This window comes from Ruegeria sp. YS9, from assembly GCF_024628725.1.
GTDB lineage: Bacteria > Pseudomonadota > Alphaproteobacteria > Rhodobacterales > Rhodobacteraceae > Ruegeria > Ruegeria atlantica_C.
Genome location: NZ_CP102409.1, coordinates 1,134,504 through 1,190,571 on the forward strand (window position 1 = coordinate 1,134,504; position 56,068 = coordinate 1,190,571).

The 56,068-nt window shown below is 58.9% G+C and carries 55 protein-coding genes and 1 pseudogene (1 of these 56 running past the window's edge); 24 read left to right on the plus strand and 32 right to left on the minus strand.

Features of this window, described 5'->3' with window-relative positions; genetic code table 11:
* The first annotated feature begins 108 nt into the window (after positions 1 to 108).
* Together NOR97_RS05820 and NOR97_RS05825 are read left to right on the plus strand one after the other, a co-directional pair.
* A complete protein-coding gene (locus NOR97_RS05820) occupies positions 109 to 936 on the plus strand; it encodes a sterol desaturase family protein (RefSeq protein ID WP_170346644.1) in 828 nt (275 codons plus the stop codon).
* A gap of 24 nt (positions 937 to 960) precedes the next feature.
* On the plus strand, positions 961 to 1,587 hold the full coding sequence (locus NOR97_RS05825) for a class I SAM-dependent methyltransferase (protein WP_257600512.1): 627 nt from the start codon (positions 961 to 963) through the stop codon (positions 1,585 to 1,587).
* A 189-nt stretch (positions 1,588 to 1,776) separates the two neighbouring features.
* Here the strand turns inward: NOR97_RS05825 and NOR97_RS05830 are convergent, their stop codons facing one another.
* The 14 genes and pseudogenes from NOR97_RS05830 to NOR97_RS05890 all read right to left on the minus strand — a co-directional run bounded on the left by NOR97_RS05830 (position 1,777) and on the right by NOR97_RS05890 (position 16,049).
* Positions 1,777 to 2,688 (minus strand): homocysteine S-methyltransferase family protein, encoded by a 912-nt coding sequence (locus NOR97_RS05830; protein WP_174818473.1) that lies wholly within the window; start codon positions 2,686 to 2,688, stop codon positions 1,777 to 1,779.
* Between the two features lie 382 nt (positions 2,689 to 3,070).
* Positions 3,071 to 3,205, minus strand: a complete 135-nt coding sequence (locus NOR97_RS21200) for an SDR family oxidoreductase (protein ID WP_374041607.1) — start codon at positions 3,203 to 3,205, stop codon at positions 3,071 to 3,073.
* A 91-nt stretch (positions 3,206 to 3,296) separates the two neighbouring features.
* Positions 3,297 to 3,710, minus strand: a pseudogene (locus tag NOR97_RS21205) (SDR family NAD(P)-dependent oxidoreductase); the annotation flags it as partial.
* 65 nt (positions 3,711 to 3,775) lie between these two features.
* Entirely contained in the window at positions 3,776 to 4,615 is an 840-nt protein-coding gene (locus tag NOR97_RS05840; protein WP_257600513.1) for an NAD(P)-dependent oxidoreductase, read from the minus strand.
* Positions 4,612 to 5,826, minus strand: coding sequence for a pyridoxal phosphate-dependent aminotransferase (locus NOR97_RS05845; protein WP_257600514.1), 1,215 nt, complete (start codon positions 5,824 to 5,826; stop codon positions 4,612 to 4,614). Before NOR97_RS05845 ends, NOR97_RS05840 begins: the two co-directional genes overlap by 4 nt.
* The gene (locus tag NOR97_RS05850) at positions 5,823 to 6,596 is read right to left on the minus strand and encodes an HpcH/HpaI aldolase/citrate lyase family protein (protein WP_257600515.1); all 774 of its coding nucleotides are present in this window, start codon (positions 6,594 to 6,596) and stop codon (positions 5,823 to 5,825) included. The genes NOR97_RS05845 and NOR97_RS05850 overlap by 4 nt, the downstream gene beginning before the upstream one ends.
* Entirely contained in the window at positions 6,596 to 7,807 is a 1,212-nt protein-coding gene (locus tag NOR97_RS05855) for an FAD-binding oxidoreductase (RefSeq protein WP_257600516.1), read from the minus strand. Before NOR97_RS05855 ends, NOR97_RS05850 begins: the two co-directional genes overlap by 1 nt.
* Entirely contained in the window at positions 7,804 to 9,513 is a 1,710-nt protein-coding gene (locus NOR97_RS05860) for a hydantoinase B/oxoprolinase family protein (protein WP_257600517.1), read from the minus strand. Before NOR97_RS05860 ends, NOR97_RS05855 begins: the two co-directional genes overlap by 4 nt.
* Positions 9,510 to 11,624, minus strand: a complete 2,115-nt coding sequence (locus tag NOR97_RS05865) for a hydantoinase/oxoprolinase family protein (protein WP_257600519.1) — start codon at positions 11,622 to 11,624, stop codon at positions 9,510 to 9,512. Before NOR97_RS05865 ends, NOR97_RS05860 begins: the two co-directional genes overlap by 4 nt.
* Before the next feature lie 96 nt (positions 11,625 to 11,720).
* Positions 11,721 to 12,629, minus strand: a complete 909-nt coding sequence (locus NOR97_RS05870) for a LysR family transcriptional regulator (protein ID WP_257600520.1) — start codon at positions 12,627 to 12,629, stop codon at positions 11,721 to 11,723.
* Complete coding sequence (locus NOR97_RS05875; RefSeq protein ID WP_257600521.1) at positions 12,604 to 12,795, minus strand: hypothetical protein; 192 nt, start codon at positions 12,793 to 12,795, stop codon at positions 12,604 to 12,606. The genes NOR97_RS05870 and NOR97_RS05875 overlap by 26 nt, the downstream gene beginning before the upstream one ends.
* Positions 12,796 to 12,878: 83 nt before the next feature.
* The gene (locus NOR97_RS05880) at positions 12,879 to 14,699 is read right to left on the minus strand and encodes a M3 family oligoendopeptidase (protein ID WP_257600522.1); all 1,821 of its coding nucleotides are present in this window, start codon (positions 14,697 to 14,699) and stop codon (positions 12,879 to 12,881) included.
* 85 nt (positions 14,700 to 14,784) lie between these two features.
* Positions 14,785 to 15,759, minus strand: a complete 975-nt coding sequence (locus tag NOR97_RS05885) for an alpha/beta fold hydrolase (RefSeq protein ID WP_257600523.1) — start codon at positions 15,757 to 15,759, stop codon at positions 14,785 to 14,787.
* A complete protein-coding gene (locus NOR97_RS05890; RefSeq protein WP_170344693.1) occupies positions 15,759 to 16,049 on the minus strand; it encodes an SCP2 sterol-binding domain-containing protein in 291 nt (96 codons plus the stop codon). Before NOR97_RS05890 ends, NOR97_RS05885 begins: the two co-directional genes overlap by 1 nt.
* Before the next feature lie 30 nt (positions 16,050 to 16,079).
* Here NOR97_RS05890 and NOR97_RS05895 point away from each other — a divergent pair, with 30 nt between their 5' ends.
* From NOR97_RS05895 to NOR97_RS05920, 6 genes are all read left to right on the plus strand, one after another.
* Entirely contained in the window at positions 16,080 to 16,688 is a 609-nt protein-coding gene (locus NOR97_RS05895; protein WP_257600524.1) for a tetratricopeptide repeat protein, read from the plus strand.
* A gap of 21 nt (positions 16,689 to 16,709) precedes the next feature.
* Entirely contained in the window at positions 16,710 to 19,535 is a 2,826-nt protein-coding gene (locus tag NOR97_RS05900) for a helicase-related protein (RefSeq protein WP_257600525.1), read from the plus strand.
* Between the two features lie 6 nt (positions 19,536 to 19,541).
* Positions 19,542 to 19,907, plus strand: a complete 366-nt coding sequence (locus NOR97_RS05905) for an RNA-binding S4 domain-containing protein (RefSeq protein WP_257600526.1) — start codon at positions 19,542 to 19,544, stop codon at positions 19,905 to 19,907.
* A 66-nt stretch (positions 19,908 to 19,973) separates the two neighbouring features.
* Complete coding sequence (gene fdxA, locus NOR97_RS05910; protein WP_152457680.1) at positions 19,974 to 20,312, plus strand: ferredoxin FdxA; 339 nt, start codon at positions 19,974 to 19,976, stop codon at positions 20,310 to 20,312.
* A gap of 282 nt (positions 20,313 to 20,594) precedes the next feature.
* On the plus strand, positions 20,595 to 21,104 hold the full coding sequence (locus NOR97_RS05915; protein ID WP_152457681.1) for a CarD family transcriptional regulator: 510 nt from the start codon (positions 20,595 to 20,597) through the stop codon (positions 21,102 to 21,104).
* Between the two features lie 117 nt (positions 21,105 to 21,221).
* The gene (locus tag NOR97_RS05920; RefSeq protein WP_152457682.1) at positions 21,222 to 21,983 is read left to right on the plus strand and encodes an ion channel; all 762 of its coding nucleotides are present in this window, start codon (positions 21,222 to 21,224) and stop codon (positions 21,981 to 21,983) included.
* Here the strand turns inward: NOR97_RS05920 and cobS are convergent.
* Complete coding sequence (gene cobS / locus NOR97_RS05925; protein ID WP_257600528.1) at positions 21,980 to 22,744, minus strand: adenosylcobinamide-GDP ribazoletransferase; 765 nt, start codon at positions 22,742 to 22,744, stop codon at positions 21,980 to 21,982. The genes NOR97_RS05920 and cobS overlap by 4 nt on opposite strands.
* Positions 22,745 to 22,822: 78 nt before the next feature.
* On the opposite strand from cobS, the gene cobT reads away from it, so the two are divergent.
* Positions 22,823 to 23,833, plus strand: coding sequence for a nicotinate-nucleotide--dimethylbenzimidazole phosphoribosyltransferase (cobT, locus tag NOR97_RS05930; RefSeq protein ID WP_257600529.1), 1,011 nt, complete (start codon positions 22,823 to 22,825; stop codon positions 23,831 to 23,833).
* A 30-nt stretch (positions 23,834 to 23,863) separates the two neighbouring features.
* Here the strand turns inward: cobT and NOR97_RS05935 are convergent, their stop codons facing one another.
* Both NOR97_RS05935 and NOR97_RS05940 read right to left on the minus strand, forming a co-directional pair.
* The gene (locus tag NOR97_RS05935; protein ID WP_170344686.1) at positions 23,864 to 25,744 is read right to left on the minus strand and encodes a monovalent cation:proton antiporter-2 (CPA2) family protein; all 1,881 of its coding nucleotides are present in this window, start codon (positions 25,742 to 25,744) and stop codon (positions 23,864 to 23,866) included.
* Between the two features lie 20 nt (positions 25,745 to 25,764).
* On the minus strand, positions 25,765 to 26,220 hold the full coding sequence (locus NOR97_RS05940) for an Lrp/AsnC family transcriptional regulator (protein WP_170344685.1): 456 nt from the start codon (positions 26,218 to 26,220) through the stop codon (positions 25,765 to 25,767).
* A gap of 147 nt (positions 26,221 to 26,367) precedes the next feature.
* Between NOR97_RS05940 and hppD the strand changes: the two genes are divergently transcribed.
* Positions 26,368 to 27,465 (plus strand): 4-hydroxyphenylpyruvate dioxygenase, encoded by a 1,098-nt coding sequence (gene hppD / locus NOR97_RS05945; RefSeq protein ID WP_170344684.1) that lies wholly within the window; start codon positions 26,368 to 26,370, stop codon positions 27,463 to 27,465.
* 88 nt (positions 27,466 to 27,553) lie between these two features.
* Here hppD and NOR97_RS05950 read toward each other — a convergent pair whose 3' ends face one another.
* Positions 27,554 to 29,503: a hypothetical protein gene (locus NOR97_RS05950; protein WP_257600530.1), complete on the minus strand. Its 1,950-nt coding sequence runs from the start codon at positions 29,501 to 29,503 to the stop codon at positions 27,554 to 27,556.
* A gap of 155 nt (positions 29,504 to 29,658) precedes the next feature.
* Here NOR97_RS05950 and NOR97_RS05955 point away from each other — a divergent pair, with 155 nt between their 5' ends.
* A complete protein-coding gene (locus NOR97_RS05955; protein ID WP_257600531.1) occupies positions 29,659 to 30,363 on the plus strand; it encodes an SIMPL domain-containing protein in 705 nt (234 codons plus the stop codon).
* Positions 30,364 to 30,365: 2 nt separating this feature from the next.
* Here NOR97_RS05955 and NOR97_RS05960 read toward each other — a convergent pair whose 3' ends face one another.
* The 3 genes from NOR97_RS05960 to NOR97_RS05970 form a co-directional block, all read right to left on the minus strand.
* Positions 30,366 to 31,076, minus strand: a complete 711-nt coding sequence (locus NOR97_RS05960; RefSeq protein WP_257600532.1) for a GNAT family N-acetyltransferase — start codon at positions 31,074 to 31,076, stop codon at positions 30,366 to 30,368.
* A gap of 2 nt (positions 31,077 to 31,078) precedes the next feature.
* Entirely contained in the window at positions 31,079 to 32,371 is a 1,293-nt protein-coding gene (locus NOR97_RS05965; RefSeq protein ID WP_152457691.1) for an O-acetylhomoserine aminocarboxypropyltransferase/cysteine synthase family protein, read from the minus strand.
* A gap of 72 nt (positions 32,372 to 32,443) precedes the next feature.
* Positions 32,444 to 33,439, minus strand: coding sequence for a hypothetical protein (locus NOR97_RS05970; RefSeq protein ID WP_257600533.1), 996 nt, complete (start codon positions 33,437 to 33,439; stop codon positions 32,444 to 32,446).
* Between the two features lie 442 nt (positions 33,440 to 33,881).
* Between NOR97_RS05970 and NOR97_RS05975 the strand changes: the two genes are divergently transcribed.
* From NOR97_RS05975 to preA, 3 genes are read left to right on the plus strand one after another with little or no spacing between them, the layout of a single operon-like run.
* Positions 33,882 to 35,216, plus strand: coding sequence for an NAD(P)-dependent oxidoreductase (locus tag NOR97_RS05975; RefSeq protein ID WP_257600534.1), 1,335 nt, complete (start codon positions 33,882 to 33,884; stop codon positions 35,214 to 35,216).
* Positions 35,217 to 35,262: 46 nt separating this feature from the next.
* Positions 35,263 to 36,099, plus strand: a complete 837-nt coding sequence (locus NOR97_RS05980; RefSeq protein WP_257600535.1) for a methyltransferase domain-containing protein — start codon at positions 35,263 to 35,265, stop codon at positions 36,097 to 36,099.
* Positions 36,100 to 36,117: 18 nt separating this feature from the next.
* Complete coding sequence (gene preA / locus NOR97_RS05985; RefSeq protein ID WP_171633091.1) at positions 36,118 to 37,422, plus strand: NAD-dependent dihydropyrimidine dehydrogenase subunit PreA; 1,305 nt, start codon at positions 36,118 to 36,120, stop codon at positions 37,420 to 37,422.
* A gap of 47 nt (positions 37,423 to 37,469) precedes the next feature.
* On the opposite strand, the gene NOR97_RS05990 is transcribed toward preA, so the two are convergent.
* Positions 37,470 to 38,078, minus strand: a complete 609-nt coding sequence (locus NOR97_RS05990) for a TetR family transcriptional regulator C-terminal domain-containing protein (protein WP_257600536.1) — start codon at positions 38,076 to 38,078, stop codon at positions 37,470 to 37,472.
* A gap of 172 nt (positions 38,079 to 38,250) precedes the next feature.
* Here NOR97_RS05990 and NOR97_RS05995 point away from each other — a divergent pair, with 172 nt between their 5' ends.
* The 10 genes from NOR97_RS05995 (at position 38,251) to NOR97_RS06040 (ending at position 47,576) form a co-directional block, all read left to right on the plus strand.
* Positions 38,251 to 39,501 (plus strand): Zn-dependent hydrolase, encoded by a 1,251-nt coding sequence (locus NOR97_RS05995; RefSeq protein ID WP_257600537.1) that lies wholly within the window; start codon positions 38,251 to 38,253, stop codon positions 39,499 to 39,501.
* 92 nt (positions 39,502 to 39,593) lie between these two features.
* Positions 39,594 to 41,048: a dihydropyrimidinase gene (gene hydA, locus NOR97_RS06000; protein WP_257600538.1), complete on the plus strand. Its 1,455-nt coding sequence runs from the start codon at positions 39,594 to 39,596 to the stop codon at positions 41,046 to 41,048.
* 55 nt (positions 41,049 to 41,103) lie between these two features.
* Positions 41,104 to 41,901, plus strand: a complete 798-nt coding sequence (locus NOR97_RS06005; protein WP_257600539.1) for an ABC transporter ATP-binding protein — start codon at positions 41,104 to 41,106, stop codon at positions 41,899 to 41,901.
* On the plus strand, positions 41,891 to 42,334 hold the full coding sequence (locus tag NOR97_RS06010; RefSeq protein ID WP_257600540.1) for a GNAT family N-acetyltransferase: 444 nt from the start codon (positions 41,891 to 41,893) through the stop codon (positions 42,332 to 42,334). Before NOR97_RS06005 ends, NOR97_RS06010 begins: the two co-directional genes overlap by 11 nt.
* Positions 42,331 to 43,248 carry an ABC transporter permease gene (locus NOR97_RS06015; RefSeq protein ID WP_257600541.1) on the plus strand — a complete coding sequence of 306 codons (918 nt, stop codon included), beginning with the start codon at positions 42,331 to 42,333 and terminating at the stop codon, positions 43,246 to 43,248. The genes NOR97_RS06010 and NOR97_RS06015 overlap by 4 nt, the downstream gene beginning before the upstream one ends.
* The gene (locus NOR97_RS06020) at positions 43,245 to 44,090 is read left to right on the plus strand and encodes an ABC transporter permease (RefSeq protein WP_171168553.1); all 846 of its coding nucleotides are present in this window, start codon (positions 43,245 to 43,247) and stop codon (positions 44,088 to 44,090) included. Before NOR97_RS06015 ends, NOR97_RS06020 begins: the two co-directional genes overlap by 4 nt.
* Before the next feature lie 59 nt (positions 44,091 to 44,149).
* Positions 44,150 to 45,139, plus strand: coding sequence for an ABC transporter substrate-binding protein (locus tag NOR97_RS06025; protein ID WP_257600542.1), 990 nt, complete (start codon positions 44,150 to 44,152; stop codon positions 45,137 to 45,139).
* A 158-nt stretch (positions 45,140 to 45,297) separates the two neighbouring features.
* Positions 45,298 to 46,011, plus strand: a complete 714-nt coding sequence (locus NOR97_RS06030) for an ABC transporter permease (RefSeq protein WP_257600543.1) — start codon at positions 45,298 to 45,300, stop codon at positions 46,009 to 46,011.
* Positions 46,004 to 46,738, plus strand: a complete 735-nt coding sequence (locus tag NOR97_RS06035) for an ATP-binding cassette domain-containing protein (protein ID WP_170344667.1) — start codon at positions 46,004 to 46,006, stop codon at positions 46,736 to 46,738. Before NOR97_RS06030 ends, NOR97_RS06035 begins: the two co-directional genes overlap by 8 nt.
* 22 nt (positions 46,739 to 46,760) lie before the next feature.
* Entirely contained in the window at positions 46,761 to 47,576 is an 816-nt protein-coding gene (locus NOR97_RS06040; protein ID WP_257600544.1) for a substrate-binding domain-containing protein, read from the plus strand.
* Positions 47,577 to 47,625: 49 nt separating this feature from the next.
* Here NOR97_RS06040 and NOR97_RS06045 read toward each other — a convergent pair whose 3' ends face one another.
* From NOR97_RS06045 to NOR97_RS06090, 10 genes are all read right to left on the minus strand, one after another.
* Entirely contained in the window at positions 47,626 to 48,498 is an 873-nt protein-coding gene (locus NOR97_RS06045) for a helix-turn-helix transcriptional regulator (RefSeq protein WP_171725235.1), read from the minus strand.
* On the minus strand, positions 48,499 to 48,624 hold the full coding sequence (locus NOR97_RS06050; protein ID WP_256367494.1) for a hypothetical protein: 126 nt from the start codon (positions 48,622 to 48,624) through the stop codon (positions 48,499 to 48,501). It lies immediately after the preceding gene.
* Positions 48,625 to 48,637: 13 nt separating this feature from the next.
* Positions 48,638 to 49,900 carry a c-type cytochrome gene (locus NOR97_RS06055; protein ID WP_257600545.1) on the minus strand — a complete coding sequence of 421 codons (1,263 nt, stop codon included), beginning with the start codon at positions 49,898 to 49,900 and terminating at the stop codon, positions 48,638 to 48,640.
* On the minus strand, positions 49,901 to 51,097 hold the full coding sequence (locus tag NOR97_RS06060) for a formate dehydrogenase subunit gamma (RefSeq protein ID WP_257600546.1): 1,197 nt from the start codon (positions 51,095 to 51,097) through the stop codon (positions 49,901 to 49,903).
* Between the two features lie 27 nt (positions 51,098 to 51,124).
* Positions 51,125 to 51,475, minus strand: a complete 351-nt coding sequence (locus NOR97_RS06065) for a putative quinol monooxygenase (protein ID WP_257600547.1) — start codon at positions 51,473 to 51,475, stop codon at positions 51,125 to 51,127.
* Between the two features lie 110 nt (positions 51,476 to 51,585).
* Positions 51,586 to 52,179 carry a formate dehydrogenase FDH3 subunit beta gene (gene fdh3B / locus NOR97_RS06070; RefSeq protein WP_010439472.1) on the minus strand — a complete coding sequence of 198 codons (594 nt, stop codon included), beginning with the start codon at positions 52,177 to 52,179 and terminating at the stop codon, positions 51,586 to 51,588.
* Positions 52,180 to 52,191: 12 nt separating this feature from the next.
* Positions 52,192 to 55,086 (minus strand): formate dehydrogenase subunit alpha, encoded by a 2,895-nt coding sequence (locus NOR97_RS06075; protein WP_257600548.1) that lies wholly within the window; start codon positions 55,084 to 55,086, stop codon positions 52,192 to 52,194.
* 105 nt (positions 55,087 to 55,191) lie between these two features.
* Positions 55,192 to 55,380, minus strand: a complete 189-nt coding sequence (locus NOR97_RS06080) for a twin-arginine translocation signal domain-containing protein (RefSeq protein ID WP_257600549.1) — start codon at positions 55,378 to 55,380, stop codon at positions 55,192 to 55,194.
* Between the two features lie 57 nt (positions 55,381 to 55,437).
* Positions 55,438 to 56,049 (minus strand): molecular chaperone, encoded by a 612-nt coding sequence (locus tag NOR97_RS06085; RefSeq protein ID WP_257600550.1) that lies wholly within the window; start codon positions 56,047 to 56,049, stop codon positions 55,438 to 55,440.
* 4 nt (positions 56,050 to 56,053) lie between these two features.
* Positions 56,054 to 56,068, minus strand: partial view of a DUF3306 domain-containing protein gene (locus NOR97_RS06090; protein ID WP_257600551.1) — the end only. 567 nt of this gene lie beyond the right edge of the window; only the last 15 of its 582 coding nucleotides appear in the window; its start codon lies beyond the right edge, outside the window; the stop codon is at positions 56,054 to 56,056.

The following is a 56,068-nucleotide window of genomic DNA, read 5'->3' on the forward strand; positions in this document are numbered from 1 at the left end:
GAAAAGCCACGTCGATTCCTGAAATCATTGAACGATTTTCAAAGACAGCGAGAGCGGTAAACCGATGCGCTCCAATGTATCGGTCGGCATTTCAGACCGGAGACCATCATGGAAGATCAATGCATCATCAGCCATCTCGCCGGGATTTTCTCCGGCGTTCTTGCCACGGACCTTCTGCGCTACGCCGTCGGTGCAGGTGGCGTTTATCTGACAGTGAACCTGGCGCTGGCGGCCCGGCTCCGGGCGCGGAAGATCCGGGCCGATGAACCGCCGCAAGGCCAGATCGGCCGCGAAATCCTCGCAAGCCTGCGTACGGTTCTGATCTTTGCGCTGAACGGGACGTTGATCGTTGTCGGAGCGGAGGCGGGACTCGTCCCGATCTATACCGAAATCGCCACCTACGGCTTGACCTATCTCATTTTCAGCACAGTGGTTCTGATCGTCGCCCATGATACGTGGTTCTATTGGTCGCACAGGCTGCTGCACTACCCGCCGCTCTTCCGGCGCTTTCACAGGTTGCATCACAAGTCGCACAACCCGACGCCCTTTACCTCCTACAGCTTCGATCTGGGCGAGGCGGTGGTGAATGCGGTCTACCTGCCACTGATCTTGCTTGTCCTGCCCGCGCATCCGGCGGCGATCCTGGTATTCGCGACGCACATGATGCTGCGGAATGCGATCGGGCATTCGGGCTACGAACTTTTCCCGGCCAACCGGTCCGGCAGGCCGCTGTTCGACTGGATGACGACCGTCACTCATCATGACCTGCACCACGCCCATGCCGGCTATAACCTCGGCCTCTACTTCACATGGTGGGACCGGCTGATGGGGACGGAGCACCCCGGCTATCGCGAAGCTTTCCGCCGGGCGGCCAAACCGGTTCCGGCACAGGGCGTCCGTAGGGCACTCCGGCGTGCCCTGGACAACGCCGAATGAAATCCCCCTGCTGGAGCAACAGAGATGAGGAAACCGGAATTCATCGCCCGTCAGAGCCGCCGACCTACAGGTCTGCTTGGTGCAATTGTCGCCCGGGTCATGGCGCGCGAGACTCGTCCCGAGAACGAACGCGCGCTGCACCTCCTCGATCTGGCAGATGGCGACAGCCTCATCGACATCGGCTGCGGCCACGGCGAAACGCTTTTCGAGGCAGACGCGATGGTACGTCTTTCGGACAGCGCCGGCGTGGATTTCTCCGAGGTTATGCTGGAGCGTGCTCTCGCGAGGAACCGTGATGCGGTCTGGGACACGCGCCTGACGTTTCATTCTGCCGACACTGCTGCGTTGCCCTTTCCGGACAAGCGGTTTGGCAAGGCGCTTTCGGTGCATACGGTCTATTTTTGGCCGGACCCGGCGACCCACCTTGCCGAGGCGTTTCGCGTTCTTCGCCATGGTGGGCGATTCGTGTTCTGTTTCCGATCGACCGCCGACAGACGGGCTGTGCATGGGTTCCCCGACACTGTCTATCGTTTCCCGAGCGTTCAGGAAGTGGAGGAGACGTTGAAGCTGGTCGGGTTCCTGGACCCAGAGACCACAACTGAGGAGATCACAGGACATTTGACGCATTGGAGTATCGCGGAGAAGCCGTGAAGCGAAGGATCGCAAAGGCGGGCTGAGCCGTCGCTTCGGCTCGTGCTGCGAATTGGCGCGATGTCCGCGATCTGTGAGTTCGAGCAGTGCCAAATTTTGCACATGCGGCGAATGACCGGAATGCGGGCTGCGACCGCAGAATGCCAGCTGGGTGCCGAATGTCTCTTATCGGCCGTAGAAGTAGGTTAGCTACGCAAGCTCGCTGGCCATCAATTTCAGATGGCGCATGTCTGTTCCGCAGCACCCTCCGAATACTTGAACCGAAGGATTGCTCCGAGCAATCTTGGCAATCTGCTTACCAAGTTCAACGGGATCGCCTTCGTCCAGTTCATCTGCTTCGTCAAGTTCCGCATGAGAGCAAGTTGAAGCGTTCGCCACAATACCTCTCAGCCTCGGGTGGTTGCCAAGCGCTCCGGCGAAATGGGTCGGATGAGCGCAATTGACCATAAAAAACATTGCCGCCGTGTCCGATTCCCCATCGATCTGGTCAATTGCATCCACAAGTTTGGTTCCGTCCGCCAAGCACCCATCTGTCTCAACAACCAGAGACATGATGATCGGCAGACCAGCATCTCGGGCGGCGAGGATGCATCCTGTTGCCTCACTTGGACGGTTGAATGTATAAGCGGTAACCAGGTCGACAGTTGTGCCTTTCAGGCTGTGCATTTGAGCGGCATGGTATTGCCGTGCATCTTCGACGGATATCGGCGGGATGTCGGCGTAAGGATCAAAGCGTGGGCCTATACAGGCCGACAACAATACATCTTCGCGAGCGGCGGCCCGGCGCACGTCTTCCACTAGACTGACCGCATCTTTGTTCACCTCTACAAGCCGTTCTGCATCGTACCCCAAAGGTGCCGCCCGGTCGGCATTCGCCATCCATGTGGGCGCATCAAGAATACATCCGACATTCATTTCGCTGGCGAGATCGACAAGAGCCTGCATCTGACCGGCAAGTATCGCTCTAGTGTCAGGCTGTTCGAGCAAAGGAAACGAGGCAAATCCGGGTAGCTCAAGTCCATGATTGAATACCAGGTCGGTGCCAGTACCGGCATAAACCAGAAAGGTCTTGTCACCTTCGTTTAGGAGCTGTCGTGCCATTCTAATCTACGCCCTTTTCCCTTTCTATTCACAAGAAACCTACATTTTCTCGGGTCTCCTGTGAACCTTTGGGCAGTGGAGTATTTTCTGTACGCATGCCCTAATCTGTCCGAGCAGCTCGCAAACATAGCGAATGTCTGGAAAGCGGGCTGCAGTTGCTGCAATCTAGGGGCATGTCGAGTGGCCGGTATGGGCCGCTTGTCGCCAACTGACGCCAAGATTGAGCAAATGCCGCGCCGCATCAGAGGTCCACAAAGAGCCCGAAACCACCGATGCAGCAAGATGCATAACTGGCAACCAAGCACGGAAAGCCGACATCGTCGATGACAAGCTCAAATCGCGCCGGCGACCAGCGGTGCTCTCAGCTTCACTATCATTGGACCTAAACCGACCGAGTAATTCCCCCATCAATCCGGGTATTCTGACCGGAAATGTAGGCTCCGCCATCCGAAGCCAGAAAGGCCACGACACTTGCGATTTCGGCAAGCGAGTTGCCGTAGCGGCCCATCGGGATCATTTAGCGGAATTCTTCCTTTTTCTGGCAGCCAGTCTAAGAATCCTGGCAGCACGTTGTTCATGCGGATGTTTTCGGCTGCGTATTTGTCGACAATGAGTTTTGTGAAGGCAGCAAGCCCGGCGCGCATCACGCCTGAGGTTGGAAACACCGGGTTCGGCTCAAACGCGGCAAAGGTCGAAATATTGATGATCGCCCCGCCACCTTGTTTTTTTAATGATCAAAATGACGAGACGCGAGGGGCGCACGGCGTTCAGGAAGTAGACCTCCATGCCCTCGTGCCAGTCCTCATCGTGAGCTCGAGGACCGGTGCGCGCGGTCCGTGACCGGCGGAGATTATCAAAACATCAATACGGCCCCAGTGGTACATGGCCGCATCGATTAGCTTTTGCAGGTCTGCTTCGGACTTGTTGGTGCCCGTGACGCCAGCACCGCCAAGTTCTTTGGCAAGCGCTTCGCCTTTGCCGGAAGCCAACAGAATTCCGACCTTAAAGCCATCTGCGGCCAAGGCCCGCGCTATCTGCGCCCATGCCGGATCCGCCCGCTGTGATCAATGCAACGGTATCTACGGCCCTAGTCCTTTCCGGTGTCGTTTTCGTCGAGGTTGAGATGCGCCATCCCGCTGTTGCCAAGCGGCACAGCCGCGAATGGGCCGCCATGGTGCGTGTTGGCGGGATCGTGCGGGTCGAGCGGGCCATCCGCGGCATAGATTTCCCTGGCGAATTGTTCGGCGTTGTCCTTGGGTCGGTAGCCCAAATGTTGCGCCTTGGAATTGTCGACCGGCGCGCGGTCGTTGTTTGACACGCCATAGACCACGCTAAAGCCGGTGATGGGCGTGGTGATCGCGCGTTCCACCAGATGGATCAGGTCGTCATAGCTGAGCCAGGTTCCCACAGCGCGCGAATTGGTCGGCTGCGCGCAAGACAGGATGCGCATGCAGACTGCTTCCAACCCGCGTTTGTCCCAGTAGAGCGAGGCGAGGTCTTCGGCAAAACACTTGGCAAGCCCGTAGAAGGTGTCGGGTTTGTGCGGGGCATCGATGCCGATGAAATCCGTCTTCTTGTGCATGCCAACCGCGTGGATGGACGAGGCATAGACAACCCGGCGCAGCTTGTTGCGATAGGCGGCCTCCCACACGGTATAGGCACCGTAGAAGTTCGGCGCCCAAAGCACCTCCATGGGTGCTTCGTCGCCAATTGCACCGAAATGCACCACCATGTCCGCCCCCTCCAGAAGGGCGACCATGGCATCGAGGTCGGTGATATCCGCCTTGATGTAGGTTTCATTGGACGCGAGGTTCGCCACACTGTCGGCAATGTCCGACGAGACGAATTCATCGCAAAGTTTGGACAGCGGCTCGCGCAGGTACGAGCCAAGGCGGCCAGCCGCGCCGGTGAGTACAATCTTTTTCATGGGTTAAGTCCTTTCAGGTCGCCAACAGCGCGGGCGATGCGATCCATCGCGGTGCTCAACACCTCTTCCGAGGCGGCTGTTGAAATGCGGAAAAACGGTGAAAGATCATAAGCGCTGCCCGGAACGGCGGCAACGCCAGCGGCCTTCAGTAGATAGGCTGTGACATCCGTATCGGTTGCGAGCGTCTCGCCCTGAGGGGTCTTTGCCCCGATCAGACCCGCGCAGCCGATCAGGCCGTAAAAAGCGCCGCCTGGCGCGTCGAGTGTCAGCCCCGGGATTTTTGCCACACGCGCGACCACAAGATCACGGCGTGCTTCGAAAGCCCGACAGAAATTGCGGACGTCATCTTGCGGCCCGTTCAAAGCCGCCGCCGCCGCCGCTTGGGCGATGGAACACGCGCCTGACGAGATCTGGCTTTGCACCTTGGTCATCGCCGCGATCAGATCCTTGTGCCCTGCGCCATAGCCAATGCGCCATCCAGTCATGGCATAGGCTTTGGACACGCCATTGACCGTCAAAGTGCGGTCTTTCACGCCCGGGCAAAGCGCCGCAAACGATCGGAACACGCGCCCGTCAAACAGAATATGTTCATATATCTCGTCCGACAGAACCAGCACGCGGTCATGATCGGCCAGCACGTCGCCAAGTGCCGCAATCTGGGTATCTGAATAGACCGCGCCAGACGGGTTCGACGGCTGGTTCAAGAGCAGCCACCGGGTCCTGGGCGTGATGGCGTCGCGCAATTGGTCGGGCGTCAGCAGAAAGCCAGCTTCAGCCGGGCATTCCAAAGGCACCGGCACACCGCCGAGGATGAGCACGATGTCCTTGTACTGACCGAAATAGGGAGCGCAGAGCAACACCTCGTCACCCGGCTCCAGCGTGGCCATGAAGGCGTTGAACAGTACCTGCTTGGCTCCGTTCGACACGATCACTTCGTCGAGCGCATAGTCCAGGTCGTTCTCGCGTTTGAACTTGTCCACGACGGCCCGCCGCATCGCAAGCGTGCCATTCGTGGGGGGATACTTCGTCTCGCCCCTGAGAGCGGCTTGATGTGCCGCCTCCTTGATATGGTCGGGCGTGTCGAAATCCGGCTCTCCAAGACCAAGATCAATGACATCTTCACCACGCGCCTTGGCCTCTTTCGCAGCCTGGCTGACCCAGGCCGAGGCGGACGGCTTGACCGGTTTTAGACGCGATGCCGCGAAACTCATTGCAACCCGCCTTTTGTTTGCGCCAGTGCCGCATCTGCGGCCCGCGCCAATAGCCCCGTGTCTGTCGCAATGGCGACAAAGGTGAAGCCTTCGTTCAAAAGGTCAGCCGCAAAAGCGGGGTCCGTGACCAAGGTGCCGACCGGCATGCCTTTGGCAATCAGTTTTTGTGCGACCGGCTTGATCAAGGCCCAAACATCAGGGTCCATCGGCTGGCCGAGTTTGCCAATGTCCGCGGCAATATCCGCAGGGCCAAAGAAGATGCCGCTGACCCCATCGACCGCGCCGATGGCTTCGGCCTGCTCGACGGCTGCGCGGGTTTCCAGTTGCAACAGAACAGCGGTTTCTTCCTCAACCCGCGCCACATAATCAGGGATGCGCCCAAAGGCTGTTGCCCGGGTTGCCCCTGAGACACCGCGAATGCCGCGAGGCGGGTAGCGTGTTGCGGCCACCGCTTGTTCGGCCTCTTCCACCGATTGGATCATCGGAAACAACAGGCCCGGCGCACCCAGATCCAACAGCCGCTTGACGGCAACCGCGTCGTTCCATTCCACCCGCACAAGGGCCGTGGTCGGGGACGCCGCAAAGGCCTGAAGCTGACCCAGTACGCTGAAATAGTCGTTGGCGCTGTGTTCCATGTCGATCAGCGCCCAGTCGTATCCGGCGGTCGAGACCACCTCTGCGGCGAAGTTGCTGCACAGGCTGATCCAAAGGCCAACCTGTTTCTCTCCGGCTGCAATGGCGCGGGTGAATGGATTGGCGGGAAGCTTCATCAGATAATGGCTTTCTCGATGATCGGCCTGTTTGCCGGGATCCGCTCGTAGTTGAACGGCGACAGATCAAGTGTGCGGTATTCGCCATAGGTCAGCCATTCGGCCGTCCCGCGTCCCATCGCGGGCGACTGCTGAAGCCCGTGGCCGGAGAAGCCATTGAGGAAGATGAAGTTCGAAAGCTCGGTGTGCGGCCCCATGATCGCGTTGTGATCAAAGGTGTTCATGGCATAGTGTCCGGCCCATTCGGCTTGCACTTTGATGGCTTCGAACTGGGGAATGCGGGTCGCGAGGATGGGCCAGACGTGGTTTTCCCAGAGGGAATGGTCCATCGCATAGTCGTCATAGTCTACAGCCGGGTCATGGTCGGAATGGCCGCCGCACTGATATGTTCCGCCGCCGTTTTCGCGCACATGCACGCCCGAGGGGTCGATGGTCAGCGGCAGGTCCCGATCCAGCGGCTGCTCGGCCTTGAATATCCAGGAATAGCGTTTGCGCGGCTCGACCGGCACGTCGATGCCCGCCATCCGGGCGGTGCGCGCAGCGCGGGGACCCGAGGCATTGACGACCTGACCGCAGGCGACCACCTCGCCCGAGGCAAGAGTGACGCTTTCGACCTGTGTTCCGGCGGCGTTGCGGGTGATCGCCACAACTTCGTTCTGGATCCATTCGACGCCACGCTCGCGGCTTTGGCGTCGCCACCAATCATTTACGGCGCCCCCGTCCCAATAGCCTTCGTCCACCAGGTTGATAGATCCCAGCACGATGTCATCGACATTGTAAAAGGGATAAGCGGCCTTGATCTCTTCGGGCGTCATAAGCTGGGTGGCAGCACCAGCAGCCAGCTGCACCTGCTGACTTTCACGCAGCACATCGGCAAAGCCGTCGTTGTCCGCAAAGTACATGTAACCGAAAGAGCGGATGCCAAGCTCCGGCACGCGTTCGTCGCCCCCCATGTAGCTGCGGATGTTCTTGACGAAGTCGGCGGCAAACTGGCTGATACGGACGTTCAACTCGGCTGAGAATTGTTGTCGCATGCAGGAGTTCGTGTGCGTGGTCGAGCAGTTCTCATAGGTCATGTCCCGTTCGACAACGAGGACCGAGCCATCGAAATCCTTGTTGTCCGACAGGAACCAGGCGGTCGAGGCCCCCATGATGGCGCCTCCGATGATGATCACGTCATAGCTTTGCTTTGATGGGCTTTGGTTGCTCATATCTGTTCCCCCCTGGCGACGGCAGATTGCACCGCCGCGATGTCCTCAGCGGACAAGCCATAGTCCGTCCGAGCCGTTTCTTCAGAAATATATCCCCGCGCCAGATCGCGTTTGACAAGCTCTTTCGGGCGTTCGGCCGGATCACCGTAGCCAGCGCCTCCCGGAAAGGCCATCACCACCTTACGCCCGTGTGGGACGAACTGCTTGCCCTTGACCCGCATGGCCGAGCCATCGTCCAGAGCGACGGTCGTGGGTGCGCCGTTCCGGCCGCCTCGGCGGCCCCGGGCGGGGTGCTGGCTGCGGTCGAACATGGCTTGGATGTCAAACTCGTGGCCTTCCTGCGCGCCGACTTCCATGTACTGCCCCAAACCGCCGCGCGTCTTGCCTGCGCCGCCGCTGTCGGGGCGCAATTCCTTGCGCCAGATGATGACGGGACCTGCGTGTTCCGTGGCCTCGATGGGCATCGTCATCACGCCCGATGGGAAGGCTGTCGCGTTCATGCCGTCGTGTTCGGGCCGTGCACCAGAGCCGCCCGAGTTGAAGGTCAGCACTTCAGACCGGCGCGCATCAGGCGGGGCAGGCGCGTCGGTGCGCGGGCGCAAGGAGACCTGGAAATTGCACAGGCATCCGGCGCCTTCGGCGGGCACCAGGCCCGGCACGATCTTGTCAAAGGCGTCATAGACCGCGTCTGGCACGAAATGCCCCACGATATGGCGCAGGGCGACTGGCGCGGGGTGCAGCGCGTTGACGATTGAGTTCTCCGGCGCCGTGACCTCGAACGGCGCAAGTGAGGCGGCGTTGTTGGGGATTTCCGGCGCAATCGCCACCTTCAGCGCATAGCAGGCATAGGCCTTGGTATAGACCAGCGGGCAGTTGATGCCCTTCTTGTCCAGGCCGGAGGTGCCGGTGAAGTCGGTCACGATCCGGTCGCCTTCGACGCTGACCTTGACCTTGAGTGTGATCGGCACGTCGAAGCCGTCCATCGTCATCTCGCCCGTTGCCGATGTCTGCGGCAGGGCGGCAATGGCTTCAATCGTGGCCCGGCGCGAGTTGTCGAGGATGAATTTGGCGATACCGTCCAGATGGTCGAGACCAAACTCCTCCATCATGTCGACCAGGCGGCGGTGGCCGATCTCGTTGCAAGTGGCGAGCGCGTAAATATCGCCGATCAACTGGTCCGGTTCACGCACGTTGCCCCGGATGATCCGCACCAAGGTCTCATCCACGTCGCCCTTTTCAGCAAACTTCATGATCGGGATGTAGAGACCTTCCTCATAAACGCTCTGTGCGTCCGCGCCAAAGCCGCGCCCGCCGATATCGACGATATGCGCCGTGCAGGCAAAGAACCCGACCAGGGTGCCGTTATGGAAAGAGGGCGTAACCATCGTGATGTCGTGCAGGTGCCCTGTGCCCTCCCACGGGTCATTGCTGATGTAGACATCACCCTCGAACATGTTTTGTCGCCCGATCCGACGGATGAAATGCGCGACGGCATCGGCCATAGCGTTCACGTGACCCGGAGTGCCCGTCACCGCCTGTGCCAGCATGTTGCCATGCGTGTCATAGACGCCTGCCGACAGGTCCCCGGCCTCGCGGACCGAGGTCGAAAAGGCCGTTCGCACCAGTGCCTGAGCCTGTTCTTCCACGACCGAGATCAAACGGTTCCACATGACCTGATAGGCGACTTTCGAGTATTCTTGGGTCATTGTTGGGCTCCCTTGGCACCTTCTGATGCGCTCGGTTTGCGAGCGACGACGTCGATGCAGCCGTCAGGCTGCCGGATCGCATCCCGACTGGCGGGCACGATGATGGTCGTCTCAGCTTCGGTTACGGCGGCTGGTCCATGTGCGCGCTGGCCTGCCTGCATGCGGCTCCTGTCGATGACATGAGCCTCAAGGTATTTGCCCGACGCCGGATCAAAGAGCTGCCTCGTGCCGTTCAGAGCAACAGGCGTGCTGCCGTCTGTCGTTTCAATGCGCGCGACGTCCTCGGGCGGCGTCGTGGCGTTCACCGACCAGACGGTGATCTCGATATCCATGCCTGCGACGGGGCGGCCAAAGAGCTTTGTGTAATCCTCCTCGAACCGCGCTTGAAAGGTCGCGGCGTCGGGGTTCATCGCCTGTTCTTCGGTCAAGGCGATCGGGATTTCCCAACCCTGACCGGTGTAGCGCATGTAGACCTTGAACTCGGACAGGATCGGGCTGACTTCATCGCAGGTGCGCACAAAGCCTGTCGCCTCGGCCTTGAGATCGGTCAGCAGGCCCTTGATCTTGTCCGCATCGAAATCGCTCAGCTTCATATAGACCGACCGATTGGCCTCAAAGCTGAACGGCGCGCGCAGGAAGCCGATGGCCGAGCCGACGCCGGCACCGGGCGGCACAAGCAACCGCTCAACCCCAAGCTTTTCGCAAAGTCGCCCGGCATGCAGCGGGGCCGCGCCGCCAAAGGCGATCATGGTGTATTCGCTCAGGTCTTCGCCATTTTCGACAGCGTGAACGCGGGCGGCATTGGCCATGTTTTCGTCCACCACCTCTGCCACGCCAAAGGCCGCCTCGACTGCGTCCATATCCAGCGTGTCGCCCACATGTGCGCTCAGGGCTTGTTCTGATTTATCGGGATGAAGGGCGATCGAACCACCGGCAAAATTGTCTGGGTCCAATTTGCCCAGGACAAGATCGGCATCCGTGACAGCTGGTCGTTCACCCCCGCGCCCATAACAGGCGGGCCCGGGCTCGGACCCGGCGCTTTCGGGGCCGACGCGGATCTGCCGCATCCCGTCCACATGGGCAAGGCTTCCGCCGCCCGCACCAATTTCGACCATATCAATCACCGGGATCGAGATCGGCATGCCAGAGCCCTTTTTGAACCGGTAGGTCCGCGCGACCTCAAAAACGCGACTGGTCTTGGGTGTCTGGTTCTTGATCAGGCAGATCTTGGCTGTGGTCCCGCCCATGTCGAAGGAGAGAACCTTGTCCAGACCATAGCGGGCCGCGATATGGGCCGCGAAGACCGCGCCGCCCGCCGGACCGCTTTCGACAAGCCGGACAGGGAAATCCGCGGCATTCTGGATCGAGATGATCCCGCCCCCCGAATGCATCAGGAAGATGCGACAGGCGACACCTTCGCCGCGCAGGCGGTCCTCCAGCCGTCCAAGGTAGGAGGCCATCAGCGGTTTGATATAGGCGTTGGCCACGACCGTGTTGAACCGTTCGTATTCGCGCATCTGCGGCGATACCTCGGACGAGATCGACACCGAAACATTCGGCAGCTTTTCGACCAGAACATCACGTACCAACTGCTCATGTTTGGGGTTGAGGTAAGAGTGGATCAAACCAACCGCGACGCTTTCGAAGCCCGCTTCTGCAATGCGGTCCACAACGGCTTCGACATCCGCACGTTCAAGCTCTACCAGGATTTCTCCCTTGGCATTCACGCGTCCGGGGACGGTGAATCGCATGTGGCGCGACAACAGCGGATCAGGAAGATTGAGGTTCAGATCATACTGCTCAAACCGGCTTTCGGTCCGCATCTCGATCACATCGCGGAAGCCTTCCGTCGTGATCAACGCCGTTTTGGCCCCGCGACGCTCGATCAGCGCGTTGGTGGCCAGTGTGGTCCCATGGATGATCTGTTCGATTTCGCTGGGGTCAATGCCCGCCTTGGTGCAGACCTGGTGCATTCCGTCGATGATCGCGTTTTCGGGGGCCGCGTAGGTCGTCAGGACTTTGACCGAATACTGTTCGCCCGCCTTTTCCAGAACGACATCTGTGAATGTGCCGCCAATATCGACGCCCATTCGAATGGATTCGGCCTTCATCTGTCTCTCCACATGCACACAAGGTCAGCATGTCCACATGGGACCATGGCAGATCAGAAATCAAATCAATTGATTTTCTTCACCCTATAGATTTTATTAATCTTCAGCTGCGCTCGGCCGAAGAGCCGCCGCAATGTCACTCGCCCTTTCGACAAACCGTGGCGCCCGGTCCGCGTTGAAGCGCGCGAAAAAGATCAAAGGCGGCGCAGTCCAATCCGAAATGAGCGAATTCAACCGGCCTGCGTCCAACTCCCCTTGCACAAGCGACCTGGGAAGAAGCGCCACACCCATCCCCTCGCTGACCATCGGCAGACATGCGGACAGCGCGCTGGAATGGACGATCTTGCCAGCATCGTAGCCACGCACCTTCGCCAATTCATGCAAGGCATTCCCCGCTGCCGTGTGACGCGCATGGGTCAATACAGCGCGGTCAAAGAAACGCCCGACCGAGGCTCCGCCCGCAAGGCCATCGGCAACTTCTTCATTCGCCACCCAGACATATGTTTCGCTGGAAAGCATTCTTTCGCCTGACGTCCGCGACGTAAACGGGGCATTCTGCAGGGCAAGGTCAAGCTGCCCTTCTCGAAGGCGTTCTTCGATTTGGCGAGACAAGTCGACCTGAAGTTCAACCCGAAGGTTAGGATATTCCCGCCGCAGCTGGCCGAGGAAGGGTTGGAGCCAAGTACAGGCGACCAGTTCTGTCACACCAAGCCGTAAACGTTCTTCGATAAGCTCCTGCCGACCGGCCGCTTCCAGCAACGCCTCTCCCGCCCGAAGCACGTCCCGCGTCCGCTCAAGAAGCTCTTTGCCTTTGGTGGTCAGACGTACGGAACCGGCGTCGCGATAAAGAAGCGTGACATCCAAGGCAGCTTCCAATGCAGAGATCCGCGACGAGATGTTGGGTTGAGTTGTGCCAAGGGCAGCGGCCGCCGCTCTAAAGGTTCCCATGTCCACAACAAATGAAAAGGCTTCGAGCTGCTTAAATGTGATCCGGCTTTTTATCATCTTCAATCTCATGATCAGTTTTCATGATCATGCACGGCACCGACTTTTCAGCAACTTCAATCGGGCAGACACCACTTTTCGAACACACGACTTCGTCCGCACGGCGTGCTGAGCAGACGTTGGTTTTGCTGAAGGCAAGGCCCGCTCCGTCCCGCGTAGCGGGCATTCAAGAGCTCCTTGGGTGCGACATCGCCGAGAATGGAGGGTTTTTCCGCACGGCGGATGTCGCCACCCTCTGTTACGGGCGTCTCAGCTCTCCATCGCCTCCAACTCGTCAATGAAGCCTGAGATCATCGACAGGCCCTTGTCCCAGAATTTCGGGTCGCTGGCATCCAGCCCGAACGGGGCCAACAGTTCCTTGTGGTGCTTTGATCCGCCTGCGCGCAGCATTTCGAAATACTTGTCCTCGAAACCTTCGGCGCCGCTTTCATAGACCGAATAGAGCGCGTTCACCAACCCGTCGCCGAAGGCATAGGCGTAAACGTAGAAGGGCGAGTGAACAAAGTGCGGGATATAGGCCCAGAAGGTCTCGTACCCGTCCATGAATTCGAATGCGGGGCCAAGGCTTTCGGCCTGAACGCTCATCCACAGGGCGTTGATGTCGTCCGGGGTCAGTTCCCCCTCGCGACGGGCGGCATGCAGCTTGCATTCAAAGTCGTAGAAGGCGATCTGGCGGACCACCGTGTTGATCATGTCCTCGACCTTGCCGGCCAGCAGCACCTTGCGCTGTTCGGGGGTTTCGGCCTTGTCCAGCATCTTGCGGAACGTCAGCATTTCACCAAAAACCGAGGCCGTTTCGGCCAGCGTCAATGGCGTAGACGACAGCATCTCACCCTGATCGGCGGCCAGAACCTGGTGAACACCGTGGCCCAGCTCATGCGCCAGAGTCATGACGTCGCGCGGTTTGCCCAGGTAGTTGAGCATCACATAGGGGTGCACGTCGGTCACGGTGGGATGCGCGAAGGCGCCCGGGGCTTTGCCGGGTTTCACCGCAGCGTCGATCCAGCCTTTCGAGAAGAACGGGGCCGCGATGTCACCCATGCGCGGGTCAAAGGCGTTATAGGCATCCATTACCGTCTTTTCGGCTTCGTCCCAATTGACAATGCGCGTATCTTCCATCGGCAGCGGTGCATTGCGGTCCCAGACCTGCATGACGTCCAGACCCAGCCATTTGCGCTTCAGCTCATAATAACGATGGCTCAGTTTGGGATAGGCGGCCACGACCGCCTCGCGCAGGGCTTCGACCACTTCGGGCTCGACATCGTTCGACAAGTGACGTCCTGTTTGCGCGGTCGGCATCTTGCGCCAGCGATCGACGATTTCTTTCTCTTTGGCCTGCGTGTTGTGGACACGGGCAAATGTTTTGATGTTCTCCTGAAACACGCGGGCCAGTTCGCGCGCCGCAGCCTCGCGTTTGGAGCGGTCCTGTTCGGTCAGCAGGTTCAGGGTGCCTTCGATGTTCAGTTCATTACCGTCCACATTGAACGTCAGACCGGCGATGGTTTCGTCGAACAGACGCTCCCACGCGTCGCCGACAACGCCCAGATCGTGCAGGAATTTCTCAAGCTCATCAGACAGCTGATAGGGCTTCATCGCGCGGATGCGGCGGAACACGGGTTCGTATCGGGCGAGATCCGGGTTGGCAGCAAAATGCGCCCCAAGCACATCATCTTCAATCCGGTTGATCTCGAGCGTGAAAAACACCAGAGGCGTTGTGAAAACGGTGATCTTTTCCTGCATGTCCGACAGGAACTTGGCCCGCTCTGCGTCAGTGGTCAGCTGATAATAGCGCAAACCGGCAAAGGACATGATCCGGCCTGCGATGGAGTTGATCTTTTCATTGCGCTGAACGCAGGTCAAAAGGGCCGCGGCGTCCAGTTCTGCCAGCTTGCCTTCATAGTCAGCAGCGAAAGCCGCACATTCGCCCTCCAGCCAGTCCAGGTCGCGCGCCAGTTCGGGCGCCTCTTCGGATGCGTAGAGATCCGTCAGATCCCATTCGGGCAGATTGCCCAGATTGTCGGCACCGCCCATTGCGTTTGCGTCACGGACGGGAAAGGGAAGGTCGCGCATGGATCACCTTTTGTAGACTGCTTTTGCAAACATCTAGGGCTGGCGCGCCCGGATCACAAGCGGCCAGTCCCGAAGGTGAAAAGGTTTACGATGAAACCAGCCTGGACGCCCCATTTGATTGGTTGGCCAGGAAATGCTTGGCAAGCTGGTCCAGAACCGGCCCCCGAACGTCGGGTGCTTCCATCAGTACCTCGTGTTCTCCGTCGGGGATTTCGATCAATGTGCCGTTCGGCCAATTGGCCATACGTGTCCGTATGGCCTTGCGATCGACGATTTGTTCGTGGCTGCCCAGAAAAGTCAGACAGGGTGTCTTCGGCGCGGGCTGTTCCATCAACCATTCACACTCGTCCAGCGACTCGCGCAGCCAGCGGTTTGAGGGGGCACCAAGTGCCAGTTCGGGATGCGCATTCAGCTGATCTTGCATAATCCGGTACATGTCGGGGTCGCGGGTCAGCATATTCCCGTCGAAAGGTTGCGACAGGACATAGCTTTCAAGCGTTGTGGTCGGGGGGGTGCGTTCGCCAAGGCCAAGCGCCGTGCCCCAATAGGCCGTAACGCGGCTCAGAGGTTTCATCACCGGAGTGAAGAAAATTCCCCACATCGGGCCCGTGAACGCGCAAGCGGCAAAGCACCCTTTTTCGATGACGGCACGCAACCCGATGGCGCCGCCCATCGAATGCCCCACGACGTACCACGGTTTCGGCAAATCCAAAGCGTCTGCAAGGTCCAGGGTTACCTGAACATCGTGCTGGTAATCGGTGAAATGATCGACATGGCCGATGCGTGGGTTTTCCAGCAGCCGATCCGCAAGACCCTGACCGCGCCAGTCGACGGCCAGCACCGCGAAGCCACGATTCACGAATTCTTGGGCGGTATTGCCATACTTTTCGATGTATTCGGTGCGTCCGGGAAACACCATGACGGTGCCATGGGCGCGACCAACCGGACGCCAGTGACCCACGCGAATGCGTTTTTGGTCAGACGTCATCAACCAATGGGCCTGTCCACCGGCAGGTCCGCCGGCCACGTCTTCAAAAAAGGGGGCCGGCGACAACTCCATCAGGCCAGCACCGAGGCAAGCTTCATGGCAACACCCATGTCGCCATCAATGCTCAGCTTTCCGGACATGAACGCGCCGGTCGGATTCAGTTCACCGCTGAGGATCTGTTCGAACGTTTCTACGTCAGCGCTCATGGTGACATTGGCCTCTTCATCGCTGACCCGCGCACCGTTTTCGTCCAGAACGATCGAACCCAGATCGGTGATGGCAAACTTGGCCGTGTCATCAAACGCGCCGCCATCCAGTTTTTCGTTCAGCGCGGCAGCTGCCTTTTCAAGAGTCTCGCTCATGCTTTTCCTCATATTGTTAGTGCGCCGTGAATGGACATCCCCGGTCGCAACGCTACACTGACTATTGTTATGAGCATTGCAATTCACAATCTCAAAGGTACCGTTGCGGCACTTTTTGTCCTAGTCACGTTTTCCACCAGTTGTTTCGCGCAACAGGCGGATTCACGGGACGAGGATGAACTGCTGCAAAAGCTGGCACAGTCGACTCCCGACCAGGCAATTGCACTGGATCGGCAGTTGCAGGCGTTGTGGTCGCAATCCGGCTCGCCGTCGGCTGATCTGTTGCTGGAGCGGGGACGCGAGGCCTTGGACGAGGGCGATGTCGACGCTGCTCTGGATCACCTGACGGCGCTGACGGATCACGCGCCTGATTTTGCCGAAGGCTGGCATCTGCGCGCATCTGCCTTTTTCGGGGTCGAGCGGTTTGGTATGGCGGCCGCCGATCTGGAACATGTGCTGACGTTGAATCCAAATCACTATGAGGCGATTTACGGTCTGGGGCTGATCTTCGAAGTTATCGGGGAACCTCGGAAAGCCTACGAAGCATATTCTCGGGCCTTGGCTATACATCCCCATCACGAAGAAGTAACCAATGCCGTGAATCGGCTGAAGCCTCAGGTTGAAGGCAAGGCGCTGTAAGGCTCGGGGCAGGGGGCGAATGTGAGCGGGTCATCCCGAATCGTGGCCGTACTTGGCCCGACCAACACCGGCAAAACCCATTACGCTATCGAGCGCATGCTGGGCTATCGGACAGGCGTGATCGGTCTGCCGCTGCGCCTGCTGGCGCGCGAGGTCTATGACAAGATCGTTGCGATCCGTGGTCCGTCGGTGGTGGCGCTGGTTACCGGCGAGGAACGGATCGTACCACCCCGCGCCCAGTATTGGGTGTGCACGGTTGAGGCGATGCCGGAAGGCATGGGCGCTGATTTTGTTGCCATCGATGAGATCCAGCTCTGCGCCGATCCGGAACGGGGTCACGTCTTCACCGACCGTCTGCTCAGGTCTCGCGGTACGAACGAGACATTGTTCCTGGGCTCGGACACAATGCGTGGCCCTATTGCGGCGCTGGTCCCCCAGGCACAGTTCGTGCGGCGAGAGCGGATGTCGCAACTGGTCTACTCTGGCTCCAAGAAGATCAGCCGGATGCCCCCGCGCAGCGCCATCGTCGGGTTTTCGGTCGAAAACGTCTATGCCATCGCCGAATTGTTGCGCCGCCAGAAAGGTGGTGCTGCGGTGGTTATGGGGGCGCTCAGCCCGCGGACCCGGAATGCACAGGTAGACCTGTACCAAAACGGCGAGGTTGACTACCTGGTTGCTACGGACGCTATCGGGATGGGGTTGAACCTGGATGTGAACCACGTTGCGTTTTCATCCCTGTCCAAGTTCGACGGGCGCCGGATGCGTCCACTTGCGCCGAACGAGCTGGCGCAGATCGCTGGCCGGGCAGGTCGCGGGATGTCGGATGGCACCTTCGGCGTAACCGGAGAGGCCCCGCCGCTGGACGAGGGCGTGGCGCAGGCGATCATGGACAGCCGGTTTACGCCGATGAAAAAGCTGAACTGGCGGAATGCCGCCCTTCGGTTCGGATCGATTGAAGCGCTGATCGACTCGCTTGAGGTCAGCCCGGATGATGAACACCTGATCAAGGCCCGCCCTGCCGACGACCTGAACGCGTTGAAATCGCTGTCGCAAGTGACCGAGGTTGTCGCCCGTGCAGGCGACGGCCTGTCCATCCGGTTGCTGTGGGATGTGTGCAGAATCCCTGATTTTCGCGGTATCAGCCATGCGGAACACGCCAGTTTGCTGGAGGTGATCTATGGCCACCTGCATGAACGGGGAACTATTCCCGACGAGTTCATGGCACGGCAGATCAGACGGATCGATCAGACCCACGGCGATATCGACGCGTTATCTAAAAGATTGGCATATATTCGCACGTGGACATATGTTGCGCAGCGAAAAGGGTGGGTTCGTGACGAATCACATTGGCGTGACGAAACCCGCACTGTAGAAGACAGACTGTCCGACGCTCTGCATGAGCGTCTCACGCAAAGATTTGTGGATCGGCGCACATCCGTTTTGTTGCGCCGGCTCAAGCAGAAGGAGGCCCTTTTGGCCGAAGTAAATGACAAGGGTGAAGTGACCGTCGAAGGCGAATTCGTCGGTCGTCTGGAAGGGTTCCGGTTCATCCCGGACAAAAGCGCGCAGGGAACCGAGGCGAAAGCTCTGAAATCGGCGTCTCTGCAAGCACTCGCGCCGCAATTCCATCTGCGCGCCGATCGCTTCTACAACGCGCCCGATACTGAAATTGATTTCACTGATCAGGGTGGCCTGATGTGGGGTGAATACGCCGTCGGCAAGCTGGTTGCCGGGGCAGAACCTCTCAAACCTATGGTCGAAGTTTTCGTTGATGAGGCCGCGGGGCCGGATGTCGAGCAGAAAGTGCAGCGCCGTTTGCAGCACTTCATCGACCGCAAGGTGGCCGCTCTGTTCGAGCCGCTGCTGAACCTGTCCCGCGATGAGGAACTCAGCGGCCTTGCCAAGGGTTTTGCTTTCCGCATGGTCGAAGCGCTGGGTATCCTGCCCCGCGCACAGGTCGCACAAGAGGTCAAGGATCTTGATCAGGACGCCCGTGGCGCCTTGCGCAAGCATGGTATCCGGTTCGGCCAGTTCACCATTTTCATGCCGCTGCTGCTGAAACCGGCCCCCACGCGTCTGCGTCTCGTGCTTTGGGCGCTGTCCAGCGGTTTGCAGGAATTCCCCGAAGCGCCACCTCCGGGCCTGGTGACCGTGCCGGTCGCAAAGGATGCACCGCAGGGCTATGACACCATGTGTGGCTACCGCGATGCGGGCGAGCGTTCGATCCGTATCGACATGCTGGAACGATTGGCGGACATGCTGCGCGCTGAAGACAGCCGCGGCGGGTTCGAAGCCAAACCCGATATGCTGTCGATCACCGGGATGACGCTGGATCAGTTCGCTGATCTGATGCAGGGGTTGGGATACAAGGCAGAACGCGGCGAGCGGCCGAAAGTCAAACCTGCACCGGTCGAACGACCGGCGGCAGATGACGCTGACAAACCGACCGCCGAAGAAGCCCCGGCAAGTGAAGTCGCGGCAGAAGAGGTCGCAGCACCCGCCGAGGCGGCAGCCGAGGCCACCGAAAGCACCGAGGCGGCAGCCGAGGCTGGCGCGGAAAGCCTTCCCGCAGAACCAGTTTCTGACGAACCCGAGGTTGAAGTGTTCTATACCTTCACTTGGGCCCGTCAGCGACAGCCCAACCGGGCCCCGCGTCGCGAACAGGGACAGGGCAAGGGCAAACCGCGTGGCAAACCGCAGGATGGCCGTGGCAAACCTCACGGCAAGAAGGGCGGCAAGCCTCAGGGCGCCAAGACCTTCTCGTCGCGGCCGCCGAAAAAGGAAAAGGCGATTGATCCCGACAACCCGTTTGCAGCCGCGCTGATGGGTTTGAAGGACGGCAACTGATCCGAAATGGCCGAGGCCAAGCTGCGGATTGACAAATGGTTGTGGCAGGCGCGGTTCTTCAAGACCCGCAGCCTGGCCGCCAAACAGGTCAGCGGCGGCCATGTCAGGTTGAACGGAAACCGGGTGCAAAAACCGGCGCAGGCCGTGGCACCGGGCGACGTTCTGACCTTTGCTCAGGGCCGTATCGTCCGCGTCATTCGCATCGAAAAAATCGGGGATCGCCGTGGTCCGGCCCCCGAAGCGCAAACGCTGTATTTCGATATGACCGAAAAACAGGACGTTCCGCCCAAAAATCCGGGGTTTGAGGGAAAAGGTCGCCCGACAAAGAAAGATCGCCGTTCACTTGATCTTTCTCGCACCGAAGATCGCTGATCATATCTTGAAGAGTAGGCCAGACTGAATTAGCTAAACGCTCAAACCGCAAACGGGAATCCGATCATGACCTATGTTGTCACCGAAAACTGTATCGCCTGCAAATATACTGACTGTGTCGAAGTATGTCCGGTGGACTGTTTCTATGAAGGTGAGAACACGTTGGTCATCCATCCCGACGAATGCATCGACTGCGGTGTTTGCGAACCGGAATGCCCGGCCGACGCGATCCGCCCCGATACTGAACCGGGCATGGATCAATGGGTCGAATTCAATCGCAAGTACTCGGAAATGTGGCCCGTGATCGTCACCAAGAAAGATCCGCTTCCCGATGCGGAAGAACGCGACGGTGAAGAAGGCAAGATGGAGAAGTATTTCTCGGAAGCACCGGGCGAGGGTGGTTGAACGATTCGCGCTCAAACCCCTGTTTGATGCGCAAAGAACGCGGCACAACCTGTTGAAAACAGGTTGAATATGAAAATTTGCCGTGGGGTAAACTTTCGGGTGTCGTATTTTTGTGATATACTTGGTTCTTGTATGATGACCGAGATTGGGATGCGCTCCACAAGTATGCTCGCTTTGGAGATTTGAATTTGTGACAATATCGCCGCCTGTCGGGGCTGAAAAAGTCCCCGCATGTGGTGTTTTTGTTGTCTGTGTCCCGTCCGCAAGCAAGGAAAAAACTGAATGACAAAGTCGAAAAAGCTCGAGTTCCGCCCGAACGACTATGTTGTCTACCCCGCCCACGGCGTAGGCCAGATCATCTCGATCGAAGAACAGGAAGTCGCGGGATTCTCTCTGGAGCTGTTCGTCATCTCATTTGAGAAAGACAAGATGACACTGCGCGTGCCGACCAACAAGGTTACCGAATCCGGTCTGCGGTCGCTCAGCTCGCCCGACGTGATCAGTCAGGCGATGAAGACGCTCAAAGGAAAGGCAAAGGTCAAACGCGCCATGTGGTCGCGCCGTGCTCAGGAATACGAGCAGAAAATCAACTCGGGCGATCTGATCTCGATTGCGGAAGTGGTCCGCGATCTGCATCGCACGGACGATCAGCGCGAGCAGAGCTATTCCGAGCGTCAGTTGTACGAAGCTGCCCTGGAACGCCTGACCCGCGAGGTCGCGGCGGTTTCCGGCGCCGGCGAAGTATCCGCTGCCAAACAGGTGGACGAAGTTCTGACCTCTCGCGCTGCCTGACAGCGAGTTCGATATGACAACAGGCCGCTCCACCATCGGGGCGGCCTTTTTCGTGGCTTGGTGAATTCCGCAAGTACCGCTAATTTCACTGTATATGCAGCAAGCTACAGGGCGGACATGAAGCAGACAGTTAGATATCTGTATATCGGACATGACCCGATTTCGGTCTGGTTTCGGTACGCTCTGATCCTGTTCGATGTTGCGACAATCATTTTCTTTGTCGCAACGGCTCACGTCCCTCATGGTCCCGGCTTGGTCCTTGCAAGCCAGTTGATCGGTTTTTTGATTTTCTTGGACTTCTCTGCGCGGCTTTGGATTTCAAAGGATCGTTGGAAGCTGCTGCGCCAGATTTATACGCTGGCGGATATTGTCGTCATCGTCTCGCTGGTTCTGGATCCGTTCCTGACGGGCAACCTGGCTTTCCTGAGGATTCTGCGGGCCTTGCGCCTGATCCACTCATACCATCTGCTCAGGGACTTGCGACGCGACAGCAGCTTTTTTCGCACCCATGAAGACGCGGTGATTGCGGCAATCAATCTGATGGTATTTGTCTTTGCCACCTCTACGGCGGTTTTGGTGTTCTTCATTCCGGAAGACGCCCAGACGCCTTACATAGACGCGCTGTATTTCACCATGGCCACCCTGACCACAACCGGCTTCGGCGACATCACGCTGAGCACCCCTTGGGGCAAGCTGTTCTCGGTGTTCATCATGGTCGTGGGTGTCGCGTTGTTTGTCCGTTTGGCGCAGGCGATATTCATGCCGCAGAAGGTACGTCACAAATGCCCAAGCTGCGGGTTGTATCGGCATGATCCCGATGCCGTGCATTGCAAGCATTGCGGTGGAACACTGCGGATCGAAACAGGCGGCGTGTCCTAGATCTGCGCGCTGATGGCAAGCAGAAACGCGATCTCGGCCAGTTGTTGCGATGCCCCAAGTATGTCCCCGGTCTGGCCGCCGATCTTTTTGCGCGCTGTCAGCGCCAAGATGGCGGCAACCAAGGCGGCAGAGAAGATGGCGGTGATCGCCGCGCCCCCGCACAGGAAAACGGCGATTGGAACGGCCAGGCCCAAGGACATGCTGACCGAAATCGCGCCGGGGGTTCCCACCGAATGGCTCAGCCCCGATTTTCTGGCGTTCGGCAGAGATGACATCAAAACCGGCATCAGGGCGCGTGAGAACACGCAGGCTGCCAGAATCGCCCAAATCGACCCGGTTGCCAAAATCGTGGCAACGGCCGAAACCCGAGCAAGCTGAGAAAAAACCAAAGCAAGAACACCATAAGTTCCGATCTGGCTGTCTTTCATGATTTCAAGTCGACGTTCAGGGGTGAATCCGCCCCAGAGCCCGTCGAACGTATCGGCAAGACCGTCCTCGTGCATCGCGCCCGTCATCATGATCAAAGTCGCAACCAACAAGGTCGCGGCAACAAAAGGGGGCAGATGAAAAACCATTGCCAACCATCCAACCAGACAGGCCATCCCCCCGACGACCAGCCCGGCGATGGGGAAGGCCCATGCCGCCTGTGCCTGCCGTTTGAACACAGGTTCGGGCAATCGGGGCAGGGGCAGGCGGGTCAGCAGCACCAGCGCCAGCGGAATATCCCACAGGGAAAAGGGATTGGTGTCGTTTTTTTGCACGCCCGTGCCTTTCGGGGTCTTGTTGGATTCATTGCTTCGGTTAAACACACAGGACCACTCTGATGCAATGAGGCTTTCATGTTGCCTGAACTGAATGATTTGAACGCGTTCCGCGCTGCGCTCGCAGCGGCTCCGGGGCCGGATGCCACCGCGGCGCAGGGCGCGGCAGAGCGAAACGGACAACTGACGAAACCCCCGGGTGCGCTGGGGCGACTTGAAGATTTGGCAATCTGGTACGCAGGATGGCGAGGAGATGCCCGGCCACAGATCGCGGCGCCACAGGTCATCGTCTTCGCCGGAAACCACGGAGTCACCGCACAGGGGGTCTCGGCTTTTCCGTCGGAAGTGACCGTGCAAATGGTGATGAACTTCGAACATGGCGGTGCGGCGATCAACCAACTGGCGCGGGCGGCCGGTGCGGCGATGGATGTTCACGCGCTGGATCTGGATAACCCGACCGCAGATTTCACCAAGGCACCGGCCATGACCGAAGACGAATTGCTGGATGCGCTGCGCACCGGCTGGCAGGCCGTGGACCCGCAGGCTGATCTGTTGGTCGTGGGCGAGATGGGTATTGGCAACACCACCCCGGCAGCCGCCATTGCCTGCGCGCTGTTCGGTGGTGACGCGGCCGATTGGACAGGTCGCGGGACGGGCGTCGATGATGCAGGGCTGACCAACAAGACCCGCGTTGTGGCCGAAGGTGTAGCGTTGCACAGGTCAGAGGATGGCCTTGAAATCCTGCGCTGCCTGGGAGGGCGTGAGATCGCAGCGATGGCCGGGGCAATTGCCGCCGCGCGGGTATTGCGCATTCCTGTGATCCTTGATGGGTTCATCTGCTCGGCCGCCGCTGCCTGCCTGTGGAGGCTGTCGGATACTGCGCTGGATCACGCCGTGGCGGGCCACCAAAGCGCCGAGGCCGCGCACGGTGCCGTATTGGCGAAGCTGGGCAAGGAACCGCTGCTGAGCCTTGGTCTTCGGCTGGGCGAAGGGTCGGGCGGCGCACTTGCAATCAATATTCTCAAAAGCGCCGTGGCCTGCCATTCCGGTATGGCCACCTTTGCCGAGGCAGGAGTGTCTGACGGTTGACTCCTTGCCTGACCCGGGCACAGGCTTGGGTCAGGCGGATTTCTTGGCGTGCTTTTCAGCCAGTTCCAGCAGCGCGGTTTCCAGATCTTTTTCCAGCTGCTGTGCACGCTCGATGTATTTCTGGTTTTCGGCTGTCGGCAAACCCGGGACCCATAGTTCGGCGAGATCGCGAACAGACATCCGGTCATGGTGATAAAAGGTCTGCTCCGCCTGTGCGGCCTCATACTCACTCAGCCCGATATTCTCCAGAACATAGCGGCCTGCGCGCAAGGAGCTGTCGAACAGTTCCCGCACGATGTCGTTGGCGCCAGCCTGATAAAGCTCGTACACATGCGTCCGGTCGCGGGCGCGGGCGATGATGTGCAGGTCAGGGCGCTGCCGTCTGGCATAACTGACGAGCCGTGTGACTTGCTTGTGGTCATCCATGGCGGCGACAAGGACCGACGCTTTTTCCAACCCCGCAGCGCGCAGCAGCTCGGGGCGAGTGGGATCGCCCAGAAAGCCTTTGACGCCGAAACGGCGCATCAACTGAATGGTTTCGATGTTGTGGTCCAGCACGACCGTCTTGAATCCGCTGGCCCGCACCAGCCGGTTTACAATCTGCCCGAACCGACCAATCCCGGCGATGATGACGGGGCCTTTTTCGTCAATTTCGTCCGGCACAGGTTCTTTGGAAGTGTCGCCGATCTTTCGCGACAGAAGATCGTAGATGATGAACAGAAGCGGTGTGATCAGCATCGTCAAAGCGATGATCATCAGCAGTTTTTGGGACAGGTCGGGGGGGATGACATTCTGTTGCGTGGAAAATGCCAGCAGCACAAAGCCAAACTCACCCGCTTGCGCCAGCCCCAGGGTGAACAGCCAGTGATCGCGCCCACGCAACTTGAAGGCCTTGCCTACAAGATACAGGATGATCCCTTTTGCAAGAATCAAAAGAAGCGCCAGACCGATCAGGTCAAGAGGATCATCAAAGAAATAGGCAACATCGATGCCGGCACCGACCGTGATGAAGAATAGCCCGAGCAGAAGCCCCTTGAATGGCTCAAGGTCACTTTCCATTTCATGTCTGAACTCGGAACTGGCCAGGACCACGCCCGCCAGAAAAGCGCCCAGGGCAGGGGAAAGCCCGACGAGGGTCATCAGGAAGGAAATCCCGACCACGATCATAAGCGCCAGGGCGGTATACATCTCGCGCAGGCGGGTCGCGTGGATGAAGCGAAACAGCGGGCGGGTCAGGTAGACACCGGCCAGAATGACAAACACAACTGCGCCGATCGTGACCAGCGTGACGGCCCAACCCGGCAAACCTTCGACCAGAGAAAGGCTGTGATGGTCCGCACCGTGAAGGTCTCCGGCCCCGCGGTCGATCGAACCATCCGACTCGATATGAGGCATGGCAGGTAAGGCCAGAAGTGGCAGCAAGGCCAAGATCGGAATGACCGCAATGTCCTGTGTCAACAGCACCGAAAACGTAGCTCGACCGCCATTTGTCTGCATCAGGCCCTTTTCAGACAGGGTCTGAAGAACAATTGCCGTCGATGAAAGCGACAAGGTCAGCCCGACGGCCAGAGCGACCGACCAGGGGTGGTTGGCGTACATTGCCACGGCGGCGATTGCAGCCGTTGACAACGCAACCTGCAACCCGCCCAATCCCAGCAATTTGTCACGCATATCCCACAGGGCGCGCGGTTCCAGTTCCAGACCGATCAGGAACAGCATCATCACCACACCGAATTCGGCAACGTGCTGAAGGTTTTCCGTTTCTGCGCCGACAAGCCCGAGAACAGGGCCAATGATGATCCCGGCGGCCAGGTATCCCAGCACCGATCCCAACCCCAGCCGTGCAGACAGGGGAACGGCGATCACCGCCGCCGCCAGATAGATCGAAGCCTGATATAGGAAAACGTCCATAAATGTCCTCTCGGGCCCGTTCAGGTGGGCAGGGGCGCGTCGCGTTTCAGTTGGTCCATTACGATCTGGCTCTGAACCCTTGCAACGGCAGGATGCGGCAGGATGACCGAATGTAGCAAGCTGTTGAGCGCGGAAAGATCGTCACAATAGATGTGCAGCAGGTAATCCGCCTCTCCGGTCATCGTCCATGCGCTGGTAATTTCGGGGCGGGTGTTGACCATGCGGGCAAAGCTTGCGGATTGTTCAGGGCCATGCGTCCCCAGATGGACTTGAACAAAACCTTGCACTTGCAGACCCAGTTTCAACGGGTCCAGCCGGGCGGCATACCCGGTGATGTACCCTTCGGCCTCAAGCCGCTGGCGGCGGCGTCCTGCCTGACTGGGCGACAGGTTCAGCATTTCGCCCAGCTGGTGCGCGGTCAGGTGTGCGTCCTTTTGCAGGGCGGAAAGCAATCGCTTGTCGGTCGCGTCCAGCATGTGCGGAAAAATCCTGCCTTTATTAACTTTTATGCGCGTTTTGCGCGCCTGTTGGCAGTTTACACGAAAACAATGCGCAGAAACAGCGTCATAAAAGTCATATTTTTGAATCAGCAAAGAAATTCCTGTTTTTGAAGGAGACGCGCCATGGGTCCTTTCCCACACAACGCCCCGAAATCTGTTATCAGCGAGGAAAACCCAGCCGGAACCGATGGGTTTGAATTCGTCGAGTTTGCCCATCCTGAGCCGCAGAAACTGCGGGACCTGTTTGCAAAGATGGGGTTCGACCTGGTGGCCCGCCACAAGGAAAAACCCGCCGTCGAGCTGTGGCAGCAAGGGGATGTCACCTATATCCTGAACGCGGATCCCGACAGCTTTGCCGCGAGGTTCGTGGACGAGCACGGCCCTTGCGCGCCATCCATGGGCTGGCGCGTTGTTGACGCGCAAAAGGCCTATGACCATGCGGTATCGAAAGGTGCGGAGCCTTACGACGGCGCTGACAAGACCATGAATGTACCTGCGATCAAGGGCATCGGCGGATCGTTGATCTATTTCATCGATCAATATTACGACACATCGCCCTACAATCAGGAATTCGAATGGATCAAAGAATCCAAACCACGGGGTGTGGGTTTCTTCTATCTCGATCACCTGACGCACAACGTCTACAAGGGCAACATGGACAAGTGGTTCAAGTTCTACGGCGACCTGTTCAACTTTCGCGAAATCCGATTCTTTGACATTCAGGGCAAGTTCACCGGGCTTTTCAGCCGCGCGCTGACATCTCCTTGTGGCCGCATCCGTATTCCGATCAACGAAGATCGTGGTGAAACGGGTCAGATCGTGTCTTACCTGAAGAAATACAAAGGTGAAGGCATTCAGCATATCGCCGTCGGCAGTGACGACATTTACGCCTCGACCGATGCAATTGCGGAAAACGGCCTGAAATTCATGCCGGGCCCGAACAAGGCGTACTACGAGATGTCCAAAACCCGCGTGGCCGGCCACGAAGAGCCGCTGGACCGGATGATGAAACACGGCATCCTGATCGATGGTGAAGGCGTTGTCGACGGTGGTGAGACCCGGATTCTGCTGCAAATTTTCTCGAAAACCGTCATCGGACCGATCTTCTTCGAGTTCATTCAGCGCAAAGGCGACGACGGTTTCGGCGAGGGAAATTTCCAGGCGCTATTCGAATCCATCGAACGTGAACAGATCGAAAGCGGCGAGATTTCCGCAGCCTGATTGCAATGCACTGACACGCCGGGGGCAGTTCATCTGCCTCCGGCGTTTTCATGTGACGGTGGGTGCGTCAGAAGATCGGATGCCGGTTTCAGCTGCGCGGCATCGCCAGGGTCACATTGCGGCCCTTTTTCTGATATCGAAGCTCACTGTCGCTGATCGCGATGACTTTGCCGCCATCAAGGCGGTCTCCGACTTTCAGTTTTTTGTAACGCCCGCTGGGAAGCCGCACCAATGCGCGTCTGTTGGCTGGCGTGCCGTAGACCCCGATCAGGTTCAGCCTGCGCAGGTTGATTGCGTTGTCGATCGTTGCTTGTCGTGCGACCGAAGCGGTCGAAGGGATTTTGGGTGCGACGGTCTTTGGTTGGAACGATCCTGCGTCATCGGATTTCTGATCCAATGCTGCGGTAGACCCCAGATTCGACCGGTTTGAAGCAGATGCTTTGGCAGGGGTCAATCCGGCTGGGCGGGACTTGGGGCGCGGGACCCTTACGACAGCCAGGGCCGTAGGTGCCTCATCGACCTGTGGCTTGGTCTGAAGGCTTTCCGGGCGCGCTTTCGGTCGCTTGGATGCCAATTCCTCCAATGACCGGCCACCCAGCTGACCGCGCTCGAAACTTTCGACCAGATCAGCCGGGCGCGGCTTTGGCCGAATACCTGCCAATCTGTCGTCGGCTTCGTCAACCAGCGGTTCTTCTTCGAAACGAACCGGGGTTTCAGGCGGAACCTTGGAGGGGCGTCCCAGATAAACAACAACCCCATCCGGATTCACGCTGCCTTCCGGTGTTGGCACGACCAGGCCGTTCGCACCCAGATCAAACCGTGTGCCCGCAATGTTCAGGGATACGTCGGGTTCAAAAGGAGCGTCGGTGTCAAAACTGGGGTCGGGGGGCAGGGCAACCGCATCCTTGAACAGATCGGCGTTGTCGAGCGATGCCAGATACAATTCCTGCGGTTCTACTGTCTCGGGTGTTTCCGGCGCTGCGGGCGCTGACGTGCTGACGCCCGTAACGGCCTGGACGTCCTTCAGTGTCTCGGGATCCCGAGCGACGGAGTCCACCGCGGTGGGGGCAACCTTGAGGGCCTCCAGAATGGCTGCATCTGTTGCAGTCAGATCCGGCTGCGTGCCGGTCTCGGTTTCTGAGGCCGCTTTCGCAGGCTCTTCGGCGTCATCGGTCGCAAGCTTTGGAGCGACTTGTTGCGGGGCTTCCAGCGCAGCCGTGTCCAGCTCTGGTTCAGGCAGGGGCTCTGCGGCTGGTTCAGAGGCCGGAACCGCAATCTGCGCCGGGCTCTGTTCCGCCTGATCCTGTTCAGGGGCGGACCCCGATGCCAGCCATACGCCAACAAGCCCACCAACAAGAAGCACAGCGGCAAAGACAGGAATGGCAGACCGGTTTACCCCTGAAGATGTATCAAGATTGTTCGCTGTTTCCCGGGGTGCACGGAAAGCCTCGGGCGCGGCGGTGCCGGCAATCGGATGGGTGGGCAGGCCGGAATCATCGGCTTGTTCAACTGCGTCCATTTCCACCGGAGATGGCTGGTTTTCCGGGTGTGACAGATCGGAAGTGTCCGAGGTTTCGCGAAACAAGGCCTCACGCGGGAACGCGCCCTTGCTGTCTTGGGCGGTGAACGCCACCACAACAAAACCATGTTCTGCGGCAAAGGTCCGTGCTTCGGCCAGCGTTTCAACCGCCACGGCAGCAACACAGGTCGTGTCGCCTTCGGTCTGGCTGTCATAACTCAGTTCCGACAGGGCGTAAGGCGTGGCTTCGACCAGAGCACTTTCGATACGTTCCGTCCGGTCTTGCGATGGCAACCCATCAGTCGAAACCTGTAGAAACCGAACCTGATCTTCTGGCAGCACGAGCTTGCAGCTCAGATCATTTTCCAGCGCAAATGCTTTTTCCCGCAACGCCTGCATCTGCCCGGACAAGTCCGGAACATCCAGCGGAATCGTACCGATGACAAACCAGTCGTCATCGGAACGGTGGTGCAGTGTTATTCCGGTCGCAGAAAAAGACAGCGCAAAGGCGGGTTTCATATTCCGGAGGAACCATAATTATCAACGTCAATGCAAACGACTTTGCGTTTGCAGGCCGACTTTAAAGCAGGAACCCGCCGAGGGAAAGAAAAAGGCGGTATCTCCTCTTGTATGGCCAAGCCCTGCCAACCCATCTTAGTACAAAACAAATTGGAGTGATAACCTTGAAGACATTCGCTTTTCTGGCCGCGATGATGGCGGCTACGGCTGCCGGGGCCGCTCATGCGGAAGAACGTCGCATCAACGTTGATGCAACTGGAACAGTGCAGATTGCGCCTGATATGGCGACGATAACCTTGGGCGTGACCCACGAAAACGCCGAAGCCTCGGCTGCGATGCAGGCGACGTCGGATGCCGTTTCCAAAGTTCTTGCGCGCCTGACTGAGATGGGTATCGAAGATCGTGACGTCCAGACACAGGACCTTTCATTGTCGCCCGTCTGGTCGGGTCGTCATGGACAGAATGGCGAGAAGCCTGAAATCACCGGCTTTACAGCGTCCAACCGCGTGTTTGTGCGTGTGCGCGACCTGACCCAACTGGGGAAGGTCATGGACGCGGTCATTCAGGACGGCGCCAATGATTTCGGGGGCCTTAGCTTTGGCGTGCAGGATCCCAAACCGATCGAGACGCAGGCGCGCGCCAAGGCCGTCGGCGAAGCCACTGCCAAGGCACAGCAGTTGGCACAGGCCGCGGGCGTGACGCTCGGCCCGGTTCAGTCGATCTCGGAACAATCGGCAGGTATCCGTCCGATGGCAGAAATGCGCGCGCTGAGCATGGCGGATGCGGGTGGTGTTCCCGTTGCGGGCGGCGAGGTTTCGGTTTCCGTCAGCGTCTCGATGGAATTCGAGATTTCAGAATAGGGTCAATCCTTTGCACGGGCCATCAGCGGTTCGCGCTGCTGGCCCTTGCTGTCAAAATTGTCGGGCGCCAGCCAGGCTTCGAATGCATCGCGAATGCGCGGCCATTCAGTGTCGATGATCGCGTACCATGCCGTGTCCCTGTTGCGGCCCTTGTAATGGGTCGCCTGCCGAAACACCCCTTCGAAAGCAAACCCCAGCCGTTCAGCGGCATTGCGTGACGGTGCATTCAGTGCATCGCATTTCCACTCGTACCGGCGATAGCCAAGCTCGTCGAAAACCCGTTTCATCATGAGGTACATGACCTCGGTCGATTGCGGCTTGCGTTGCAGCAGCGGCGAAAAGTGGATGTGGCCGACTTCGATGGCACCCGCCGCGGGTTCGATCCGAAGATAAGAGGCCATGCCCACCGGCACTTCGTCCGCATCCAATACGGTATGAAACATCGGGTCCGCATCCATGCAGTTGGCGCGGGCCCAGTCTTCAAATTCCGGTTCGCTGTCAAACGGGCCATAGGGCAGGTATGTCCAGTTGCGGCCATCCCTGTCATTTGCAAACGCCCGGAAAAGTCCGGGCGCATGGCGATTCACATCCAGCGGCACGACGGAACAGTACCGGCCTTCCATCGGTGTATAAGGCGGTGTCGGGCGCGGAAAGTCACCCGTCACCGGCAAACCGATGGGCTGGCCCAGTGCGTTTGTGGCGTGCCCGGCCATTGTCAGGCGCTGGCCTTGGCGAGGGCTTGATCTAGGTCCGCGATCAGGTCGTTCACGTCTTCGATGCCGATAGATACCCGCACGACACCCGGACCTGCACCGGCAGCCTCTTGCTGTTCCGGTGTCAGTTGACGGTGGGTGGTCGAGGCCGAATGGATGATCAACGAGCGGGCATCGCCCAGATTGGCCACATGGCTGAAAATCTCAAGAGCGTTGACCAGTTTGATACAGGCGTCATAACCGCCCTTCACCGCAAAGGTGAACAGTGCACCGGCGCCACGCGGATACTGTGATTTGACCCGGTCCTTGTAAGGTGATGACGGCAATCCCGCATAGGTGACGTATTCCACGCGGTCATCCGCTTCCAGCCAGGCTGCGATTTTCTGGGCGTTTTCGACGTGACGCTCCATCCGCAGCGACAGAGTTTCGATCCCCATCAGCGTGTAATGGGCTGCCTGCGGGTTCATGGTCATACCAAGATCACGCAGGCCAATGGCAATGCCGTGGAAGGTGAAGGCCAGCGGGCCAAAGGTTTCGTGGAACTTCAGGCCGTGATAGGCTGGCTCGGGTTCGCTCAGTGACGGGAATTTGTCATTCGCGGACCAATCGAACTTGCCAGAATCCACGATGCACCCGCCGGTGACGGTGCCGTTGCCGGTCAGGTACTTGGTGGTTGAATGCACTACCAGCGTCGCGCCGTGCTCGATCGGACGGCACAGGTAGGGCGTGGCCGAGGTGTTGTCGACGATCAGCGGGATGCCCGCTGCATCAGCAACATCCGCCAACGCACGGATATCAGACACATAACCGCCCGGGTTGGCGATGGACTCGCAGAACACGGCGCGGGTGTTTTCGTCGATGGCATCCTTCACGGCGTCCAGATCATCGGTGTCCACGAATTTGGCGGACCAGCCAAAGCGTTTGATCGTCTGGCTGAACTGCGTGACCGTGCCGCCATACAAACGGGTCGAGGCGACCACGTTGCAGCCGGGCCCCATCAACGGGAACAGCGCCATGATCTGTGCCGCATGCCCGGACGAGCAGCACACCGCCCCGACGCCGCCTTCAAGCGTCGCCACGCGTTCCTGAAGAACGGCGACGGTTGGGTTGGTCAGGCGGGAATAGATAAAGCCCACCTCTTGCAGGTTGAACAGGGCCGCTGCGTGGTCCGCATCCCGGAACACATAGGCCGTCGTCTGATAAATCGGTGTCTGGCGCGCTCCGGTCGCCGGGTCGGGGCGGGCACCCGCATGAATTTGCAATGTGTCGAAACCGTAGGTCGGGCCGTCAGACATCGTGAAAAACTCCTGTTGGTATCTGTCTTGCGGAATCTGTAGGCCATTGCCCGCCTGCGCACAACGATCCTGTCAGCGCAACCAGAGGCCTTTGCTTTTGATCGCATTGCGCAGCGCCTGTTCCCGCCGCGGCAGATTGTCCTGATCAAACAGGGCGCGGATTTTTGCGCCTTTGCCCTGAAGAACCAGCTTTTTCAGCGGGTCATATTGCTTGAGCACTTTTTTGACCTTGTTGGGGGCCACGACGGTTTCCAGCACATCGATAACATGGTCGCTTTCGCGGGCATAAAGCAGAGGGAACAGGCGATAGTGGCAGCTGACGGCCCCATCCAGAAGCCCGTCAGGCAAAGCATCCCGTCCGCCGCCGAAAGAATGAATGACCAGCGGCAGGGCCGCCTGATCCAGCCATGGGTCAAGGTTCTGGCCCGTCAGTTCGGGAATGTTCTCATCCCGGATCGTTCTTGCGTAGTCCAGGTACCGTTCACCGAACATCCTAGGGCATTTGTAAAAGAAGTAACCCGCGTTGAAGTAAAGGTAGCGCCGCCAGTAACCATCGGGTTGGTCCGGATCCACCGAGCTTTCGAAATCCAATCCGAAGCGCGCATAAAGCGCCCGCCAGATACCGTCAAAGCCGGGGCCGTACAGCGTCGGCTTTGGCCACGTGCCCTCGACCTTCAATGACGCTCCGGGGCGGTCGAAATCGAACGGGACGCTTGTGATGTCGCCGGTGATCAGCGTGTCCGTATCAAAGAACACAAAGGGTTCCCCTTCCGGCAGGGCCAACAAAGCCTCGATCTTGTTGCCATAAGGGTAGCTTTCGCCAAAAACATGCGAGTCGAATGGCAGGATTTCGGCATCCAACTGTTTCAGGGCCTTCAGAACGTCTTCGTCCTGGATGCTGGGGGTGTGGGTCCAGCGCGGGCCCGGGTTGGGTGTGGCGACAAACAGCCTGCCTTTGAACCCGGGCGAACAATGGCGAAGCGAGGCCGCGAACAACAGGGCCTCATATTGCAAACGGTTGTTTTGCCCGACAACCGCGATGTTGAATTTCCGAGAATTTTCCTGCATCTATGCCCATTCCTGAAAGCTGCCGGAACCGGCACCCTTTGATCCGGATTACAGCAAGCGGGGTGGGGCGTCAAAAGCCGAAAGCTTGATTTCTTTTTATCTATGGCATTCCTCTCATCGCGCCGAGGAAGCGGCGAGCAAGGTCATTTTGCAGGTTTTCCGAGGTTGGCCCGGTTCCTGTCGAAAGGTGAAATCGGCGGTGAGCCATGCTCACAGAACCTTGTTTGCCAATCCCCGCACATCCCTTTCTTGGCCAAATCCTGCCTTTGGACCCAATGTTTCAACGCTTTTCATGCTTAATCTGCGGGCGAAGTGCCCAAAAACACAGTTGTTTTTGCAAGGCTTGTCATTTTTTGACCATTTGGCAAATTTTACCAATTGATAAAAAATTTATTTGTGGCAAGCTGAGAGCATAACAAACATATCTACAGGGAGTAGAGTGATGGCACAGGGCCAGATGGCACCCGGTATCGTAGCCGGGCGGCTTTCAAGCGATGAGCTGACCTCGAATTTCACCGATCTGCATCCGCCACTTGCCCAGCATGAGGCCGCAGTAGCCGCAGATCGCTGTTATTTCTGCTACGACGCACCATGCGTAACGGCCTGTCCAACGGATATCGATATCCCGTTGTTCATTCGCCAGATTCAGGCCGGTCAGCCGCAATCAGCAGGGCGCACGATCCTGGAACAGAATATTCTGGGCGGAATGTGCGCTCGGGTCTGTCCAACCGAAACATTGTGCGAAGAGGCCTGCGTTCGCGAGGCGGCCGAAGGCAAGCCGGTTGAAATCGGGCGCCTGCAACGTTTTGCCACCGATGAAATCATGGCCTCGGGTGTACATCCGTTCGAACGTGCGCCTTCGACCGGTAAGACAGTTGCGGTTGTGGGGGCCGGGCCTGCGGGTCTGGCCTGCGCCCACCGGCTGGCCATGCTGGGCCATGATGTGGTGATCCATGAAAGCAAGCCCAAGCCCGGCGGCCTGAATGAATACGGTATTGCGGCCTACAAATCGACCAACGATTTCGCACAGGCCGAGGTGGACTGGCTGCTGAAAATCGGAGGGATTTCAATCGAGACCGGATCGGTTTTGGGCGAAAGCATCTCATTGGATGGGCTGGTCGAAAACTACGACGCGGTGTTTCTGTCCATTGGTCTTGCTGGCGTCAACGCCCTGCGTGCAGACGGGGTGGACAAGGACGGTGTGCGGGACGCGGTCGATTTCATCTCGGACGTGCGGCAGGCCAGTGACCTTGCCGATCTGCCCGTTGGACGGAATGTGGTCGTCATCGGCGGAGGCATGACAGCTGTGGATGCCGCTGTGGAATCCAAGCTTCTGGGGGCCGAAAACGTCACGATTGCCTATCGCCGTGGCCGCGACGCCATGGGGGCCAGCCGGTACGAGCAGGACCTGGCAGCGTCGCATGGCGTTCGGATCATGACAAATGTTCAGCCAGTGGCCATCCACGGCAATGGTGCAGCAGCCGAAATCGAGCTGGAATATACATCCAGCCAGAACGGTCAGCTCATCGGGACCGGAGAAACGATCCGCTTGCCGGCAGATCAGGTGCTCAAGGCCATTGGTCAGACGCTGGAGGGCGCACCCGAAGGCCTGACGCTGGATGGCGGCAAGATCGCCGTCAGTGGGGCTGGCCGGACCTCCTTGGCTGGTGTCTGGGCCGGTGGTGACTGTGCTGCGGGTGGCGAAGACCTGACCGTAACGGCCGTTGCCGAAGGTCGGGACGCGGCAATGGACATCCACGCGACGCTCGTTTCGTGATAGGGTGGGGTATTCACCCCATTCCTTTCGCTGCTGAGGTATTCCCATGTCCCAGATCGAACAAGCCGTTGCTCAACACTATACCACCGGTGCACTGACCGAACGCGTCCGCGCGGCGCTGGAGGCCAGCGGCATCGATCCGGATGCGGCCACCGTTGCGGATCTGAAGGCTGGGGATGAGTTCCATACAGGCGGCGTTCTAGCAACCGACAACCTGTTTGGGCAGCTTTCGCCGACCCATGCGACACGCGTTCTGGATATCGGATGCGGCATCGGAGGCACATCCCGGTACATAGTGGACAAATACGATTCAACGGTGACAGGGGTCGACCTGACGCCCGAGTTCGTGGAAACCGCAACTGCGCTCAGCGATCTGGTCGGGCATTCCGAAAAGACCAGCTTTCACGTTGGCAGTGCGCTGGACATGCCTGTGCCGGATGCCGGGTTCGACCTTGCCGTCATGATGCATGTGGGCATGAATATCGAAGACAAAGCGGGGCTGTTCGCGGAAGTGTCACGGGTTCTGGCCACCGGTGGCACCTTTGCCCTGTTCGATGTCATGGGCGGAGAGGTGGATGAGCCGCTGGCTTTTCCTCTTCCTTGGTCCACATCGCCGGAAACCTCCTTTGTTCACGCGCCGGATGTATACAAGGACGCCGCGGCTGCGGCTGGTCTTGAGCTGGTTGCTGAAACGGACCGCACCGCGTTTGCGATCCATTTCTTCGAAGATGTGTTTGCCAAGATAGCCGAGACCGGACCAGCGCCGCTGGGCATCCACCTGATGATGGGCGAAACGGCGCCCGAAAAGTTCCAAAACTACGTCAAAAACCTCACGGCCGGGCGTATTCGCCCGACCGAAATGATATTCAAAAAAACCGGCTGAGCCGGGAAGGGAGAAGCCATGGCCGATCTGACGACAAACTTTCTGGGTATTTCCAGCCCCAACCCGTTCTGGCTGGCCTCTGCGCCGCCGACGGACAAGGAATACAATGTGCGCCGCGCCTTCGAAGCCGGTTGGGGCGGGGTTGTCTGGAAAACGCTGGGATCCGAGGGACCTCCGGTCGTGAACGTGAATGGCCCGCGTTATGGCGCTATCTACGGGGCCGACCGCCGTTTGCTGGGCCTGAACAATATCGAACTGATCACGGATCGTCCGCTCGAGGTGAACCTCGAGGAAATGGCGCGGGTCAAATCCGATTACCCGGATCGCGCTTTGATCGCGTCGATCATGGTTCCGTGCGAGGAAGAAGCATGGAAGGCCATTCTGCCGCGTGTGGCCGAAACCGGTGCAGACGGGATCGAGCTGAACTTCGGCTGTCCGCATGGGATGAGCGAACGCGGCATGGGCTCGGCCGTGGGGCAGGTTCCGGAATATATCGAGATGGTCACGCGCTGGTGCAAACAGTATTACGACCGTCCGGTCATCGTTAAGCTTACGCCGAACATCACTGACATCCGCAAGCCGGCTGCGGCAGCCAGAAACGGTGGCGCGGATGCGGTGTCACTGATCAACACCATCAATTCGATCACCAGCGTCAATCTGGACACGTTCAGCCCAGAACCGTCCATTGACGGCAAAGGCAGCCATGGTGGGTATTGCGGCCCCGCAGTCAAGCCCATTGCATTGTCGATGGTGTCCGAGATCGCACGGGCCGAGGCGACTCGAGGCCTGCCGATTTCCGGCATCGGCGGCGTCACCACATGGCGCGATGCGGCCGAGTTCATCTCGCTGGGCTGCGGCAACGTTCAGGTCTGCACCGCTGCAATGACCTATGGCTTCAAGATCATCGACGAACTGACGGCAGGGCTGTCGGAATGGATGGATGAGAAGGGATATTCCAGCATTGATGAGGTGATCGGACGTGCGGTGCCCAATGTCACTGACTGGCAGTATCTGAACCTCAACTACGTCGCCAAGGCCAAGATCGATCAGGATCAGTGCATCAAGTGTGGCCGGTGTTATGCAGCCTGTGAAGACACCAGCCATCAGGCGATTTCCATGTCCGAGGACCGCGTCTTCGAGGTGATGGATGACGAATGCGTCGCCTGCAACCTCTGCGTCGATGTTTGTCCGATCGAAGGCTGCATCGATATGGTGCCGATGGCAGCGGGCGAGGTTGACCCCCGTACCGGAAAAGAAGTTCAGCCAACCTATGCGAACTGGACGACGCATCCGAACAACCCGATGGCCAAGGCGGCCGAATGAGGGGATTGCGACAGATCATCAAGGGGCCGTTTTTTCGGCCCCTTTTTTCAAGGGCTCAGAAGTTTGCGATACATGGTATCAACAAAGGTTTCCGCGCCCTCGAACGGATCTTCGTTGCCCAGAATTGCACGAACCTGAACATCGAAATCGGCATAGTGCTGCGTCAAGGCCCAGATCGAAAACACCAGGTGGTAGGGATGCACCCGCGCGATTTTTCCCTGATCCATCCAACCGGTAAGGATCGTGACTTTTTCGTCGACCAGTGCCTTGAGATCATTGGACAATGCATCATGAATGCGCGGCGCGCCCTGCACAAGCTCGTTGGCGAAAAGGCGGCTTTCCCGTGGTAGCTCCTGACTCATCTGCAACTTGCGCCGAATGTATGCCAGGATCTCCTCCAACGGATCGCCGTTTGCGTCCAGGTCGTGCAGCGGGGCCAGCCAGGTATCCAGCAGGCCGGACAGCAATTCAGTGTGGATCGCTTCTTTTGATGGGAAATAGTACAACAGGTTCGGCTTGCTCAGACCTGCTTCTGCCGCGATCTGATCAACGGTTGCACCGCGAAACCCGTGGGCCGAAAACACGTTCAGGGCAGCCTCTAGAATCGCGGCGCGGTTCTTTTTCTGAATACGGGTCGGTGCGCGGTCTTTTGGCATGTTTTCAACGTGTCTCTTTTTTCGTCGAACAGGTGCGGAATACACTGAAAATTTCAGCCGTGCCGCGCAAATTCTTGACTGATACCGAACCCGTGATAGCGTGAGTTTGACCATATGGTCAAATCAAGACACCAAAAGCGAGCCAAATCGCAAGCAAACAGGGAAGATGAACATGGCAGCTCCGGCGCAGAATCTCAGGATCAATGGCGACAGGTTGTGGGACAGCCTGATGGAGATGGCCAAGATCGGCCCGGGTGTCGCCGGTGGCAACAATCGCCAGACCCTGACGGATGAAGACGCGGAAGGCCGCGCCCTGTTCCAGAAGTGGTGCGAGGAAGCGGGCTGTACCATGGGGCTTGACCAGATGGGCAACATGTTCGCCCGCCGCGAAGGCACCGACCCGGACGCGCTGCCGGTTTACGTGGGATCGCATCTGGATACGCAGCCGACCGGCGGTAAATACGATGGTGTGCTGGGTGTTCTGGCCGGCCTGGAACTGATCCGGACGCTGAACGACCTGGGGATCAAGACGAAACATCCGATCGTCGCCACCAACTGGACGAATGAAGAAGGCACACGTTACGCACCGGCAATGCTGTCCTCGGGCGTGTTTGCAGGGATGCACACGCAGGATTGGGCATATAACCGCGAAGACGCTGAAGGCAAAAAGTTCGGGGATGAGTTGAACCGGATCGGCTGGCGAGGTGATGAAGAAGTTGGCGCCCGCAAGATGCATGCGTTCTTTGAGTTGCATATCGAACAGGGGCCGATCCTTGAAGCCGAAGGCAAAGATATCGGCGTCGTCACTCATGGTCAGGGGCTGAGTTGGACGCAGATCACGGTAACGGGCAAGGATGCGCATACCGGATCGACACCGATGCCGATGCGCAAGAATGCCGGGCTGGCCATGGCGCGGATCCTGGAGAAGGTCGACGAGATCGCATGGTCTCATGCTCCGCATGCGGTGGGTGCGGCGGGGCATATCGATGTCTACCCGAACTCACGCAATGTGATCCCGGGCAAGGTGGTGTTTACGGTCGATTTCCGCTCGCCCGAGCTGGAGGTGATCACCGACATGGAAAACCGCCTGCGGGTGGCTGCCGAGGATATCGTTGACGAGATGGGCCTTCAGATCGAATTCGAGAAAGTCGGCGGGTTCGATCCGGTGAAATTTGACGATGCTTGCGTGTCGTCCGTGCGAAACGCAGCTGAACGGCTGGGCTATTCGCATACCGATATCATTTCGGGTGCGGGGCATGACGCCTGTTGGATCAACCGGGTTGCTCCGACCGCGATGGTCATGTGCCCTTGTGTTGACGGGCTGAGCCACAATGAGGCCGAGGAAATCAGCAAGGAATGGGCGGCAGCCGGGGCGGATGTTCTGCTGCATGCCGTGGTCGAGACCGCCGAAATCGTGGAATAGGGGGCGCTGCCCCCGTCGCCCCGAGGGCGACTCCCCCGGGATATTTTTGGCCAGATGAAGCAAGCGGCGCAGACCGCATCAGGGAGTTCAAAATGAGTACTGTCATCAAAAACGGAACCGTTGTCACCGCGGATTTGACTTACAAGGCGGACGTATTGGTCGAGGGTGGCGTGATCACCGAAATCGGTATGAACCTGAAGGGGGACAAGGAACTGGACGCCACCGGCTGTTTTGTCATGCCGGGCGGGATTGACCCTCATACCCATCTCGAAATGCCGTTCATGGGCACCTATTCCAGCGATGACTTTGAAAGCGGGACGCGGGCGGCGCTGGCTGGCGGCACGACCATGGTTGTCGATTTTGCACTGCCCAACCCGGGTGAAAGTCTGCTGGATGCGCTGAAACGTTGGGACAACAAGTCGACACGGGCGAATTGTGACTATTCGTTCCATATGGCGGTGACCTGGTGGGGGGAACAGGTGTTCGACGACATCAAAACCGTGATCGAGACGCGCGGCATCAACACCTTCAAGCATTTCATGGCCTACAAGGGCGCGCTGATGGTGAATGATGATGAGTTGTTCGCCTCGTTCAAGCGACTTGCCGAGCTTGGCGGTACCGCCCTGGTACATGCCGAGAACGGGGATGTGGTGGCAGAGCTGAGCGCCAAGCTGCTTGCCGAAGGGAACACCGGCCCCGAAGCACATGCGTATTCCCGCCCGCCGCAGGTGGAAGGCGAAGCCACCAACCGGGCAATCATGATCGCGGACATGGCGGGTGTGCCGCTGTATGTTGTACACACCTCGTGTGAAGAGGCGCACGAAGCCATCCGCCGGGCAAAAATGCAGGGTAAGCGAGTATGGGGAGAGCCCCTGATCCAGCACCTGACATTGGACGAAAGTGAATATTTCAATCAGGATTGGGACCACGCGGCGCGACGGGTCATGAGCCCTCCGTTCCGCAACAAACAGCATCAGGACAGCCTCTGGAATGGCCTGCAATCGGGAACGCTGAGCGTGGTCGCCACCGATCACTGCGCCTTCACAACCGAACAGAAACGTTTTGGTGTTGGGGATTTCACCAAGATCCCGAACGGCACCGGCGGGCTGGAAGACCGGATGCCGATGCTGTGGACCCATGGGGTCAACACTGGACGCCTGACACCGAATGAATTCGTGGCCGTCACTTCAACAAACATTGCCAAGATATTGAATTGCTATCCTAAAAAGGGTGCCATTCTGGTCGGGGCGGATGCTGATCTTGTCGTTTGGGATCCTGAGAAATCCAAAACGATCAGTGCCGGTTCCCAGCAATCCTCGATTGATTACAACGTGTTTGAGGGCAAGGAGGTCAAAGGTCTGCCACGCTTTACCCTGACACGGGGACAGGTGGCGGTGCATGACGGTGAAATCCGCACGCAGGAAGGTCATGGGGGCTTTGTCGCGCGCGAGGCGAACTCTACCGTCAACAAGGCGCTGAGCACCTGGAAAGAGCTGACGGCCCCAAGGCCTGTCGAGCGGACGGGAATTCCGGCGACCGGTGTTTGATCAGTTGGGGCGGCCTTGCCGGCGGCCCTGGCACCACTCTTCTCAAGGCAATAAAATGAACACTGAAAGCACGACCCGGCCCGTCATCGAGGCAAGGCAGCTAGACCTGACATTCCAGACCAACGATGGGCCAGTACACGCCCTCAAGGACGTGAACCTGACAATTGAGAAGGGCGATTTCGTCAGTTTCATCGGTCCGTCCGGTTGTGGCAAAACCACCTTTCTACGCTGTATCGCAGCCCTTGAGACACCTACGGGCGGGACGCTGACCGTCAATGGCATGACGCCTGATGAGGCGCGTCGAAACCGGGCGTATGGGTATGTTTTCCAGGCGGCGGGCCTTTATCCTTGGCGCACAATTGCCAAGAACATAAAACTGCCTCTTGAGATAATGGGATTCACCGCTGTCGAACAGGATGAGCAGGTGAAGAGGGTCCTGGAACTCGTTGATCTGGAAGGGTTTGGCGGAAAGTTTCCCTGGCAGTTGTCGGGCGGGATGCAGCAGAGGGCCAGTATCGCGCGGGCCCTTGCGTTTGACGCGGATATCCTGCTGATGGACGAGCCGTTCGGGGCGCTGGATGAGATCGTGCGGGACCACCTGAACGAGCAGCTTCTTGAGCTCTGGGCGCGGACGGAAAAGACGATCGGATTCGTGACACACTCCATTCCCGAGGCGGTTTACCTGAGCACAAAGATCGTGGTGATGAGCCCGCGGCCCGGGCGGATTGCAGATGTGATTGACAGCCCGCTGCCCAAGGAACGGCCGCTGGATATCCGTGACACTCCGGAATTCATTGAGGTCGCGCATCGCGTCCGAGAAGGTTTGCGGGGTGGGCATTCCAATGACGACTAACCTGAATGCGGATAAAATCCGGCGCGCGGCACCAGGCGATGTGCCAGCCTGTGCCAGGGTTGTTCATGACTGGGTCACGCAAACAGACTGGATGCCCGACGAACTGCCGGTCGATGAACTGGCAAAACTGATCAGCGACGCATTCGACGACCGTGAAATGTGGGTCGCAGGTGATCCGGTCGATTGCTACATGTCAGTGGACCCGACACAGAACAAAATCGGCGCGCTGTATTGCAGCCGGACGGGGCAGGGTATCGGCAAGCGCCTTGTCGACAAGGCAAAAGAGGGCCGGGATTTTCTCTGGCTGACGACGCATCGGCCCAATACGGCGGCGCAACGCTTTTATCGCCGTGAAGGGTTTGAAGTGACGGCCGAGGAACCTCCTGTGCCACCGGATACCGTTCCGGTCTTCAGAATGGAGTGGCGTGCATGAAGCAGGTCATCGCCGTATTCACAGTCATCGCCGCAATTGTTCTGTTCTGGTACGTGGCCTGTATTCCGATGAACATAAAGGGCGTGTTGACCGAACAGGAACGTGCCGGGGCCGTCGTGCAGCCGCCATCCGCCAAGGACCGGCGTGACATGTCCGAGGTTGGTCTTGTTTTGAACAACACTTTCGCCATCCCGGCCACATGGGAACAGGACCGGCCTCGACTGCCGGCCCCGCATCAGGTCACCATCGAGATGTGGGAAACGACGGTCCAGAAAAAGATCACCTCGAAACGGTCACTGATCTATCACGGCTGGGTCACGCTGAGTGCAACGATGCTTGGGTTTGCGATTGGCACCGGGCTGGGAATCCTTCTGGCCGTGGGTATCGTGCATAGCCGTGTGATGGACCTGTCGGTCATGCCATGGGCCATTGTCAGTCAAACCATTCCGATCATCGCGCTGGCGCCGATGATCATTGTGGTGCTGTATTCCGTTGGTATTCAAGGGATCATTCCCAAGGCGATCATATCGGCCTATCTGAGTTTCTTTCCGGTTGTCGTCGGCATGGTCAAAGGATTGCGCAGTCCTGATGCGATGCAGCTGGATTTGTTGCGGACGTATAACGCCAGCCGGTCTCAGGGTTTCTGGAAGCTGCGCCTGCCGGCATCCATGCCGTATCTGTTCACTTCGCTGAAAATCGGGATCGCTGCGTCGCTGGTCGGTGCCATTGTTGGTGAGCTTCCGACAGGGGCTGTTGCCGGTCTGGGCGCGCGGTTGCTTGCTGGCAGCTATTACGGTCAGACGGTACAGATCTGGTCGGCTCTGTTCGCGGCGGCCATTCTGGCGGCGTGCCTGGTCGGGCTGCTGGGGCTGATTGAACGGGCCGTACTGAAACGAATGGGGATGGCGCAATGATACTGGTTTTCTGTGCTGTCCTGCTTTGGCTCTTTGGCTGGTGGTTGAACAGCCGGTTGGCCAGCGGGCCTTACGCCGACACCCGAATGGTGCGGCTTCTGGCCCCGCTGATCTTTGGCCTGACGGTCATCGGGATCTGGGAGCTTCTGGTGCGCGGGCTTGAGGTTCCACTGGTCATCCTGCCAGCGCCATCGGTGATTGCGGTGCGGTTTGCGGACAGCCTTCCGATCCTGTGGGCTGACTTTGTGCAGACCATCATCAAGGGCGCGCTCAGCGGCTATGTCATCGGGTGCATTGCCGCCTTTCTGATGGCGATTGCCGTGGACCGCTGGGATTTCCTGCGCCTGGGCCTGTTGCCGGTCGGCAATTTCGTGGCCGCCCTGCCGATTGTCGGAACCGCCCCCATCCTGGTGATGTGGTTCGGGTTCGACTGGCACTCCAAGGCGGCGGTGGTGGTTGTGATGGTGTTCTTTCCGATGCTCGTCAACACCGTGGCCGGGCTACGTGAAGCCACCTCGATGCAACGCGATCTGATGGAGACCTATGCCGCAACCTATTGGCAGAGCTTTTTGAAGCTGCGACTGCCTGCGGCGATGCCCTTCATTTTCAACGGGCTGAAGATTTCCACCACTTTGGCGCTGATCGGCGCTATCGTGGCCGAGTTCTTCGGCTCGCCGACACTTGGTATGGGGTTCCGGATCTCAACCAGTGTCGGGCAACTGTCGTTGGACATGGTCTGGGCCGAAATCGTTGTTGCGGCACTCGCAGGTACAGCCTTTTATGGTCTGGTGGCGGGGATCGAAAAAGTGGTGACCTTCTGGCACCCGTCACAGCGCGGATAAAACAAAGAAATCAACAGACCCCGAAATTGGGGCACAACAAGCAACTAGGAGAAATGAAGATGAACAAGCTACTCAGCGGGGCGGTTGCCGCCTTTGGTCTGGCAGCCAGTGCGGCGCTGGCGGCGGATGAGGTGACATTGCAACTGAAATGGGTCACGCAAGCACAATTCGCGGGCTATTACGTTGCCAAGGACAAGGGCTTTTATGAAGAAGAGGGGCTGGACGTCACCATTCTGCCCGGCGGGCCTGATATCGCTCCGACACAGGTGATTGCAGGCGGTGGCGCCGATGTCACCGTCGAATGGATGCCCGCCGCGCTTGCTGCCCGTGAAAAAGGGCTGCCGCTGGTGAATATCGCGCAACCGTTCAAAAGCTCTGGCATGATGCTGACCTGCTGGAAAGACGCCGGGATATCGTCGCCCGAGGACCTCAAGAACCGCACGCTGGGTGTCTGGTTCTTTGGCAACGAGTTTCCCTTCATGAGCTGGATGAGCCAGTTGGGCATCAGCACCGATGGCAAAAGCGAAAACGGCGTGGAAGTTCTGAAACAGGGCTTCAACGTCGACCCGTTGCTTCAGCGTCAGGCGGATTGCATCAGCACCATGACCTACAATGAATACTGGCAGGTCATCGATGCCGGTGTCAGCCCGGATGAGCTGGTGACCTTCAAATACGAAGACCAGGGCGTGGCGACGCTGGAAGACGGTCTTTACGTTCTGGAAGAGAACCTAAGCGATGCGGCTTTCGTCGACAAGATGGAGCGGTTCGTTCGCGCGTCGATGAAGGGTTGGAAATATGCCGAGGAGAACCCGGACGAAGCGGCGGAAATCGTTCTGGAAAACGATGCAACCGGTGCTCAGACGGAAGAGCACCAAAAGCGTATGATGGGTGAGATAGCCAAGTTGACCGCAGGGTCGAACGGCGCGCTGGACCCGGCTGATTTCGAACGCACCGTCAACACATTGCTGGCAGGCGGGTCTGATCCGGTTATCACCAAAACGCCTGAAGGGGCCTGGACGCATCAGATCACTGATGCAGCATTGAACTGACGTACGCCGTCAATTCGAAAAATTACAGCGCGGTCCCAAACGGGGCCGCGTTTTTCATTTTGAATGCCGGATATGTGTCTGTACTCGATTTGAAAACAGAGTAGTATTTACCTGTAAACGAACGCATTTCATACGAAATGTGAAGTCAATGGGAAGAAATGCAGGGATTTGCATCAGAATTCAGCTCTGCAATCGCGCTGATCTTTGAGGGAGACTCAGAGCTGTGGGCGATTGTGCTGTTGTCCCTGAAAGTATCCGTGTTTGCGGTTCTGATTTCTGCCCTGATCGGCATGCCCGTCGGCGCCGCCCTGGCCGTGGCCAGGTTTCCGGGGCGGCGGATGCTGATCGTTCTGATGAATGCCTTGATGGGGTTCCCGCCCGTGGTCGTGGGGCTGCTGGTCTATCTGATGCTGTCCCGCTCCGGCCCGTTGGGTGTGCTCGAGCTTTTGTATACCCCGACGGCCATGATCATTGCTCAGGTCGTGTTGGTCACTCCCATTATCGCGGCATTGACCCGGCAGGTGGTCGAAATGCTGGCCGAGGAATATTCCGAACAGCTGCGATCACTGGGCGTGTCACGGCTGGCATCGGTCCCTGTGCTGCTGTGGGATGCACGGCTGGCATTGGTTACGGCCTTGCTTGCGGGGTTCGGGCGCGCCATTGCCGAGGTGGGCGCGGTGATCATCGTGGGCGGCAACATCAACCATGTGACGCGCGTGATGACGACGACGATCGCGCTGGAAACCTCGAAAGGAAATCTGGCGCTGGCACTGGCCTTGGGGGCAATCTTGATCGGGATCGCGGTGGCCGTGAACGCGATGGTCAGCGCGGTCAGCCTGCGGGCCGAACAGGAAGGGGTGCGTCATGCGTGACCTGCTCTGCGACATGGTGAATTGCCTGAAGGTCGAGAACCTGCAAATCCGCAGTAATGGCAAGGCGTTGTTGGAGGTCTCGTCATTGGATCTGGATGGGCCGGGACCAACCTTGATTCTTGGCCCCAACGGTGCAGGCAAAAGCCTGTTGCTGCGCTGTCTGCACGGGCTGATCACGCCGGATCGGGGGCGGGTCGTCCAGGATGGAAAACCGCTTGGCGCGGCACAGAAAGCCCGCCAGGCCATGGTATTTCAGAAACCGGTTCTGCTGCGTCGATCGGTTGCGGCAAACCTTGACTTCGTTCTCAAGCGTCAAGGCATGGGGCGAACGGCTCGTAAGGTCCGTATCGCCGAATTGCTGACCGAAGGAGGGCTGGACGGAAAGGCCAGACAACCCGCGCGGTCATTGTCCGGAGGGGAGGCGCAGCGATTGGCGATTCTCCGAGCGCTGGCATTGAACCCCGAGACCTTGTTTCTGGACGAGCCCACCAGCGCACTGGATCCAAGCGCGACCCAGATGATCGAACGAATGATATTGCGGGCGTCGGCTCGGGCTGTGCGGATCGTGATGGTGACGCATGATATCGGTCAGGCACGCCGTTTGGCCTCGGACGTGGTCATGATGCAGGGCGGACATGTCGTGGAACACGGTACGGCAAAACAGGTTTTGGAATCTCCCCAAAGCGATGCGTCGCGCCGCTATTTGGCAGGCGGATTGGTAACCTGAAAAAGAGAAAGAGGAGAGTGTGATGTTCCGGAAACCAATTCGGGCAGCGGTGATAGCTTTGGGCCTGTTGACCAGCGCGGTTTCAGCAGAAGAACCATTTATTGTGGTGCAGTCGACAACGTCAACGCAGAACTCGGGACTGTTGGATTACATCCTGCCGTGGTTCGAAGCCGAATCAGGTGTCGATGTCCGTGTTGTGGCAGTGGGCACCGGTCAGGCCATTCGCAACGCCATCAACGGGGACGGGGATGTTCTTTTGGTTCACTCCAAACCGGCCGAGGAGAAATTCGTTGCTGACGGTTGGGGCGTGGAGCGGAAGGATTTGATGTACAATGATTTCGTTCTGGTCGGCCCCAAGTCTGACCCTGCCGGAATTCGCGGCGGCGCCGATGTTTTGGCCGCGCTCTCAAAAATCGCCGAGGCGGAAGCGCCGTTTGCATCACGCGGTGACGACAGCGGAACGCACAAGGCCGAACTGGGCTATTGGTCCGCGGCCGGGCTGGACCCTGCCGACGCCTCGGGTACGTGGTATCGAGAAACCGGATCTGGCATGGGGGCGACCCTCAATGTGGCCGGTGGAATGGATGCCTACACGCTGACGGATCGGGCCACGTGGTTGTCTTTTGGAAACCGGGGAAACCTTGACGTTCTGGTCGAAGGGGATCCGCGCCTGTTCAATCAATACGGCGTGATCCTCGTGAATCCCGAAAAGCACGCGCATGTGCGGGCGGCAGCCGGCCAACGTTTCATCGACTGGCTGACGGGGCCGGACGGGCAGGAGGCGATCGCGTCGTTCAGGCTGGACGGGCAGCAGGTGTTCTTTCCGAACGCCGACTAAGCCGGCCTGTGACGGGCGTATCCTAACAAGGTAAAAGGCGGGCGAGGGGTCATCCGCTGGCACCGTTGTGGTGTATCGTGCCCAGGCCCGACAGGTCGTAGCCACCGAATTCACGGGCCCTTTGGGCAAATTGATCCGAGCGCAGCAGAGTTATCAGTTTTTGCATTGGCGGATCAAAATATGACCTGCGCCAAACCGCCAGATCCAGCCTTTCGGAATGGGTGGGGACGAAACCCAGGTTGTAAAGCCCTGCCAAAGCACCCAGCCCGAAGCCGGCCTCGGCCTTTTCGCCGTGAAGGGCGATGGCCAGTTCTTCTTCGGTGCGCGCGCAGCCGGGGGTTACGTCCAGATCGTCTCGGCTCATGCCATGGGCTTCCAGCTGGCTATCGAAGAGGTGTTGGCTGGCCGCACTGTCCTGACGCATGATCACGCGGCGCGATTTGAGATCCTTGAACGTTTTGATATCCGATATGCCCGGGGCAAGAAGCAGCCCGCGCTTGCGCCGGGCGACTTCGTACAGCACCACCGGCCCTTCGCCCAAGGCGTCCCGCAGGGATTTTTCGTTGAACCCTCCGTCTTCGTGGATGTGCAACACAGCCGCCTGTGCGCTGCGTTCGCTCAGCCGTGTCAGCCCGTCAAAGGAGCCGTCGTAATAGGTGGCAAGCCCCGATCCGCTTTCACGCAGCGCCCAATCCAGCAGGGGATCGTGGCTGCCGGCAACAATCTGTGGCAGGGGCGGTTCGGCGACCTGCGGACCGGATCGCGACGCGTTGAGCCAGGCAATGATTTCGGCCCGCGGGAACAGCAGCTTGCCCATGGCGCGTACACAGGGCACCTCGCCCGAGGCGGCAAGATCATAAGCTTTGCGCTCGCCGATGCGCAGCAGATCGGCCAGTTCGCGGGTGGTCAGGTAGTGCGACATTCAGTCGAGGCGCACGGCAGAGCCGGACGTGGCGTCGGCGGCGGTGAACCCGATCCGATCCAGCACGGCAGGGGCTGCCACGGCAATGACGACCATTGCGGCGACCGCGGCAAGAAAGGCTTTCATGGTCTCCTCCAGTTCAGTTCCGGGCGCTTGTTGCGCGGCGCAGAAAAGCAATAAGATCCTGACGATCCTGAGCTTGTGTAATTCGCTGCATCGGCATCTTGGACCCTGGAATGTAATGGTCAGGCCCTTCGTCGAAAAGAGCATTTATTGTTTCGTCATTCCAAATGATATCAGAGCCTTGCAGCGTATCCGAGTACAAATATCCCGGTAACGTGCCCGCGCGTCTGCCGAAAACCCCGTGCAAGGAGGGACCTGCGCGGCGTTGGCTGTCGGGTGTCAGGCTGTGACAGATCGAGCATTTCCGCGCGAACTGACGCTCACCATTGTCCATCTCGTCGGGGTTTTGCAGAAAACTCGGCTCGGCAGAAGCCATCTGTTGCCGGTCGGACAAGGTGGTGACTGGCCAACTGTACATGGCCTCGTCAATTCCGCCCGCATGGATGTTTTCACCATCGACCGAAAAGGCCAGGGCCCAGACTGGCCCCCGCAACGTTGCGCGAAAGTCCTGCGCGATGCGCCAGTCCGAGGTATCGATGACCATGATATAGCCTTCACCGTCGCCCACGGCCAGAAACCGACGATCCGGGCTGAGCGCCAAGGCAAGGATCGGGCGACGATCCAGAGTGAAATCGCGTTCTTCACCGGTGGAAAGGTCCAGTATTCGGGTCACTCCGTCAACGGCACCGTAAGCGATCCAGTTGTCCTGTTCATTCAGGACCAGTTCGTTGATGCCGAACCCGTGTTCGATGAGCCGGGTGATCTCTTGTCCACTCCTTACGTCCCAAATGCGCAGCGATCCATCCATGCCCGCTGAATAAAGCTGTGTGCCGTCTGAAGAAAACACCACGGCGTTCACACCGCTTCCGGTCGGCCCAAGAGTTGTGGGGGCAGTTCCGTTCACGGGCCAAACCCCAATCGTTCCGTCCCAACTGGCGGTTGCGACGTGGGTCTTGGACGCTGCCAAACCCACGATCTTGCCCTGATGTCGCCCAACCACGTCGCCGCCGGGCCACTTGCGCAGGGTGAAGTCATCTCCGGCCGAGTAGATGGCCGTGCCATTGAAGGCAACGGCGTTCACGGCGGCTTCGTGACCTTCCAGCCATTCGGGGGTCCGATCAGCCCAGAGCCCGACGGAATTGTCGAAGCTGGCTGTTGCGATCCGCCCGTCCGGGGCTGTGGCGATCCCCATGATTGGGCCGCCGTGTCCCTTGAGTGTGAAGAATTCGGCCAAGGCGGGCAGAGGGATCAGCGCCAGGGCCAGAACCAGCCCCCGCATCTATTCAGCAGGCGAGGCGGCGGTTTTGCCTGCCTCTTTTTCCTGAACTTCTTCCAGCCACAAAGAGTGGTGTTCACGGGCCCATTGTTCTTCGACCTCGCCGGTGCCCATGGCGTCAAAGGCGCCCTCCATTCCGACAGAGCCGAGATAGATATGCGCCACGATGATCGCAATGAACACATAAGCAACCATCACGTGCCAGACTTGGGCATATTGCATTTCTTCCTGCGGCGACATCTGCACCGGCAGGTTCAGGCCCATCATTTGCGGAATACCGGTCGAATTGGCGATCTGGAAGGTTTTGGCAAACAAGGGCATCTCGAACGGGAACAGCAGCGACAGACCCGACAGGCTGATCGAGACGCCCAGCAGGATGCAGGCCCAGAATATGATTTTTTGTCCGGCGTTGAACTTCTTTGCCGGTGGGTGGCTGTTTTTGGTGAACAACCCGCCACCTGCGGCCAGCCATTTCAGATCGACGCGGTTGGGGATGTTGTGGGCAATCCAGTTTACCGTGACGATGATCAGGCCCAGCATAAAGGCCCAGGCCAGATTGTTGTGCAACCACTTGCAGCCCTGCGCGAGGGTCGCAAAGCCCTCTTTCCCGAAAACCGGAATCAGGAAGTCGCGCCCATAAAGCGTCAGCAGGCCCGTGATGCCAAGGATCAGGAATGACCCGGCAAACAGCCAGTGGCCGAAGCGCTCGAACCCGTTGAAACGCGTGACCGTGCGTCCGGTTTTCTCGCCGTCGATGCGAATCTTGCCGCGGATCAGGAAAAACAACAGGATAATGCCCAGCATCCCGGCAATGACATAGGTGCCGTATTCGCGCAGCGGTCCGGTGCGGAAGGTCAGCCACCACATGCCGCCATCCTGAATCAGCACGCTGTCTGCCGGACCATGAGAAGACACCGTCACATCAGCCGAGCCATAGCGCAAAGCGCGATACACGTCACTGTCCGAGGCCACACCGCGCGTGCCAAGCTGACCCAGCAACCCCTCTGCATTGCCCTGACCTGTGTTCTCGGAACGATAGCTGTTGTCGACGGTTTCACCACGCTGCCGGGCGAGAATGTCTTCCAGGGTTGTTGCTCCACCGGTCGAGGTGCGCTCATCTGCCGTGGGTTCAGAGGTCTCTTGCGCCCATGCGGCTCCGGTCAGAAAAATCGAAACCAGCAGATACTGGATCAGACGCATAGGGGTATCCTCCTGTGCAATTTCATATCAGCGGTCAAACCCGCCAATTTGCTGGTGAAAGACGGCGCCGACCGGTGCGAGCGCTTCGCGAAGATCATCCTTGGCCGGACCATACACGTCCAACCCCACTGGCGTCAGAAGGGCCAGAAACCGTTCAGCAAAATTGGCACCGAAGTTTTGCATATGTATCATGGCATCTTCGGAACTGGCGTAGCGTTCGAAGATATGGACGGCCGAACCGGTCATGTGCCAATCATAGCTTCTGGCGCCGGTCTCGTGCTGCGTGGCCGTGACCATTTCTGCCATAAGCGCTTCGAACTCATCCTTTTTATCCAGATCAAGGTCAAGCTTCAGCAGCCAGTAAACATCATTGGTCATGCGTGCCTCTCAAATATGTTTGGTGTGACGTTTCAGGAAACGGATCCCCGATCACATCACCTGAAAAGCCCCCCGCAAAGGGCGGGAGGCTGTTTTTTCAAGGCCGGACTTCAGCCGTCTTTCTGGTCGTAGGCCGTGCCCCAACCCCAGGCGCCCGAACCGAAACCGCGCGCCACGACGCGTTCGCGGTAAACTGCGGAAACCACGTCGCCGTCACCGGCGAGCAGGGCCTTGGTGGAACACATCTCGGCGCAGATGGGCAGCTTGCCCTCGGCGATCCGGTTGCGACCGTATTTGGCGAACTCTGCGGTCGAGTGCGTTTCCTCAGGGCCGCCGGCGCAGAAGGTACATTTGTCCATCTTGCCGCGCGATCCGAAGTTACCCGCCTGTGGATATTGCGGCGCGCCGAAGGGGCACGCATAGAAGCAATAGCCGCAGCCAATGCACAGGTCCTTGGAGTGCAGGACGACCCCTTCTTCGTTCTGATAGAAGCAGTCGACCGGGCACACCGCCATGCAGGGCGCATCCGAACAATGCATACAGGCGACCGAGATCGAGCGTTCGCCCGGGTTGCCGTCATTGATCGTCACCACCCGGCGGCGATTGATGCCCCACGGCACCTCGTGTTCGTTCTTGCACGCGGTTACGCAGGCGTTGCACTCGATGCAGCGTTCAGCGTCGCAGAGAAACTTTGCTCTAGCCATTTGTCGTCCTCCTTACGCTGCCCAGATCTTGCAGAGAGTCGCCTTGGTCTCCTGCATCTGGGTCACTGAATCATAGCCATAGGTCTGGGCGGTGTTGGTGCTTTCACCCAGCACATAGGGGTCTGCACCAGCGGGGTATTTCTCCCTCAGGTCCTCGCCCTGGAAATGGCCGCCGAAGTGGAACGGCATGAAGGCCACGCCGGCACCGACCCTGTTGGTCAGCATTGCCATCACCTTGACCTTTCCGCCCTCGGGACCCTCGACCCAGACCTGTGATCCGTCCCGAATACCAAGGTTGTTGGCGTCGCGCGGATTGATCTCGACGAACATGTCCTGCTGAAGCTCGGCCAGCCACGGGTTCGACCGGGTTTCATCACCGCCGCCTTCATACTCGACCAGACGACCTGATGTCAGGATTATCGGGTAATCCTTTGAAAAGTCGTTCTTTTGAATCGATGCGTAAAGGGTGGGCAGGCGATAGGCCTGACGGTCCTCGTAGGTCGGATAGTCGGCCACCAGATCGCGCCGGTTCGTATAGAGCGGTTCGCGATGCAGCGGGATCGGATCCGGGAAGGTCCAGACAACCGCGCGGGCCTTGGCGTTCCCGAAGGGCGCACAGCCATGTGCGATCGCGACCCGCTGGATACCGCCGGACAGGTCGGTTTTCCAGTTGGTCTTTGGCCCCGCCACGGCGTCGATGGCCGCGCGTTCCTCGGCCGTCAGATCACCGTCCCAGCCAAGATCCATCAGCATCTGCATCGTAAACTCAGGGTATCCATCCTGAATTTCCGATCCAACGCTATAGACCCCTTCGGCCAGCAGGTTGTCGCCGTCGCGCTCCACACCGAAACGGGCACGGAAGGTCAGGCCGCCTTCGGCCACCGGTTTGGACATGTCATAGAGGTTCGGTGTCCCCGTATGGCCCATTTCCGGTGTGCCCCAGCACGGCCACGGCAGACCGTAGTATTCGCCGTCGTTTGGTCCACCAATGGCTTGCAACGTGGTTCTGTCGAACGTGTGCTGGTTGGCCATATGGCTTTTCAGACGTTCCGGCGACTGACCGGTATAGCCGATGGTCCAGAGGCCCGCGTTGAACTCGCGCGTGATGCTTTCAACATTCGGGGTTTCGGGGTCTTCCATCTCGATATTGCGGAAGAACCGATCCGCCCAGCCGAACTTGTTGGCGAACTTGGCCATGATGACCTCGTCCGGCAGACTTTCGAACAGCGGGTCAACCACCTTGTCACGCCATTGCAGCGAACGGTTCGACGCCGTGACCGAGCCACGCGTTTCGAACTGCGTACAGGCCGGCAGCAGGTAAACGCCATCGGTGCGGTCATGCAGAACGGCAGAAACGGTGGGATACGGGTCGATCACGACCAGCATGTCCAGCTTCTCCATCGCCGTCTTCATTTCCGTCATCCGGGTCTGCGAGTTGGGCGCGTGGCCCCACAGAACCATGGCGCGGACATTGTTGTCCTGATCCATGTTCGCCGGGTCTTCCAGAACACCGTCGATCCAGCGGGAAACCGGGATGCCGCGCTCGTTCTGCAACGGCTTGTCCTTGCCGTCCTTGTCCTTGATCGTGGCGAATTGACCGGCCAGCCACTCCGGGTCTTCTCCCCAGACGCGGGCCCAGTGACCCCATGCGCCTGCGGACAGGCCATAATAGCCGGGCAGGGTGTGGGACAGAACACCAAGGTCGGTTGCGCCCTGAACGTTGTCATGGCCGCGGAAGATGTTGGTGCCTCCGCCCGAGGTTCCCATGTTGCCCAAAGCAAGCTGAAGTACGCAATAGGCGCGGGTGTTGTTGTTGCCGTTGGTGTGCTGGGTGCCGCCCATGCACCAGACAACCGTACCCGGACGGTTGTTGGCCATCGTGCGGGCAACACGCTTCAACTGCGACCCCGGAGTACCGGTGACGCGTTCCACCTCGTCCGGATTCCACTTGGCAACTTCTTCGCGGATCTGATCCATGCCCCAGACGCGGGTGCGGATGAACTCTTTGTCTTCCCAACCGTTATCGAAGATGTGCCAGAGGATACCCCAGATCAGCGCAACATCTGTGCCGGGGCGGAAACGGACATATTCATCCGCATGCGCCGCGGTGCGTGTAAAGCGCGGGTCGCAGACGATCAGTGGCGCGTTGTTCTGCTCTTTTGCGCGCAGAATATGCAGCAGCGAGACGGGATGCGCCTCGGCCGGGTTGCCGCCGATGATGAAGATCGCCTTGCTGTTGTGCATGTCGTTGTAGCTGTTGGTCATGGCGCCGTAGCCCCATGTATTCGCAACACCCGCAACGGTGGTCGAGTGGCAGATACGGGCCTGATGGTCCACGTTGTTCGTGCCCCAATAGGCCGCGAACTTGCGGAACAGATAGGCCTGTTCGTTGTTGTGCTTGGCGGAACCCAACCAGTATACGCTGTCTGGCCCGGATTCTTCGCGGATGCTCATCATGCCGTCGCCGATCTCGTTGATCGCCTCTTCCCAGCTGATGCGCTTCCACTCTCCGCCTTCCTTTTTCATCGGATATTTAAGGCGGCGTTCGCCATGGGCGTGCTCGCGAACCGATGCCCCTTTGGCGCAGTGTGCACCCAGGTTGAACGGGCTGTCCCAACCGGGTTCCTGCCCGATCCAGACCCCATTCTGAACTTCGGCAACGACCGTACAGCCGACCGAGCAATGCGTGCAGACGGATTTGATATTTTCAACGGCTTGGTTTGCCGCTGTCTGGGCACTGGCTGGTGTCACGGTTCCACCCGTGGCGCTGATCGCGGCGAGGCCGCCGATCGTCAGGCCCGAGCCACGCAGAAATGCGCGGCGATCGACGGTTTTCTCGCCGACCTGGGACAGGATACTTGTCCGCTGGGGGCGTTTCGCAACCCCGTTGGTCTTTTTCCTAAGCATTTGTTTCCTCCCTTGCGCGCCGTGTATGCCACGGCTGGCTTGGTACTGCTGAAGCCGACGTCGGGGCCAATCGCAACCGTCAGTCGGGTGTGAAAACGTCCGATCCTAGAACCGGGTGCTCTCGATGTAGGCGCGCGTATGCGCGGTATCCTGAATGCGGGTATCGTCTGTCGGCAGTTCGGCCGCTTCGGCTTTCCCGGTCAGGCTGGCGGTGGCAACGGCAGCTGGTGCTGCGGTTCCGGCCAGTTTGAGGAAGTCGCGGCGTGTGGCGCCTTCTTCCTTGGTCTTGCTCATGGGCTCCTCCTGTCCCAATTGCGGTTTGGTGCCCACAGGGCACCGGCGATGTGCGGGCTACCCCGCCGTCATCCGGAACGCTTCGCGCTCGATCTCCATGAACACCCGACCGGCGGTGCCGACGGATGCATAGAGAACCGAGTTCTCGGCAGCTTCCAAATCCGAATAGAAATGTGCGGCCCAGGGGCCGATATGTTTGTTCCAGAACGCTTTCTGGTCACCAAGGGATGCCGGGCCGCCAAAACGCCCAACGATCATGCCTGCCATCATCTCCATCAATGAGGCGATGTTGTCCTCGGGCTCAAACACGTTCTGGGCGCGTGTGATCCCACGCACCGCCATGTCATTGCGAAGCTGCGCCAAAGGTTTCTCGTTCAGGAAGCCCGTGAGGTAGAAGCTGGCATAGGGCAGCAATTCGCCCCGACCCAAACCGATGAACAATGCATTGAATTCCCGTTCAGCGGCGGCGGGCTTGGTGACCTTGGCGACCCGCGCCATGGCTTGGATGGCCTGACCAAGATCAGTGTCATCACCGCTGAGGCCCGCCATTTGATCCAGCAGCATCTGGTCGGGCGGGCCGGCGAGCAGCAAGCCCAGAAAGTTGTAGAAATCCGCGCGCAGGCGATCCTCGGCTGAAACGTCCAGAGCGTGCGCGTCACTTGTGGTCATTCGGTCATCCTTCAAATTC

Excerpts from the sequence above, each read along its gene's own strand:
- NOR97_RS05820 (WP_170346644.1), top strand. The coding sequence starts at position 109 with ATGGAAGATCAATGCATCATCAGCCATCTCGCCGGGATTTTCTCCGGC.
- NOR97_RS05825 (WP_257600512.1), top strand. The coding sequence starts at position 961 with ATGAGGAAACCGGAATTCATCGCCCGTCAGAGCCGCCGACCTACAGGT.
- NOR97_RS05830 (WP_174818473.1), bottom strand. The coding sequence starts at position 2,688 with ATGGCACGACAGCTCCTAAACGAAGGTGACAAGACCTTTCTGGTTTAT.
- NOR97_RS21200 (WP_374041607.1), bottom strand. The coding sequence starts at position 3,205 with ATGATCCCGATGGGCCGCTACGGCAACTCGCTTGCCGAAATCGCAAGT.
- NOR97_RS05840 (WP_257600513.1), bottom strand. The coding sequence starts at position 4,615 with ATGAAAAAGATTGTACTCACCGGCGCGGCTGGCCGCCTTGGCTCGTAC.
- NOR97_RS05845 (WP_257600514.1), bottom strand. The coding sequence starts at position 5,826 with ATGAGTTTCGCGGCATCGCGTCTAAAACCGGTCAAGCCGTCCGCCTCG.
- NOR97_RS05850 (WP_257600515.1), bottom strand. The coding sequence starts at position 6,596 with ATGAAGCTTCCCGCCAATCCATTCACCCGCGCCATTGCAGCCGGAGAG.
- NOR97_RS05855 (WP_257600516.1), bottom strand. The coding sequence starts at position 7,807 with ATGAGCAACCAAAGCCCATCAAAGCAAAGCTATGACGTGATCATCATC.
- NOR97_RS05860 (WP_257600517.1), bottom strand. The coding sequence starts at position 9,513 with ATGACCCAAGAATACTCGAAAGTCGCCTATCAGGTCATGTGGAACCGT.
- NOR97_RS05865 (WP_257600519.1), bottom strand. The coding sequence starts at position 11,624 with ATGAAGGCCGAATCCATTCGAATGGGCGTCGATATTGGCGGCACATTC.
- NOR97_RS05870 (WP_257600520.1), bottom strand. The coding sequence starts at position 12,629 with ATGATAAAAAGCCGGATCACATTTAAGCAGCTCGAAGCCTTTTCATTT.
- NOR97_RS05875 (WP_257600521.1), bottom strand. The coding sequence starts at position 12,795 with ATGCCCGCTACGCGGGACGGAGCGGGCCTTGCCTTCAGCAAAACCAAC.
- NOR97_RS05880 (WP_257600522.1), bottom strand. The coding sequence starts at position 14,699 with ATGCGCGACCTTCCCTTTCCCGTCCGTGACGCAAACGCAATGGGCGGT.
- NOR97_RS05885 (WP_257600523.1), bottom strand. The coding sequence starts at position 15,759 with ATGGAGTTGTCGCCGGCCCCCTTTTTTGAAGACGTGGCCGGCGGACCT.
- NOR97_RS05890 (WP_170344693.1), bottom strand. The coding sequence starts at position 16,049 with ATGAGCGAGACTCTTGAAAAGGCAGCTGCCGCGCTGAACGAAAAACTG.
- NOR97_RS05895 (WP_257600524.1), top strand. The coding sequence starts at position 16,080 with ATGGACATCCCCGGTCGCAACGCTACACTGACTATTGTTATGAGCATT.
- NOR97_RS05905 (WP_257600526.1), top strand. The coding sequence starts at position 19,542 with ATGGCCGAGGCCAAGCTGCGGATTGACAAATGGTTGTGGCAGGCGCGG.
- fdxA (WP_152457680.1), top strand. The coding sequence starts at position 19,974 with ATGACCTATGTTGTCACCGAAAACTGTATCGCCTGCAAATATACTGAC.
- NOR97_RS05915 (WP_152457681.1), top strand. The coding sequence starts at position 20,595 with ATGACAAAGTCGAAAAAGCTCGAGTTCCGCCCGAACGACTATGTTGTC.
- NOR97_RS05920 (WP_152457682.1), top strand. The coding sequence starts at position 21,222 with ATGAAGCAGACAGTTAGATATCTGTATATCGGACATGACCCGATTTCG.
- cobT (WP_257600529.1), top strand. The coding sequence starts at position 22,823 with ATGTTGCCTGAACTGAATGATTTGAACGCGTTCCGCGCTGCGCTCGCA.
- NOR97_RS05935 (WP_170344686.1), bottom strand. The coding sequence starts at position 25,744 with ATGGACGTTTTCCTATATCAGGCTTCGATCTATCTGGCGGCGGCGGTG.
- NOR97_RS05940 (WP_170344685.1), bottom strand. The coding sequence starts at position 26,220 with ATGCTGGACGCGACCGACAAGCGATTGCTTTCCGCCCTGCAAAAGGAC.
- hppD (WP_170344684.1), top strand. The coding sequence starts at position 26,368 with ATGGGTCCTTTCCCACACAACGCCCCGAAATCTGTTATCAGCGAGGAA.
- NOR97_RS05950 (WP_257600530.1), bottom strand. The coding sequence starts at position 29,503 with ATGAAACCCGCCTTTGCGCTGTCTTTTTCTGCGACCGGAATAACACTG.
- NOR97_RS05960 (WP_257600532.1), bottom strand. The coding sequence starts at position 31,076 with ATGGCCGGGCACGCCACAAACGCACTGGGCCAGCCCATCGGTTTGCCG.
- NOR97_RS05965 (WP_152457691.1), bottom strand. The coding sequence starts at position 32,371 with ATGTCTGACGGCCCGACCTACGGTTTCGACACATTGCAAATTCATGCG.
- NOR97_RS05970 (WP_257600533.1), bottom strand. The coding sequence starts at position 33,439 with ATGCAGGAAAATTCTCGGAAATTCAACATCGCGGTTGTCGGGCAAAAC.
- NOR97_RS05975 (WP_257600534.1), top strand. The coding sequence starts at position 33,882 with ATGGCACAGGGCCAGATGGCACCCGGTATCGTAGCCGGGCGGCTTTCA.
- NOR97_RS05980 (WP_257600535.1), top strand. The coding sequence starts at position 35,263 with ATGTCCCAGATCGAACAAGCCGTTGCTCAACACTATACCACCGGTGCA.
- preA (WP_171633091.1), top strand. The coding sequence starts at position 36,118 with ATGGCCGATCTGACGACAAACTTTCTGGGTATTTCCAGCCCCAACCCG.
- NOR97_RS05990 (WP_257600536.1), bottom strand. The coding sequence starts at position 38,078 with ATGCCAAAAGACCGCGCACCGACCCGTATTCAGAAAAAGAACCGCGCC.
- NOR97_RS05995 (WP_257600537.1), top strand. The coding sequence starts at position 38,251 with ATGGCAGCTCCGGCGCAGAATCTCAGGATCAATGGCGACAGGTTGTGG.
- hydA (WP_257600538.1), top strand. The coding sequence starts at position 39,594 with ATGAGTACTGTCATCAAAAACGGAACCGTTGTCACCGCGGATTTGACT.
- NOR97_RS06005 (WP_257600539.1), top strand. The coding sequence starts at position 41,104 with ATGAACACTGAAAGCACGACCCGGCCCGTCATCGAGGCAAGGCAGCTA.
- NOR97_RS06010 (WP_257600540.1), top strand. The coding sequence starts at position 41,891 with ATGACGACTAACCTGAATGCGGATAAAATCCGGCGCGCGGCACCAGGC.
- NOR97_RS06015 (WP_257600541.1), top strand. The coding sequence starts at position 42,331 with ATGAAGCAGGTCATCGCCGTATTCACAGTCATCGCCGCAATTGTTCTG.
- NOR97_RS06020 (WP_171168553.1), top strand. The coding sequence starts at position 43,245 with ATGATACTGGTTTTCTGTGCTGTCCTGCTTTGGCTCTTTGGCTGGTGG.
- NOR97_RS06025 (WP_257600542.1), top strand. The coding sequence starts at position 44,150 with ATGAACAAGCTACTCAGCGGGGCGGTTGCCGCCTTTGGTCTGGCAGCC.
- NOR97_RS06030 (WP_257600543.1), top strand. The coding sequence starts at position 45,298 with ATGCAGGGATTTGCATCAGAATTCAGCTCTGCAATCGCGCTGATCTTT.
- NOR97_RS06035 (WP_170344667.1), top strand. The coding sequence starts at position 46,004 with ATGCGTGACCTGCTCTGCGACATGGTGAATTGCCTGAAGGTCGAGAAC.
- NOR97_RS06040 (WP_257600544.1), top strand. The coding sequence starts at position 46,761 with ATGTTCCGGAAACCAATTCGGGCAGCGGTGATAGCTTTGGGCCTGTTG.
- NOR97_RS06045 (WP_171725235.1), bottom strand. The coding sequence starts at position 48,498 with ATGTCGCACTACCTGACCACCCGCGAACTGGCCGATCTGCTGCGCATC.
- NOR97_RS06050 (WP_256367494.1), bottom strand. The coding sequence starts at position 48,624 with ATGAAAGCCTTTCTTGCCGCGGTCGCCGCAATGGTCGTCATTGCCGTG.
- NOR97_RS06055 (WP_257600545.1), bottom strand. The coding sequence starts at position 49,900 with ATGCGGGGGCTGGTTCTGGCCCTGGCGCTGATCCCTCTGCCCGCCTTG.
- NOR97_RS06060 (WP_257600546.1), bottom strand. The coding sequence starts at position 51,097 with ATGCGTCTGATCCAGTATCTGCTGGTTTCGATTTTTCTGACCGGAGCC.
- NOR97_RS06065 (WP_257600547.1), bottom strand. The coding sequence starts at position 51,475 with ATGACCAATGATGTTTACTGGCTGCTGAAGCTTGACCTTGATCTGGAT.
- fdh3B (WP_010439472.1), bottom strand. The coding sequence starts at position 52,179 with ATGGCTAGAGCAAAGTTTCTCTGCGACGCTGAACGCTGCATCGAGTGC.
- NOR97_RS06075 (WP_257600548.1), bottom strand. The coding sequence starts at position 55,086 with ATGCTTAGGAAAAAGACCAACGGGGTTGCGAAACGCCCCCAGCGGACA.
- NOR97_RS06080 (WP_257600549.1), bottom strand. The coding sequence starts at position 55,380 with ATGAGCAAGACCAAGGAAGAAGGCGCCACACGCCGCGACTTCCTCAAA.
- NOR97_RS06085 (WP_257600550.1), bottom strand. The coding sequence starts at position 56,049 with ATGACCACAAGTGACGCGCACGCTCTGGACGTTTCAGCCGAGGATCGC.